Source organism: Streptomyces vastus (assembly GCF_039532825.1).
GTDB lineage: Bacteria > Actinomycetota > Actinomycetes > Streptomycetales > Streptomycetaceae > Streptomyces > Streptomyces vastus.
Genome location: NZ_BAAASJ010000097.1, coordinates 56,814 through 114,484, shown reverse-complemented (window position 1 = coordinate 114,484; position 57,671 = coordinate 56,814). Strand labels below are relative to the sequence as shown.

The following is a 57,671-nucleotide window of genomic DNA, read 5'->3' as shown; positions in this document are numbered from 1 at the left end:
CGCTGACGGTGACCTTCAGCGGGTACTCCGGGCGGCCTTCCGCGATCCTGGCCGCGCGCCGCTCGGCGGAGTTGACCAGGAGGCGGGGGTTGTCGGCGCGCAGGGTGCCCGCGCCGACCAGGATCGCGTCGGAGTGGGCCCGCACCTCGTCGACCCGGTCGAAGTCGGCCGGGCCGGAGAGCCGCAGCCGTTCGGGGCCGGTGTCGTCCAGGTAGCCGTCGAGGGAGACGGCGGCGGACAACAGGACGTAGGGGTGGGGCATGGGGCGTACTCTCCGCTCGTGTCAAGCCGATGGTGGTTCAACTTTTAAACAGTACCTACACTGAAGGCATGACGACCCGCTGGCTCACCCCCGAGGAGCAACGCGCCTGGCGCGCGTACATCGCCGCCTCCCACCTTCTGGAGGACGCGCTCGACCGGCAGCTCCAGCAGGAGGCCGGTATGCCGCACCTGTACTACACGATCCTGGCCACCCTCTCCGAGACTCCTCACCACTGTCTGCGGATGACAGATCTCGCCGAGGCCCTGAAGATCACCCGCAGCCGGCTGACGTACGCCGTGACACGTCTGGAGAAGGACGGTGTCGTACGCCGGCAGGACTGCAGCATGGACAAGCGCGGGAGCCTCGCAATCCTGACCGACGAGGGGATGGCGGTGCTGGAGCGTGCGGCGCCGGGTCATGTCGAGATGGTGCGCTCCGCGCTCTTCGAGCACCTCACTCCGGAGCAGGTGGGGCAGTTGGAGGAGATCTTCACGGGGGTTGCGGGGGCGCTCCAGGGAGACGGGGGAAAGGCAGCGTCGGACGACCTGCCGTGGCGGCGGCGGTCGTCCGGCCAGCAGTGCACGTAGGCGGTACCGGCGCCCGGCGTCAGGTGGTCGTGAGGATGGCGAGTTGCTGGGTCGCCCGGGTCATCGCGACGTAGTGGTCGACCGCTCCTTCGATGCCGTCGCCGAACTCCTCCGGGTCGATGAGGACGACGAGGTCGAACTCGAGCCCCTTCGAGAGCTCCGGGGTGAGGGAGCGGACGCGGGACGACGTCGTACGGAATCGGAACGTCACAGGGGGTGTCGTACCGGATGTCGTATCGGATGTCGTACGGGATGTGGGGACGCCGATGACGCAGGCGATTCCGTCGGCGTGTGTGGCGAGCCAGGTGTCGAGGATCGAGTCCAGTTCCGAAGCTGATCCGTGGACGACGGGGACGCCGCCGCTGCGGATGGAGGTCGGCACGTTGGCGTCCGGGAGGGCGGCACGGATGACCGGCTCGGCCTCCGCCATGATTTCTTCCGGCGTCCGGTAGTTGATGCTCAGGGAGGCCAGGCTGATGCGGTCGAACCCGATCCGCGCCAGCCGTTCCTGCCAGGACTCCGTGAAGCCGTGCCTGGCCTGGGCGCGGTCGCCGACGATGGTGAAGCTGCGGGACGGGCAGCGGAGCAGCAGCATCTGCCATTCCGCGTCGGTCAGTTCCTGGGCCTCGTCGACGACGATGTGCGCGAAGGGGCCGGCGAGCAAGTCCGGGTCGGGGGTGGGCAGTTCGGACTCGTCGACCAGGCTGACCTTGGCGTCCTCGCCGCTCAGCATCCTCACCAGGCCTATGCCCTCGTCACCGTCGGCGCCGGAGTCGGCCACGGCACCGATCAGGTTGTCGACGACCTGCGCCATACGCTCGCGCTGGGCGGCGAGGATGGCCTGGTGCCGGCGGTTGCGCCGGGCCGTCTCCGGGTCGCCGAGCCGCTGCCGTGCCGCGTCCAGGAGGGGCAGGTCGGACACCGTCCAGGCCTGGGGGTCCTCCTTGCGCTGCAGCTTGCGGACCTCTTCGGGGCTGAGCCAGGGGGCGCACTTGCGCAGGTAGGCGGGGACCGACCACAGGTCCCCGACCAGGTCGGCCGCCTCGAGCAGCGGCCACGCGTGGTTGAAGGCCGCCAGCAGCTCCCTGTTCTGGTTCAGCGACTTACGGAGCAGGGCGGGCGGGGCCTCCTCGCCGTCGTGCTTGTCCGCGAGGACCGTGAGCAGTTCGTCCCAGACCTGGGCGCGTGCCTCGTTGTGCGGCGTACCGGGTTCCGCTGCTTCGAACGCCTCGGTCCAGTCGTCGGCGCTCAGCCAGACGTCGGACCAGTGGGTCGTGACCGTCATCCCCTTGGTGGGCGGCTCCTCGTAGAACCTGACGGCCGTCTCGATCGCCTGCACCAGGTCCGCGGAAGACTTCAGACGGGCCACGTCCGGGTCGGCCTCGACCGCCGCCGCGGCTCCCTCGGCGACGAGGTCCCTCAGGGTGCAGGTCTGTACGCCCTCCTCGCCGAGGCTGGGGAGGACATCGGCGACGTAGTCCAGGTAGGGCCGGTGCGGGCCGACGAACAGCACGCCGCCGCGGCGGTGACCGAGGCGGGGGTCGGAGTAGAGGAGGTAGGCGGAACGGTGCAGGGCGACGACGGTCTTGCCCGTACCCGGACCCCCGTCGACGACGAGCGCACCGCGGGATCCCGCGCGGATGATGGCGTCCTGGTCGGCCTGGATGGTGCCGAGCACGTCCCGCATCCGGGGCGACCGGTTGGTGCCCAGGCTGGCGATGAAGGCGGACTGGTCGTCGAGCGCGGCGTGCCGTTCAAGGCCGTCGGCGGTGAACACCTCGTCCCAGTAGTCGCTGATCCGGCCGCGGGTCCAGCGGTACCTGCGACGGCTCGCCAGACCCATCGGGTTGGCATGGGTGGCGCCGAAGAACGGCTCGGCCGCGGGTGAGCGCCAGTCGACCAGCAACCGACGGCCCGTGCTGTCCGTGAGCCCGAGTCGTCCGACGTATACGGGCTCGGGGTGCTCGGAGTCGTCCGTGCTGACCATGTGGCCGAGGCACAGGTCCAGGCCGAAGCGGCGCAGTGTGCGCAGGCGTGAGGTCAGCCGGTGGATCTCCGTGTCCCGGTCCATCGCCTCCCGGCCTGTGCCGCCGGGCGCCCTGCGCTGGGCATCGAGGCTGTCGGACACCTCGGCGATCGTCTGCTCGAGGCACTCCGCGATGGCCGCGAAGTGCTGCTCGTCGGCGGCGATCAGCTTGGGGTCGGCCTTGGGTGAGAGGTGGTCGGGCAGGTCGAACGCGCTGGTGGTCAGGGGGTTCACGGCGATTGGCTCCGATCTGGGGTCGCTGGCGACCGTTGCGCGTGGGAAGACATTTGGAACGGTACGACGAACCTGTGCGTGCGGGTTCTCGTGTTCTGGGGGCCTGGCTCGACCGTCCCGTGGTTCACGCGGGACGATCGAGCCAGGCCTTACTCAGTTGACCGCGTCGAGCAGCAGCTTCGCGGCCACCGTCGCGCCGTCGGGGCGGATCGTGAGGGCCACGGCCCTCGCGCGGGCACCGGTCTTGGGGGCCAGGGCCGTTCCGAGCGTGGCCGGCAGGGATTCGAAGGTCGGAGTCGGACCTTCGTGTGCCGCTCCGATGCCCAGGTCGGCCACCCGACCCGCCCAGTACGGCTGGTCCGCCAGCCGGGGCGCCCCGGCCCGGGCGGCCGTCGTCGTGGTGCCCGCGCCGCCGTGGTGCACGACGGCGGCCACCCGGCCGACAGTGTCTGGTGGTTGACCTCACCGACTACGAAGCAGTCGTCCTGGTCGTCGATCAGGGCCAGGTCGGCCCAGCCGCGGGAGACGAGTACGCGGCGGCCGTGCGCGCGTACCGCCTCGACGGCCACCTGGGCAGCGTCCTCCGAGCCGCGCATGGGCATGCTGCCGAAGCCCACGTACACCGGTGGTTCACCGGCCTCCAGGAACGCCAACAGGTCGAACTGGCCGGCGATCACCTCGGCCGCGCGCCGGGGCAGGCCCTCCGCGGGCAGCGACGGCGCCGCCTTCGTCAGCGCACGCGCCGACGGCCCGAAGGGAACCAGCTCCACACCGACACCGGCCAGCAGCTTCGCGAACTCCTCGTCCGTCGGCGCACATACCCGCACGTCCACGCCCAATTCCCTTGACTGCACCGCGAGTGCAGCCATCGGATGGACATCCCCGCGCGACCCATGGGTCGACAACAACACACGCACTTCGTCACCCCCGTTTCCGCAGGTCCTGGCCTTGGCCGGGTAATTCTGCGGCACGACGGGGGCCTTGCCGCAAGCCCCCTGGTGCGCTATAAGTTGAGAGTGGCAAGGAGTGGGTGAACTCCTTGCCTTTGCTTTTGCCGTCCGCCGCGTACGTGCCTCTTGTCGTCCACCGCGTACGTGTCTTTGCCGTCCGCCGCGGCCGTCCGGGCGGCCCAACCCCGACTGCGTCATGAGCCCACGGGCAACTATCGGAACCGTTGCTTCAACTTTAAACCATGGGGTAGGGTCTCGATCCAAGGGTCTGCTTCAAATCTGAAGCAGAGCTGAAGGCTGCTGCTGAAGCTGTTGTGACGCAGCTCGGATCCTGGATTCGGAGAACCCGCATGCCCGAACTCCCCGCCGCCACCCCGCGCGCACGCGTCCGGGTTCCGCTGCGCTTCCACGACGGCTACGGCGTGGACGCCGACGTGGTCACCTTCCACGGACTGACCGACGGCCAGGAACACGTGGCCCTCGTCCTCGGCACCCCATCGGCGAACCCGCTGGTCCGCCTGCACTCCGAGTGCCTGACGGGCGACGTCTTCGGCTCGGCCCGCTGCGACTGCGGCCCGCAGCTCCGCGAGGCGGTCGAGGAGATCGCCACGCGTGGCGGCGTACTCCTCTACCTCCGCCAGGAAGGCCGCGGCATCGGCCTCTACAACAAGCTCGACGCGTACGCGCTCCAGGACGAGGGCCTCGACACGTACGCCGCGAACACGGCCCTCGGCCTGCCGGAGGACGCCCGCGACTACACGTCGGCGGCCCAGATGCTGACGGCTCTGGGCATCTCGTCCCTCGACCTGCTGTCCAACAACCCGGACAAGGCGGAACAGCTCCGCTCACTGGGCGTCGACGTTCAACGCCGGGTCCCGACGGGCGTGTTCAAGACGGCCCACAACGTCCGCTACCTGCGGGCCAAGGTTCTCCAGACCCAGCACACGCTGCCGCTGCCGGAACTCAGCGCGGGCTGAAAACGACAAAGGCAAGGAGGGACACTCACAGGGTCACTCACTCCTTGCCACTCTCAACGTATAGCCCACCAGAGGGCTTGCGGCAAGGCCCCCGTAGTACCGCAGAATTGCCCGGCCAAGGCCAGGACCTGCGGAAATGGGGAGTTTCATGATCGACGTGATCATTGCCGGTGCCGGGCCCACCGGCTTGATGCTGGCCAGTGAGCTGCGGCTGCACGGTGTGCACGTGCTCGTGCTGGAGAAGGAGCCGGAGCCGACCCCGGTGGTCCGCGCGCTCGGCCTGCACGTGCGCAGTATCGAGGTGATGGACCAGCGCGGTCTGCTGGAGCGGTTTCTCACGCTCGGGCAGCAGCACCCGGTCGGTCGCTTCTTCGCCGGCATCCCCAAGCCGTCGCCGGTCCGGCTGGACACCACGCATCCCTACGTCCTCGGCATCCCGCAGCCCGTCACCGACCGCCTGCTGACCGAGCGTGCCACCGAACTCGGCGCCGAGATCCGGCGCGGCTGCGAACTGGTCGGGCTGAGCCAGGACGACGACGGGGTGACCGCCGAGCTCGCAGACGGCACGCGGCTGCGCTCGCGCTACCTCGTCGGCTGCGACGGCGGCCGCAGCGCGGTGCGCAAGCTGCTCGGCGTCGGCTTCCCCGGCGAGCCCTCCAGCGCCGAGACGCTGCTGGGCGAGATGGAGGTGGCCGAGGACCCGGAGACGATTGCCGCCGTCGTCGCGGACGTCCGCAAGACACAGCTGCGGTTCGGCCTCGGGCCCCTCGGGGACGGGCTGTACCGCGTCGTGGTGCCCGCCGAGGGGGTGGCCGAGGACCGCGCGGTCCCGCCGACCCTCGAGGAGTTCCAGCGGCAGCTGCGGGTGTACGCCGGTACCGACTTCGGCGTGCACTCGCCGCGCTGGCTGTCCCGCTTCGGCGACGCCACCCGGCTGGCCGAGCGCTACCGCGTCGACCGGGTGCTGCTGGCCGGCGACGCGGCCCACGTCCACCCGCCGCTGGGCGGGCAGGGGCTCAACCTCGGTGTCCAGGACGCGTTCAACCTCGGCTGGAAACTGGCCGCCGAGGTGGGCGGCTGGGCACCGAAGGGACTCCTCGACAGCTACGAGACCGAACGGCACCCGGTGGCCGCCGACGTACTGGACAACACCCGCGCGCAGACGGTGCTGGTGTCCACCGACCCGGGCTCCCGGGCGGTGCGCCGGCTGGTGTCGGAACTGATGGACTTCGAGGACGTGCACCGGTACCTGATCGAGAAGATCACCGCGATCAGCGTCCGCTACGACTTCGGCGAGGGCCACGAACTGCTGGGCCGGCGCCTACGGGACGTGAAGCTGAAGCGTGGCCGCCTCTACGAGCTGATGCACACCGGCCGCGGCCTGCTGCTCGACCAGACCGGCCGGCTCTCGGTGGCGGGCTGGTCGGACCGGGTCGACCACGTCGTCGACGTCAGCGAGGAACTGGACGTGGAGGACGTGCCCGCGGTGCTGCTGCGGCCGGACGGCCACGTGGCGTGGGTCGGTGACGATCAGCAGGAGTTGCTCGGTCGGATGGCGAAGTGGTTCGGCGCGGCCGTCAGTTGAGCGGGCAACTGCGGCTCGAAGGCCTTCACGCTTGGCCGGGCCGGAGTGTCAGACCAGCCAGCGGCCGTCGCGCATCAACTCGCGGTGGCGCAGCTCGTTCTCCTCGCGCCAGGCCTGGATGCGGCGTGGGGTGATCCGGAACCAGCGGTAAGGCGTGGTCAGTGCGCGCGGGTCGAAGCCGGTGCGTGCGGCGAACCGGTCAGCCTGCTGCTGCGGCAGTGCGTCGATCTCGAGGACCTCGACCTCGCCGTCGATCATGGACACGTCGCGGGTGTGGCCCAGTCCCAGCCGAGCGGTCCGGGTGGCGGCCAGGTTCCTGCCGGTCGGGCTCTTTGCCGGAGTGGCCACCAACAGCGCGTCGCCGTCCCAGTCGAAGGACAGCGGCACGAGGTACGGTGCGCCGTCCGCCGAGGCACTGGCCACCCAGACGTCGACGTCGTCGGTGAGCTGGTGCTCGGTGTCGCGGCGGCGCTGGGCACAGGGGCGGGGGTCGGCGTACACCACGGTCATGGTCACTCCTGTAGTCGCGGGTCATCGAAGGAGGTCACGGTCGCCCGGGTGTGTCTGTGTGCCTTGCCGGGCTCGATCGCTGTGGTCACAACCTCTCCCGTACCGGATGCGGTCCACCTCCGTGCTGACCACGGAAACCGCCACGGATAAACGGATACGGATACGGATAATGAGCCGGTGTCCACTCCAGTGATCTCGTCCCGGGAAGCCGAAGTGCTCGCGCTGCTCGGGGAGCACCTCAGCAACGCGGAGATCGCCGCGCGGTTGGTCATCTCCGTACGTACGGTCGAGTCGCACGTCTCCTCGCTGCTGCGCAAGCTGGAGGTGCCGGACCGGCGGGCGCTTTCCCGGCGCGCGGCCGAGTCCGCCCACGCCGAGCGGTCGCGTTCGGCACCCGCTCTTCCGGCGCGGCTGACGCCGTTCGTCGGCCGGGCGCGCGAGCGTGGCGAGTTGGCCGAGGCGGTGAAGACACACCGGCAGGTGACCGCGGTCGGCCCGGGCGGGGTCGGCAAGACCCGGCTCGCACTGGCGGTGGCAGCGGAGGTGGCCGGCGACTTCGCCGACGGGGTGTGGTTCGTCGACTTGGTCCCGGTCACCGATCCGGAGCGGGTGGGGGCGGCGGTCGCGGCGGCCGTGGGTGTGGGCGAGCAGCCAGGGCGTGGCATCGACGACGCGGTTCCGGCCGCGCTGGCGGATCACCGGGCGCTGCTGGTGCTGGACAACTGCGAGCAGGTACGCGACGGGGTGGCGTCGTTCGTGGAGCGGCTCTTGACGGCCTGCCCGCGGCTGCGGGTGCTGGTGACGAGCCGGGCCCGGCTGATGGTGCCGTTCGAGCGGGTCTTCCCGGTCCCACCGCTGTCGCGGGCCGGCGGCGACAACTCGGAGGCGGTGGCCCTGTTCATGGACCGGGCGGCGGCGGTCGGCCAGCCTCCGGGTCCGGCGGTGAGCGAAGGAGTCGTGGCCGTCTGCGAACGGCTCGGCGGCATGGCGCTGGCGATCGAGCTGGCGGCGGCGCGGTGGTCCACGCTCGGCCTCGACGGCCTCACGGCCGGCCTCTCCGATCAGCTGCGGATCCTCACCGGCGGGGCCCGCGCCGACGACAGGCACCGGTCGGTGCGGGCGGTCCTCGACTGGAGCCATGACCTGCTGGAGCCGCAGGATCAGGCCGTGCTGCGCCGGGTGTCGGTGTTCGCCGTGCCGTTCACCGCCGAGGCGGCCACTGCGGTGGCCGGGTTCGCCCCGCTGGACCCGGCCGCGGTCACGGACGGGCTCGGCAGGCTTGCCGAGCAGAGCCTGCTCGCCGTGACACCGTCCGCGTCCGGCACCCGCTACCAGCCGCTGGAGACCATCCGCCAGTACGGGACGGAGCGGCTCACCGACGCCGGCGAGCTGATCGACGTCCGATCCCGCCACGTGGACTGGTGCCTGGCCGGCGCGACCGCCCTCATGGGAGCCGGCGGCGCGGACTGGCGCGCCCGGTTCGACGCTCTGGCGGACGACCTCAGAGCCGCTCTCACCTGGGCTGCCGAACAGCCGGAGCGGCGCGTGGACGCCTGCCGTCTCGCCTTGAACCTGGCCGAGTTGGCGTTCACCCGCAATCTGCTCGGCGAGGCCCAGCAGCGCTACGAGCAGGCGGCCCGGCTCGCCGACGACGCTGCCGCCGGTGCCGTTGCACTGCGGCACGCCGCCTCAGTGGCCGGGTGCCGCAGGCTCGGCGACGACATGTTCCGACTGCATCGTGCCGCCGCGGAGGCGGCCCGCCGGGCCGGGGACAGCCCCGGTGCCGGCCGCGACCTGGCGGATGCCGCCACCGTCGCGTACCGCTTCTCCACCTCGTTCACGCGCATTCCCCCCGTGGACGAGGTGACCGCCATGCTCGCGGAGGCGCGAGAGCTGTCCGGTGCCACCCCGGCCGCCGAGGCGGCTGTCGCGCTGGCCGAGGCGGCGGTGGTCGCGGACGCGTACGGCGCGATTCAGGGAGACACGGAAAACACCGTTGAGGAGACGGTCGAGCGAGCCGAACAGGCCGTCGGGCTCGCCCGGCGCACCGGCGACACGGTGGCGGAGTCGGCCGCCCTCGACGCGCTCTCCGGCGCGCGGAGCTGGGCCGGTGATGCCTTCGCCGTCGCGGGCATCGCCCGGCGCCGGATCGACATCCTGACCTCTGTGCCGCCAACTCCCGCCAGTACGCACGAGCTGATGGACGCCCTCGCCATGGCCGCCGGAACCGCCCTCGGTGTGGGTGAACTGCCGGAAGCCCAACGGTGGGGCAAACAGTTGGCCGACCACCCGCTGCTGGCCGAGGCGGGCCACCACGCCACGTCCTGGATCCTGACCGCCGACGCGTTCGCCGGCCATGCCGACGAGGTACTCACCCGCAGCGTGAGGTTCCTCGACGCGTGGGAGCACAGTGGCCGCCAGCGCTCACTCTCCCTGGGTGCCGCAGCCGCGTCGGTGGCCATGGTCCACGGCTTGCGCGGCGACCACGACGCCCGGGCGACCTGGCTCGCGATCGTCGATCAGGCGGACACAGCGGTGGAGCAGCACCGTCATGGCTACGGCGCGGTCTTCGACGCCATGGTTCTGCTCCACCACGGGGAGGTTGACGCCGCGCTGGAGCGGGTCGCGCCGAAGCCGGACGAGGTGTGGAAGTGGGTGTGCTGGATCTGGCACCACTGGTACGTGTCGCTCCGGGCGGAGACGGCGGTCCTCGCCGGACACCCGGACGCCCGGTCCCGGATCGACGCCGCGCGCGCCGTGGTCACCGGCAACCCGGTCGCCACCGCCCAGCTGGACCGCGCGGAGGCACTGCTGGACGGCGACCTGCCGCACCAGCTCGCCGCCGCGGCGGCATTCGACGCGGCCGGCTGCCCCTACCAGTCGGCACGCACGCTGCTCCTCGCGGGCGGCGACCATGCCACCGCCGCGACGACCGCGCTGGCCGGCCTCGGCCTGGCGCCCAAGCCCGACCGGTAGCCGGTAGCCGCCGCTGTGTGCGCCCTCAGCTGACCGCCTGCTTCACAAGTGCGGCGATCCGTGCCTCCGCCTCGTCCGTCACCTCGGTCAGGGCGAAAGCGGTCGCCCACATCGTGCCCTCGTCCAGCTTCGCCGGGTCGTTGAACCCGAGGGTGGCGTAGCGCGACTTGAACTTCGCGGCGCTCTGGAAGAAGCAGACGACCTTGCCGTCCAGTGCGTAGGCGGGCATCCCGTACCAGAGCTTCGGCGCGAGGACCGGGGCGCTCGCTTTGACAATGGCGTGGACGCGCTCGGCCATGATCCGGTCCGAGTCCGGCATCTCCGCGATCTTCGCGAGCACGTCCCGCTCCGCCTCCGCCGCCTTGTCCGCACGCGAACCGCGACGCGCCGCCTTCTTCTGCTCCTGGGCGTGGTCCTTCATCGCGGCCCGCTCCTCGGCCGTGAATCCCTCGTACGAGCTGTTCTTGGCGCCGGCCATGGTCACTCCTGTGGTCGTGGGTCACGAGCGGCTCGGTGGGCCCGGTCGGGCCCTGCCGCTGTGGTCACAGCCTGTCCTGACCGAGGCGCGGCGGCATCCGTGCCGACCACGGAAACCACCACGGATACCGGAGTCGGTGATCCAACAGTTGAAGACCCCGCGGCCGGCCGGCTTCACCACGGTTTCAGGGTCGGCCCGGGAACGGTCAGGGGTAGTTTTCAGAGCCCCTTCTCCATCAGCGCCCTCAGGACACTCATCAGTATGGTCACGATCGGCTGAGCCGCCCTGTTCCCGCCGCCTGTAGGTGTGGGATGACTGGGACCAGGAACACGATCAAGAGAGCGCACAAGGCGTACAGGGCACCCAGCCCGTAATACGAGCACGAGAAGAGAAGGAAAAAGGGGGAACGATGGCACGAGCGAAGGCGCAGAGCCTACGGAGGGTGGCCTCAGCGGTGGCCTCCGGTGCCGATCCCCGACAGACGGCCGAGGAGGAAATCCGGCGGCGCACGGGGCGGTCGGCCGGTCGGCCGCAGAGCCGGGGACAGGCCGGCCAGGGGTGGGACGACGCCGACGAGGAGTCGTACGCGCCGGAGGAAGAGGGCATGGACCCCGCCGACTTTCCGGCCGCGAGGGAACAGGGCGGCTCCATCGCCACGGTCATGGCGCAGAAGACCGTCTCTCTCGACGAGGCCGGTGAGGCGCTCAACCGGAGCGAGCAGCAGCGTGAGGGCGGCGAGCAGGTCCATGCGATCTGCCCGATGGTGCTCCCGAAGGGCCGCTCGTTCCTGAGCATGCTCCCGGTGTTGTCGCTGCTCGTCCTGGGCGCGGTGGGCACAGCGGTCGTGTCGACGGTGGACGACTCCCCGCTGACCAACCCGCTCTTCGGGCTGCACTACTGGGTCATCTCCGTGATCGCGGTCGCCTTCGTGTGGTGGCGGCAGGGCATGGTGATGGTCCCGGACGGCTGCCAGGCGCTGATCACGCGCTTCGGGAAGCTGGAGAAGGTCGTCGGCCCCGGCCGGGTGATCCTGATCAGCCCGTGGAAGCGGGTCTCGTACATCCTCAACACCACCCGCGAGTACCCGTTCAACGCGCCCGTGCGTGAGGCGCCGACCAAGGGCGGCGTGAAGGCCTCGATCGACCTGTTCATCCAGTTCCGGATCAGCGACGCGACCGAGTTCGTCTACACACTGGGTGCGGTACGCGGCTTCGAAGAGAAGCTGAGCAACGCGGTGAGCGAGACGATCCGCAGCCTCATCTATGAGCAGGAGGCCGCCGGGATCTACGACATGGTCGGCGAGGACACCGGCCGGCTCCTTGAGCAGCTGAACCAGCAGTTCCGGCCCGCGGTCGAGCTGACCAACGCCAACATCACCCACGCCGAGCCGTCCGACCGCAACTACCGGATGGACCTGGCCGCCCCGGAGATGGTGCGGATGGCCAAGGAGGCGTACACCCACGAGTACGCGCTGATGCTCCGCAAGGAGCAGGACGAGGGCGACCTGAGCAAGGAGCTGGCGACCAGCCACGAGACGCTCTCCGCGATCCAGGCCGACATCGCCCAGTACCAGGCCCAGATGGACACCGCCGTGGAGCGCGAGACCAACCGCGCCCAGGCCCTTGCCCGCCAGCGCTACGTACAGGCCGAGTCCGAGGCGAAGGCCAACGCGGCGCTGCTGGAGGCACAGGCCCTCGACATCCGCGCGGTCACCGCGGCCGAGGCTCCCGAGATCCTCGAGTACCGCTACCAGCAGCAGATCCTCGACACCCTTGAGCAGGTCGCCGACCATCTGCCGCGCCTGGTCCGCATCGGCGGCTCGGCGGACGGCGACGGCGCCGCCGGGGTCGACTTTCTGCAGCTGGCCCGGGAGATGGTCGGCGAGCGCGGCGAGGAGCTGTTCAGCGAGGCGGACATGGCCGCCATGCGTGGGCAGCTCGCCGCTATCGGCGACCGTATCGCCGGCCGCGAGGACGAGATCGTGGTGCTGCTCCAGGCCGAGCGGCCCACCGTGCCGTCGGCCGAGGCTGGAGCGCCGACGGGCTCTGCAACCGGCCAAGAGACCGCCGAGCAGGCCAAGGCGTCCGAGGTTCCCGACTTCTCCGAGGAGGCCGGTCAGTGAGTACCGCACGTATGAACCGCAGGTCGGTCATCTCCGAGGCGGTCGCGCCCTGGAGCGACATCGCCCAGCTGCTGCGCGGCGGCGAGGCCGGCACGCTGATCCCGGTCATCATCCCCCGCCACCGGCGCAGGCTGTGGTGGATGCTGCCCCTGTGGCTCGGCCTGTTCGCGCTGCTCATGGGCGTGATGCTGTCGCTGCGCGAGGCGGACTCCGACGGCGCGGCGGACCTCGCCTACGGCACACTCGCCGGGCTCGCCTACGCGGCCGGCGGCCTGCTCCTGATCATCGGCGCGCTGTGGTGGTGGCGCTCCTCGATCGTCGAGATCGAGCAAGGCACCAACGGTGTCCTGACCCGCTACGGCGCGGTCACCCGCACCCTGGACGCCGGCCGCCACTACCTTTGGCACCCCTGGTCGAGGGTGGACTTCGTGGTCGACACGGCCACCGAGATCCCGTACTCGGCCCCGGTGATGGCCTGCCCGACGCAGGAGAACGTCCCGCTGCGGTCGATCGAGTTCTTCCTGAAGTTCCGCATCACGGACGCGGTCCGGTTCGTCCGCACGATCGGCGCGGGCAACTTCGACCTGGTCCTGTCCAGCGCCGTCCAGGACGCCATCCGCCAGCGCGCCCGCAAGATGCGCACCGAACGGGCGTACGACCTGCGCGGCTCGGACGTGGCCGACATGCAGGAGCTGCTCAACCGGCAGCTGGAGCGCTACGGCGTGCGCATCACCGGCTCCAACATCCCGGACGTCCAGCTGCCGACGCAGTATCAGCAGCACCTGGCGACCCGGGAGCGGGTCGCCAAGGAGCGCACGGCGTACGAGCAGGAGTGGGGGCTGACCCGCAAGCGCCGTATCGACAGCCTCGGCATGGACATCGAGCGGGCCAAGAAGGTGCGCGACGCGCGCATCGTCGAGGTGAAGGCCGCGCTCAACAACGCCCGCGAACAGGTTGCCCAGCTGCTGGAGGAGCAGGAGACCAACGCCCAGCGTGTGCGGTTCGAGATCGAGACCCGCGGTCGCAGCGGCCTGATCTCCGCCGAGAACGAGGCCCGTGCCCAGCGCGCCCTCGCCAAGGCCTACCGCGACAACCGCGCGGTACTTCAGTACGAGCTGGCCCGCCGCCGCCTCGAAGTGGGCGCGGAGCTGGCGTCGAAGGCACCGCAGCCGGTGGTCGTACGCACCGACGGCGGCAGCGGTGACACCTCGGCGCTCTCGACGCTGCTCGCCGCGCAGCTGCTGCCGCGGATGACGGCGCTGCCCGCGGCTCCGACGCGGTACTTCGAGGACGGGCAGCCGGACAGGGACGACGACGCCTGAGGCGAGCGTCACCCGCCACGCTCAACCCGGCGGCTCCCGGCTCCAGGCACTCCTCGGAGCCGGGAACCGCCGTTACGCCGTGCTGCGTCAGGTCGCTTCGGCCTCCGCCACGCCCTCGGCCTCCGCCACGCCGTCGGCGTCCTCGATGCCCGCGGTGTCCGGTGCGGGCAGGCGGACCGGGGCCGCTCCATGCCTTGATCGTCCGCCCTTTGGGCTCGCCGGGACCGGTCCCGATCACGTCCCGCGCCGTGGTGTGGTGGCGCGATCTTGCTGAGTCGTGCGGCGGCGTGGGCGGCACCGGGACGCTCGGCGGGGACGGGCTCGGGTCGTTGAGAGACGGTTCCGGGTCGGATGGCGGGGACATAGGACCTCCTCGTAGCGCGAGCGTTACGGCAGGTTGCCACGCTGCAGCCGGAAGGGGTCCTGAGATATGGGGATGCCCCAAACGAAACAGCGCCCGAGCCAGCCGAAGCCGACCCGGGCGCTGTGGCCCGACCTGCTGTGGGGGCGACACAGGATCCGTGACGATAACAGGAGGCACACGATCACCCGGATCTTCCACGGGCTTGTCACTGCCGGGCCCGCCAGATCCTGTCCGGTCGATCAGGCCGGATCAGCGAACGGCGTCCGACACGGTCAGCCGGCAAGGCGGCCGGAAGGCCCGGTGTCGGCTTGGCAGGGCTCCGGGACTGTGAAACGCTCATTTTGTGGCATATCTGGCCAGCGTCTGCACATCGATCTCGAACGGGTGAGCCGGGCTGCCTGTCGGGAGTCCCCAAGATCCAGGCTCCCGTTCGGGAGTTAGGAACAGCCATGACGACGACTGAGCACGCTCACGACCGTGACGACCACAGTGACCCCACCTTGTACCGCACTCCGGCGGACGCCGTCGCCGCGCCCCCGGAGAAGCTCGCCTATGTCGTCGGTTTCGACCCGACCGCACAGCGCGCGGACGCGTTGTTCACCGTCGGCACCGACCCCGAGTCCCCCGAATACGGCCGCGTGATCTCCCACGCCGAGCTGCCCGGCCTGGGCAACGAACTGCACCACTTCGGCTGGAACGCCTGCTCGAGCGCCCTGGCACACACCGGGCATCATCACGCTGCGCGGCGCTACCTCATCGTCCCAGGACTGCGCTCCTCCCGGCTGCACGTCTTCGACACCAGCCCCGATCCCGCCCGCCCGCACCTGGTCAAGGTGGTCGAGCCCGAGGAGTTGGCCACCAAGGCCGGATATTCGCGTCCGCACACACTGCACTGTGGCCCCGACGGAGTGTTCCTGTCCTGCCTGGGCGGCGCGGACGGTGCGGACGGGCCTGGCGGCGTCGCGCTGCTGGACCACGAAAGCTTCGAAGTGCTGCGCGCCTGGGAGAGCGACCGCGGACCGCAGTGGTTCTCCTACGACGTCTGGTGGCATCTGCGTCAGAACATCGCTGTGACCAGCGAGTGGGGGACCCCCTCGATGATCGAGGAGGGCCTTGTCCCCGAACTGCTGCTGGGTCGCAAGTACGGCCACTCGCTGCACTTCTGGGAGCTGGACTCCGGCCGGCACTTGCAGCGCGTCGATCTGGGCGATGAGAACCAGATGGTGCTGGAGCTGCGCCCCGCACACGACCCCGAGGCAACGTGGGGGTTCGCAAACACCGTGGTCAACGTGGAGGACCTGTCGGCGTCGGTGTGGCTGTGGAACCGGGAGGGCGAGGACTTCGTGGTCCGCAAGGTGATCACCATCCCTGCCGAGCCCGCGCAGACGGAGGACCTGCCCCCGGCGCTGCAGCCGTTCGGCGCCGTGCCCCCATTGATCTCCGACATCGACCTGTCGGTGGACGACCAGTGGCTGTACGTATCCGCATGGGGAACCGGCGATCTGCTCCAGTACGACGTGAGCGACCCGTTCCATCCGAGGCAGACCGCGTCCGTGCGTCTTGGCGGCATCGTCAGCCAACAGCCGCATCCCGCCGAGCCCGACCTTCCGCTGACCGGCGGAGCGCAGATGGTCGAGCTCAGCCGCGACGGGCGGCGCGTGTACCTGACGAACTCCTTGTACGCCGCCTGGGACGCGCAGTTCTATCCCGCGGGCATCGACCCGTGGATGGTCAAACTCGACGCCGACACCTCCCACGGCGGGCTCTCCGTCGACAGCCGCTTCTACCCGCACGGCCCGGACTTCCTGGGCTTGCGCGTGCACCAGACGCACCTCCAAGGCGGCGACGCCTCCTCGGACTCGTACTGCTACCGCCGCTGACCGCTTGCGCTCCGCGAGCGCCGGCGCTCGGGGCGGTTGCCGCCGCGGTGGCGAAGCTCTGCCTGTCATGCCGGCCCCGGGCGTTCCGGGCGGGGCCGGAGCCGGTTCGCCCGGGCACTGCAGCACGTAAGCCCGCCCCCTAGGAGGGAGGCGACATGCTCTGCGTGCTCTACGCAGCAGGCGCGCACACAGACGACGGAACCGGGTGGCAGCTGCCCTCCACCGAAACGCTGATGGCCGTGGTCCTGGTGGCTGTGGCCACTGTGGTGGGCGCCTGGCTGGCGCGGCGCGGATCCGGCCGGTCGGCGCTTCTGCTGGCAGCCGCGTCAGGGATCTTGCTGACCATCGCGGTCGTCGACCTTCTGCCCGACGCGTGGGACGAGGCCCATGAGGCCGGCCTGCCGCTGTGGGCGGTGCCGCTCACCGCACTCGCCTCGTACGGGGTGATGGGTGCCGTGGTCCGTATCGGCTGCCCGTGCGAGCCGGGCCGTGCCGGCGGCATCGGCGCGGCATCAGGGCTCGCTCTGCACCGCTTCCTGGAGGGGGCGACCCTGGCGCTGACCGCATCGGTCGCCGTGGTGGCGGCGCTCCTCGTGCACGCGGTCGGCGAGGGCCTGGCGCTGGCCGCTCTGCTGGGGGTGCAACCGACGCGGCGCGTGGCTCCGTGGATCGGACTGGCCTGCTTGAGCCCGGTCGCGGGAGCCTTCGTGACGAGCGCTTTGCCCATTCCGGCCGGCATCATGCCGCTGCTGCTCGCCTTCGTCGGCGGCGTGCTCGCGCAGGCGGCGTGGGTGGCGCTCAGACTCGCCCATCAGCAACGGCCCGCCGGCCGGCGAGTCCTCGGGGTCCCGGCTGCGATGGCGATGACTCTCATGGCCGTCCTCACCGCGCTCGTCGTCCTTGTAGGGGCAGTCAACCGCTGAACCCGACCGGTCGCACGAGGGCGATGAAGTCGCGGGAAACGGCGGGTGTGGCGATTCTCTGCCTCCGCCCACGAGTCGGTGGAGCTTGGGTTGAGCTAACGATCACACTGCCCCGAAACGCACCGAAGCCCCAGATCAGATCCGCTCTGAACTGGGGCTCTCCGGTAGGCCCTGTGGGACTCGAACCCACAACCAATGGATTAAAAGTCCACTGCTCTGCCAATTGAGCTAAGGGCCCTGGCGATGTTGCTCCCCCGAGCATAGCCGGAGGTGGCCGGGTCTCCGATCGGGTATCGGGGTCCCGGCCACGGAAGGTGGGTGGAAGCGTCAGGGATCTACCGGTTCCGGGGCGTTCGCGCGGGACGTCTCGCGGGCGCGGGTTTTTTCGTGGTCCGGGTTGAGGAACCAGTGGCGGGCCGAGGCGTACCACCAGGCGGCGGCGAAGCCGAGGACCACGAGTACGGCGATGGGGGCGTAGTTGAAGGTTTCCCAGTTGACCTGGGAGACCTGGGAGACCTGGGAGACCTGGGAGACCTGGGGGAGTATGAACAGGATCGTGACCCTTCGGGCCCGCCGTGGACGCGTCGTGTGTCTCCTCCGTCATGTGCGCGGAGGCGTCGTACCCGGTGAAGGTGTACTGCGCCATCAGCAGGCCGAGGAGGACGACGTACAGGCTGCTGCCCCACCCCGTGTTGTTCACGAACTCCGTGAACACGAAGGACGCCGACTGGTGGCTGTCGGGGGCGAAGGTGAGCGCGCCCACGATCACCACGACGCCCACCACGCGCCGCCACACGCTGACGCTGTTGAACAGGCCGACGATGCGTACGCCGAAGGTGTCGAGGAGGCCGTGTAGCACGAGAATTCCGGCGAAGAGCAGGACCGTACAGTCGGGTGTGACCTCGAAGTCGAACTGCAGAACAGGCCCCGCGCGGGTCGTTCGGCTCCCTCACGGCCCGCGAACGCCGCAGGGCCCGGACGACCGAAGTCGTCCGGGCCCTGTCAGCGGGAGATCGGGTCAGCCGTTGCGCTTCCAGCGCGGCTTGTCGTCGCGGCGGCCGAACGAGGAGCCGGAACCGGAGCCGGAGCCCGCGCCACGGTGGTCGTCACGGCGGCCGTGCGGGCGGTCGTGGCCGCCGGAACGGAAGCCGCCGGAGGGACGGTCACCCTGACGGTCGCGGTTGAACGGGCGGTCGCTGCCCCGGTGGCCGGAGGGACGGTCGTCACGGCGGAAACCACCGGTGGGACGGTCGCCGTCACGGCGGTCATCGCGACGGAAGCCACCCGAGCCGCCCGACGGACGGTCGTCACGACGGAAACCGCCACGGTCACCATCACGACGCTCGTCCCGACGGAAGCCACCCGACGGACGGTCACCGTCGCGGCGGTCGTCCCGGCGGAAACCGCCACGCTCACCGTCACGGCGGTCGAACGAACGGCCACCCCGGTCGTTGTCACGCCGGTCATCGCGACGGAAGCCACCCGAGCCGCCCGACGGACGGTCGTCACGACGGAAACCGCCACGGTCACCATCACGGCGGTCGTCCCGACGGAAACCGCCACGGTCACCATCACGACGCTCGTCACGGCGGTCGTCCCGGCGGAAGCCACCCCGGTCACCGTCACGACGGTCCCGGCGCTCGTAGTTGCCCCGCTCGTCACGGCGCTGACGCGGCTGCTCGTACGCCGGTGCGGACGCCTGCTCCGGCACGGAGGCGGCAAGCGCGGCCTCGGCCGCGGCGGCCTCCACGACGGCGGCGGCCTCGGCGAGCGCGGCCTCCGGGTCGTCGCCCCGCTCGCGCGCGGCGCGGGCCAGCAGTCGGTCCGCCTCCTCGCGCAGCTCGGAGGCACGCCGCTGCGCACGCTCCAGCTGCTTGGTGAGCTGGGCGACCTCGCGCTCGGCCTGCTGCGCGGCGTTGCCCGCCGACTCGGCCTGCACCTCGGTCATCGACCGGGCGCCGGTGATCTCCGCGACCTCCGAGTCGAAGGCGGCACCGCCCTGGATGATGTGGCGCGAGGCGTCGACGCCCGCGTCCTCCATCTGCCGGAAGATCTGCCGCCGCTGGTGCGGCAGGGACAGCGACACGACCGTGCCGGAGCGGCCCGCGCGGGCCGTACGGCCGGAACGGTGCAGGTAGTCCTTGTGGTCACCGGCCGGGTCGACGTTCAGGACCAGGTCGATGCCGTCGACGTGGATACCGCGGGCGGCGACGTCGGTGGCGACGAGCGCGTTGACGTAACCGTCCTTGAAGTCGGCCAAAGTCCGCGTCCGCGCGCCCTGCGTCATTCCGCCGTGCAGCGCGTCGGCCTTCACGCCCGCGTCACGGAGCTGCTCGGCGATACGGTCGGCGCCCAGCTGCGTACGTACGAAGATGATCGTGCGGCCCTTGCGGGAGGCGATCGCGGCGGTGACCGGCGCCTTGTCCTTGGGCTTCACGACGAGGATGTGGTGGGACATCGTCGTGACGTTGCCCTGGGCGCTGTCGACCTCGTGCGTGACCGGGTTGCTCAGGTAGCGCTTGACCAGCGTGGAGATCTCGTTCTCCATCGTGGCCGAGAACAGCATGCGCTGGCCGCCGGCCGGGACCTGGTCGAGGAGTTCGGTGACCTCGGGCAGGAAGCCCAGGTCGGACATCTGGTCGGCCTCGTCGATCACGGCGACCTGGACGTTCTCCAGGGAGCAGGCGCCGCGGCTGATGATGTCGCGCAGGCGGCCCGGGGTGGCGACGAGGATGTCGACGCCGCGCTCGAGGGCGTAGATCTGGTTGCCCATCGACGTACCGCCGCAGACGACCTTCATCTTCAGGCCGAGCACATCGCCGTACGGCTGGAGGGCGTCCGCGACCTGCATCGCGAGCTCACGGGTCGGCGTGAGGATGATGCCGCGGGGCTTCTTCTTCTCGGTGTGGCCCCCGGAGAGCTGCGCGAGCAGCGGCAGACCGAAGGAGAGGGTCTTGCCGGAGCCCGTGCGGCCACGACCGAGGATGTCCTTGCCGGCCAGGGCGTCCGGGATGGTCGCGGCCTGGATCGGGAAGGGGACCGTCACGCCGTTCTGCGCGAGCTTGCGCACGACACCGTCGGGCAGGCCCAGGTCGCCGAAGGTGACCTCGGGGGTCTCCTGCTCGGCGGCCTCGGCCGCGTCGGTGACGCCGACTGCCTCGTTCTCGGGCACGACGACGTGATCAGTACTGGAAATGGACATGCGAATGCGAAACCTTCCGGAGTCTCGTCGGCACGCGCCCGTCAACTCCGTGTTCGCAATTCGACCGCCTCAATGCGATCCAGCCACGGCAAGGGAGAGTACGCGCCACACGGCGCGCTCTGCTTTGGCGCCGGGCAAATGGGATCAAACGATCTACCAAGATACGCACCCTCCGACCCTCAAGGCAAATTGAGCGGCAACTGAGCCGATAGACCCAGGTCAGCCCCGGTCGGCCCGGGCCGGCCTGCCTCGCGTCGGACGTGGTCACCCTGGTCAGCCGCTTACGCCCGCATGCGGCGCCGGCTCCCGCTCAGCGAGCTGTGGCGTGGGGTCCGGGTGCGCCGAGGAGGACGGCTCGGCGGTGGTCGGAGTGGGCGACGGGGTGGGCGACTCCTTCGGCGGCTTGGGGGGCTTGGGCCGGGGAGCCGGAGTCGTACGGGTCGGTGTGGGCTGCGCCCTCGTCGGCTCGGGGACGTGCGGCTTCGACTCCTTCTTCCCCGGCTCGGGCGGCGACGAGGAGCCGCTCCCGCCGTCCTGCGACGGCGATGCCGGCCGGTCCCCACCCCCGTGCCCCGACGCCGAGTCGCCGGGCTCCGCCGAACCGTGTTCTTCGTCACCCGCCCCGCCCTGCCCGGAGCCACCACCGCCGCCCGTCACCGCCGAACCGCCCTCGGGCGCCTCACCGGCCTGCTGCCCCGCGGAATGCGAGGGCCTGGCCCTGCTCGCATCGTCGTCGTCATCGCTGACGTTCATGCAGCCGGTGGTCGCCGTGACGGCCAGGGCCGCGGCGGCCAGATGGACGGGTACGTACATGGCGCGCACGGGCAGCCACCTCCGGGGCGGGGACAAGCAGTCCCCCTGCCCAACTCCCGCCGCCCGCAAGAGGACACGCCGCCCGAAGAACAGTTTTCAACAGTCGTACGGTACGGATCTCATCCGTATCCGAGGGCGTGCAGCCGCGCGTCGTCGATCCCGAAGTGGTGGGCGATCTCATGAACCACCGTCACTTCCGTCTCGGCCACGACGTCTTCCCGCGACTCGCACATTCGCAGCGTCGGCCCCCGGTAGATGGTGATCCGGTCCGGCAGCACACCGGCGTACCACTCGCCGCGGTCCGTCAGCGGAGTCCCCTCGTACAGCCCGAGCAGCTCGGGATCGTCGCTCGGCGGTTCGTCCTCGACGAACACCGCCACGTTGTCCATCAGCCTCGTCAGCTCCGGCGGAATCCGGTCCAGGGCCTCGGCGACCAGTTCCTCGAACTCCTCGCGCGTCATCTCCAGCACAGAGCCATTGTCAGGTACGGACGTCACCCGCGAGGGCCGTAGGAGACCCCGATCGGGCGGCATATCCGGCTCCGGACTTGGGCATACGGGACCAATGGCCCGCGTCCCCGCCGCCGCTCTGCACCGCCTACGCAAGGCGCCACGTGCGCTCGTACGTCACTATCGCGCTCGACACACCCACCCGGTCATCGAACTCGTCCACCAGCCGCACCCCTACACCCGCGCCCTGGGCCTGATCACCGTCGTCCTGGTCGGGGCATGGCTGGGCCTGCTGATCGTGGGGAACGTACGCGCCCCGGTCGGCCCCATGGACACCACCATGACCCTGCGCCCCTCCTTCACCGGCGGCACGAAGATCAACGTCTCGCCGCTGGGCGCCCTGGAACTGCGCAGCCATGTCGCGCCGATCCGCCTGGACGTCGACGTGGACCAGCTCGACCCCGTCCGCTCCCAGGCCCTCGTCGACCACCCCGAACGGCTCTCCGGCCTCCAGGACGAGGTCACCCGCGACGTCGGCACCGGCACACTCGACCTGGCCGTACGCTCCGGCGTCGCCGTCGTCTCCGGGGCCACCGCACTCGGCCTCGCCGTCTACCGCCGCCCTCGCCGCGCCCTGGCGGCCGGCGGCCTGGCTCTCACCCTTCTCGCGGCCTCGGGGGCAACGGCCTTCGCGACGTGGAACCCCAAGTCGGTCTTGGAACCAAAATTCTCGGGACTGCTTTCCTCAGCCCCCTCAGTCGTCGGCAACGCCCGCAGCATCGTCAGCGAATTCGACGTCTACCAGAAGGAGTTGGCGCGCCTGGTGACGAACGTGACGCAGCTGTACGACGCAACGTCCACGCTCCCCGCATACGCCCCCGACCCCTCCACCATCCGCGTCCTGCACGTCTCCGACATCCATCTCAACCCGGCCAGCTGGAAGATCATCGCGTCGCTGGTGAAGCAGTACAAGATCAATGTGATCGTCGACTCCGGCGACACCATGGACCACGGCAGCACGGCGGAGAACGGCTTCCTGGACCCGGCGGCCGACCTGGGAGCTCCGTACGTATGGGTGCGTGGGAATCACGATTCGCGGGACACGCAGGCCTATCTGGAGCGCATGAAGAACGTGCATGTTCTCGACGAGGGGCGGGCCGTGTCCATCGCGGGCCTGCGGTTCGCGGGCATGGGCGACCCGCAGTTCACCCCGGACCGCTCGAAGGAGGCGACCGCCTCGGAGGAGCTGGCGGGCGCCCGCCTGGCCTCCGCGCTCCGCGACCAGGAGGCGGCGGGCACGCCTGTGGACATCGCCGTCGCGCACAACCCGGACGCCGCGCGCGAGGTGGACGGCGACGTACCGCTCGTCCTGGCGGGCCACCTCCACCATCCGGAGATGGAGGTCATGAAGTACGGCACGCGTCTGCGACTCGAGGGTTCGACGGGCGGGAGCGGCCTGCGCGCCCTGGAGGGCAAGTACCCCGACCCGATCGAGACGTCGATCCTCTACCTGGACCGTGACACCCGCCGCCTGCAGGCCTGGGACGAGATCAAGCTGGGCGGCCTGGGCCTGACCACGGCGGAGGTGAGCCGCCACCTGCCGGAGGAGAACCGGCCGGGCGCGTCCCCGTCCCCGTCTCCTGGCTCCCCGTCGCCGGGTTCCCCGTCACCGTCTCCTGGCTCCTCCTCGCCGTCCCCTGGCGCCCCCTCGCCGTCCCCTTCTCCCTCTCCCTCCTCCTAATCCGTTTTGCCGATCCCTCCCGGCATCCCATATGCTGCTGACGTCCCCGACGCGCCGCGAGGCGCCCAGGCAGGCCCCAGCCCTCATCGTCTAGCGGCCTAGGACGCCGCCCTTTCAAGGCGGTAGCACGGGTTCGAATCCCGTTGGGGGCACACAATCACTCTGCGTCAGCGCAGGCCAGCCAGTCTTGCGGGCCTGATGGTCAGTTGTAGACGTTGAATTCTGCGACTGACCACCAGCTGCGCGCGACATCGCCGGTATTGACGACCTTGATGTAGCGAGCTGTCTGCGTCGGGAACGACACCAGTTGGACTCGTTGACCGTCTGCTACGGAAGAAACCTTGGTCCAGTTGGTTCCATCCGTGGAGACGGATACGTCTGCGCTTCGTGCATAGTCGTCGATGCTGCCGCCGACATCCAACACAATCTTGTTGAACGTCTGCGTCTGCCCCATGTCCACTTGAATCCAGAGACCGTCGTACTGCCCTGTTCCGGAGCTGTACCGATTGCCGGAATCGCCGTCCAGCATGTTTCCGGGCGCATCCCACTGACTTGCGTCCGAAGCCGTCGCGGTCCAGCCCGTTCTCGGCAGTGCAGGGCCCAGCTCCATGACGTCGAACGAAGATCCACCTGCGTCCACTCCACTGGTTCCCTTCACGGAAACCGTGACCTTCCCCGCTGCAATCCCCTTCGGAACGTAAGCGCTGATGCTCGTGTCCGACCAGCTGTCTATTTCGGCATAGCTGGATCCGAAATACACCGTACCCAGCCCCTGCGCGTCACCGAAGCCAGAACCACTGATCGTGAACTTGGAGCGCGGTATGCCCTGGTTGGGCGTCAAACCGCTGAAGACCGGCTCCGGGAAGCTCGACAACTCCTGGGTTGTGAACATCGCCGAAGTCCCGCTCGGCAGTGTATAGGTGTACGAGCCGTCGGTGGATATCTTGAAACTCTTGCTGTCGGCGGTCCCGTTGAATACTACGGTGACCTGTGACCCTTCCTTGCTGGTCCAGGTCTTCATCTGGAGGCCCTTTGACACCGCTGTCGGAGCTGTGATCGAAGCGGATCCACGCGAAGACCCGTACACATTGATGTCACCGATGGCCCACCAGAAACCGGATGCCGCGGCACTGACGATGCGGATGTACCGTGCCGTCCGAGTCGGCAACGTGACGGCTACCTTTCCTATGCCCCCGCTGCCGTTTGCAATCGCGCTGCCCCAATCGCCACCATCGTTCGAGACATATATCTGATACTTGGTGACGTAGTCGAACGAATTGTTTACGCCGGTGTCGAGGACGATCTTATTGAAGCTCGTGGGGCTCCCCAGATCGATCTGGAACCAGTCGTCGCTCGTCGGCCCATGCCCGAGACTCCACCGTGTGTTGATGTCACCGTCGATCGCGTTCGCGGCCACACCCCAATCCGCCTGAGCCGAAGCCGTGGCGGTCCATTTGCTGCGGCTCAGCGCCCTTCCTGTCGTCTCGACAGAAGCTCCGATGGGAAGGGAATACGTGACCAGATTGTTTCCGGTTCGGATGGCATTCTGATAGGGCAGTAGTGCCGGATCGTACGTGACAGTGACCGGACCGGACGTCGACTTGAACGTAAAGTCGTGTGTCGGATCCGAGACCTTGGTCGCCGCAGGGGTACGGCCGCTCTGCTCAGGCCCGGAATACGTGAAGGTGACGGCGTCGCCGGCGTTCAGGGTGTAGTCGAACGAGTGCGTCCCGTCTGCAACGCTGAAGGTTTTCGCCGCGCTCCCCGAGTTGTACGCGATCAGGACCTTCGATCCGTCCGGATTCTGGAACGCAACGTTCTCTATGCTTCCTTCCCCGAAGGTGTTCGAGTAGATCCGATGCGCTCCTGGCTTTACGAACTTACTGGCGTGAGCGAGGGCGTAGTAGTCCACATTGTAGGAAACCCGTCCGTTGGCCGGGTCAATCGTGATCAAGCCCCGAAGCATGGGTATGCCGTCGGTGTCGCTGTTGAGCGGACCCATATCGGGGTCGAGTGCGATGTTCCACAGCATCACCCCGTTCGCCCAATTGCGCGTGCCATTGATGATCCAAGTACCAAGTGCTTCGCTGAACGCTGTCTGCTTGCTGTCCTGCCAAATGCCTCCCGTGGCTTCCGTGATGTAGGTTTCTTTACTCGGGTAGTCGTTGTGGACCAGAGTCTGGTAGTTGGGGTTTCCGCTGTAGATGTGCCATCCGGTTCCCGCGGCGTACTTGGAGGCGGCGGGGTCGCTGAAAATCGTCTCGGGATACGAGGGAACATCCCAGTTGTGGTCCCATGCCAGAATCTTCGTGGAAATTCCGTTGACCTCGAACGCCTTGCCGATCTCCTGAATCAACTCGGATTCCTGGTAGGCGGACAGGAACATTCCGGGCCAGGTGGGAGTGCCCATGGGTTCATTTTGCGGCGAAATATAGGAGATGGGCACGCCGGCTTCGCCGTAGGCTTCTATGAACTTTACGAAATAGTTGGCCAGCGCAGAAACGTACTCGCTCTTGAGAGTGCCTCCTATCATGGAGTCGGAGGTCTTCATCCAGCCTGGTGGGCTCCACGGGTTGGCCATGACCTTGATGGACGGGTTGAGCGAGAGAGCCTGCCGCAATGCCGGAATGATGTACGGCACATCATGCTGGATGGAGAACTTGGACAGCGTCGGATCCGTTTGCCCCGCCGGCATGTCGTTGTAGGAGTAATTCCCGGACGCGTTGAAATCCGTGGCGCCCATCGGGGAACGGAGCAGGCTGAGGCCGATGCCCTTGGAGGGGTCAAACAGCTTCTTCATCAGCTCGCTCCGCTCAGCAGTGGACAGCTTGTCGATGAGCCAGGCGGAGGAGTCGGTCATAGCCGCCCCGAAGCCTTGTACCTTTTGATACTTGACGCTGTCGTCGATCTTGACCGTGAGCGGGTTGGTCGTTCTCTTTGCCTTGAACAGCACATCGCTTTGGCCGGCAACCCACTTGTCGGCCGATACGTCCGTCAGACAGACATTCACGGAATTGCCGAGTGAGGCTTGCTTCGGCTGCGGGGCGGCGACAGCGTTTCCGGAAACCTGCGTCCAGGCGGCGGCGACGCCAATGGCGGTGGTAAGGAACTGGCGTCGTCCGAGACCGTACGAGCTCATGGAAGATCCTCCTTGGGACCTGCTGGTTCAGTACTTCTGAAGGCGGGTGGGACGCAATGCCGAGGTGGGGGTACCGAAGGTCGGAGTCGGCTCTACGGCGACGTCTGCGCCGGTTCTGCGGCGCCGGTGCTCGGCTCCTTGATCACGAGCGGGTGCAGCTCCCACGCGTCGATCACGAAACCGAGGCGCGTACCCGGTGCGCTGCGGGCCTGCAGCCGCCACGGGCCCTGCCCTGTGGGGTAGCAGCGCAGGGTGAGGACCTGGCCGGTGGTGGTCAGGAAGATTTCGGCGATGGAGTGGTCGACGACCACGCGCAGGTCGACGGGTCGGCCTGTTGGGCAGGGCATGCGGTAGGAGCCGCCGCGAGCCCGGGTGTCCAGTGAGGCGTGGTCCCGGTCGACGACCAGTTCGCCCGCATCGGTATCGAGGCGGATGTCGAGGTACTCGGAGCCGTCCGGGGTGGTGAGCAGCCGCAGACCGGCGCTTCCGGTCGGCTCCAGACGGGCCGTCAGGTCGAAGGCGCGTCCCACGCTGCCGAGATCCACCGGCTGCGGGCTGTGCGTCGCTCCTTCGGCGTGGATGGTGTGTTGGCCGCGCAGGGCGAGCAGTTCGGTGGCGGGCTGCTGGCGTAGCGAACCGTCGTCGTCGACATGGATCTCGCGGGGCAGGGTGAGGACGCCGGCCCATCCGTCCGCGACCGCCCAGGCTTCGTCGCGGGCTTCCCATGACCAGCCCCACAGCAGCCACCGGTCGCCCGGTGCACGCAGCAGGGCGGGTGCGTAGCAGTCGGGGCCGTGGTCGACCGGTACCGGTCGACCGGCCTCGAAGTGGCCGTCGTGCTCCTCGCCGATCAGGGCTGCGACGCTCTGCGGGCCGGTGGGTTCGTTCCATGCGCTGAAGATGAGGGCGCCGGGTCCGTCGGCTGCCGGGAGGTATTGGGGGCATTCCCAGCCCTCGCCGGTGAGCTGCTCGGTGCCATCAGTGGGCTCCGGATGGCGGGCCGCGAAGGGTCCACGGTACGTCCAGGTCTCCAGGTCGGGTGAGTCGTAGAGGAGGGCGGCGGCGCGGCCGTCCGCGAGGGCGGCGCCCACCAGCATCCGCCAGCCGCCGCCGTCGCCGTCCTGCCAGACGTACGGGTCGCGGTACATGGTGCAGCCCTCGGGCAGCTCGGGGATGAGCAGTTCGCCCCGCGGGCGGAAGCTCCTGCCGCCGTTGTGGGAGACGGCGCAGGTGACCGGTTGGTGCTGGAACGAGCGGTCCTCGCGGTGCGCGGAGTAGAAGGCGACGAGACGGTCGCCGTCGGAGACGGCGTTGCCGGAGAAGCAGCCGTCGAGGTCCACGCCACCCGGGGTCGGGGACAGAGCGATCGGCAGCTGCTCCCAGCTCAGCAGGTCGGGACTGCGGAAGTGGCCCCAGTGCACGTTCGCGTGGGTCGCTCCGTACGGGTTGTACTGGTAGCACACGTGGTAGTGGCCGTCGTGGAAGACCAGTCCGTTGGGGTCGTTGATCCAGTTCCGTGGCGGGCGCAGGTGGGCCACGGGGCGGTGCGGATCTCGGGGTGCGGTGGACACACGCGTGCCTTTCGGTGTTTCAGAGTGGACCCGCCCCGCCGGCCTTCGGGTTGGCGGGGCGGCGGGCCGGCGGGGCGGGGGTCTTCAAGCCCGCATGCGGGCTTCAGGTCCGGCTACGGGCTTCAGGTCCGGATACGGAAATCCGCGCTCAGCTGCTGCTCGCGTCGTGAGCTGGGGCCGACGCGGAGTGCGAACTCGCCTGGTTCGACCACGCGGCGGTTGTCGGCTGTGACGAGTGAGCACTGCGAGGCAGGGATGCCGATGCGGACGTCCAGGCTTTCGCCGGGAGGGATCTCGACCTGGGTGAAACCCTTCAGCTCCTGCCCGGCCCAGGTGACGCTGGTGGTCAGGTCGCTGATGTATGCCTGGACCGTTTCCAGGGCCGGACGGCTGCCGCTGTTGGTGAGCCGCACTGTGGCGTCGACGGTGCCGTCGGCGGGGACGTCGTGGTCGTGCACGACAAGGTCGGAGTAGGTGACGGTGGTGTAGGTGAGGCCCTCGCCGAACGCGAACAGAGGGTCCTGGGTGAGATCCGCGTAGCGGTTCCCGTGCTGGCCTCGCACCTGGTTGTAGAAGACGGGTTGCTGTCCGACGTGGCGTGCGAAGGAGACCGGGAGCCGGCCGCTGGGTTCGATGAGTCCGAGGAGGAGCTCGGCGACGGCGCGGCCACCGCACATGCCCGGGTTGAACGCCTCGACGAGTGCTGCCGCGTTCAGTGCCGAGTCCGGGAGGGTGCTCGGCTTGGACTGGGCCAGTACGACGATCATGGGTGTGCCGGTGGCGGCGACCGCGTCCAGCAGTGCGATCTGGCCGCCTTGGAGGTCGAGCGTGGCCGTGGAGCGCACCTCGCCGGCGAGGGCGATGGTGTCCCCCACGACCACGACGGCGTAGTCGGCGGCCTCTGCGGCGGCGGCGGCCTCCCGAAGTTGGGCCTGGTCGACCGGGGCGGGGGTGAAAGCGTCCGGCTGTGGTTGGCCGTCGGGCCCGAGGGACCACCCGGATTCATCGGTGGGGCTTTCTATGTCGGCACCGCGGGAGTGCGTGACGGTCCAGTCGGCCGGCACGACGGCGCGAAGGCCGTCTAGCACCGTCTCCACCAACTCCCGCGGATGTCCTTCGGGCATCCACGGGACCTGGCCGGTGGCACCCGCCCAGTCGCCGAGCATGGCTTCCGTGCTGTCGGCGTTGGGGCCGATGACCGCGATCGTCCGCGGGTTGCCTCGGCTTGCGGCTCGGCCGGTTCCGTCCGAGGTCAGCCCGCCCTCGAGGGGCAGAACCCCGTCGTTGCGCAGCAACACCAAGGAACGACGGGCGGTTTCGAGGTTGAGGTCGGCGTGGGCGCGGCATCCGATCACCTGCGCCTGCCGCTCGGGGTCGGGCGTGCGGGGGTCCTCGAAGAGCCCGAGTTCGAACTTCAGCCGCAGAACCCGCCGTACCGCGTCATCGATCTGTTTCTCCTCGACCAGGCCGCGGGCGACCGCCTCCTGTGCCCCCTCGAAGAACGCCGGCGTGGCCATGATGAGGTCGTTCCCGGAGTTGACGGCGACCGCCGCCGCCTCGACGTAGTCGGCGCAGGTCCGCTGGTCGTAGACCATCCGGCCGACGTTGTCCCAGTCGGTCACCAGTGTCCCGGTGAAGCCCCACTCGCCCTTGAGCACATCGTTGAGCAGCCACTGATTCGCGGTGATGGGCACCCCGTCGATCGACTGGTACCCGAGCATGAAGCCGCGGCAGCCGGCCCGAACCGCCTCCTCGAACGGGGGCAGGAACCACGAGCGCAGCTTGCGTGGGCTGAGGTCGGCTTCGCTGGCGTCGCGCCCGCCCAGGGTTTCGGAGTAGCCCGCGAAGTGCTTGGCGTACGCCAGCACGGCTGTCGGGTCGCCAAGCCCCTCACCCTGATAGCCACGTACCATCGCCGCTCCCAACTCACCGATCAGGAACGGATCCTCCCCGAACGTCTCGTTGATCCGGCCCCAGCGCAGGTCCCGGGTGATGCACAGCACCGGGGAGAACGTCCCGTGGATTCCGGTCGCCGCGATCTCGGTCGCGGCCGCACGGGCCACCCGCCGGAGCAGAGCGGGGTCCCAGGTGCAGGCCATGGCCAGCTGGGTCGGGAAGATGGTCGCGCCCGGCCAGAAAGAGTGGCCGTGGATGCCGTCGTCGGCCGTCAACAGCGGAATGCCGAGCCGTGTCTGCCGGGCCAGTTCCATGGCCTGCGGCATCAGGTCGGGAGACACATGCAGGACCGATCCGGCCAGCTTGACCGACACGATGTCCGCCAGGTCCCCGTGTTGTGCGTCGAGCATCAGCAACTGCCCGACCTTCTCCGGCAGCGTCATCCGCGACAGCAAGTCCTCGATCCTCGCTTGCACGGACGCTTCCGGATCCAGGTACGCGGCAGGGCGGACCGGCTGTCCCACTGTGTTCTCCAGGTGATGAGTCGTACGGGGTAAGAAAGTTGGTTGTCGAGTGTCACTTCAGGCCGGTGGTGGCGATGCCGGCCACGAACTGGCGCTGGAAGAGGAGGAACACGATCATCACCGGCAGCAGGACGACCATGGCGCCGGCGAGCAGGATGCCGAAGCGGGTGAAGGACTGTCCGCTGCTGGCCAGGGCGAGGCCGACGGGGAGGGTGTACTGGCTCTCGTTCTGGGCCACGACCAGGGGCCACAGGAAGTTGTTCCAGGAGCCGAGGAAGGTGATGATCCCGAGGGTCGCGAGGGCCGGCTTGGTCAGCGGAAGGATGATCTTCGCGAAGATGGCCAGTTCGCGGCAGCCGTCGACGCGGGCGGCGTCGATGAGTTCGTCGGGCAGGGTGGAGATGAACTGCCGCATCAGGAACACCCCGAAGGGGCCGGCCAGGAACGGCAGGATCAGTCCGAACAGGGAGCCGGTCAGCTGCATGTTGGACACCAGCACGTACAGGGGAACGAAGGTGACCAGGCCGGGGATCATGAGCGTCCCCATCACCAACAGGAAAACGGCGCGCTGTCCGCGGAACTCCAGCTTCGCCAGGGCGTATCCGAGCATCGAGCAGAAGATCAGGTTGCCCGCGGTGACGGCGAGGGCCACGATCACGGAGTTGGCGAACATGCTCGTGAAGTCGAGCGTGCTGAACAACTCGCCGTAGTTGGCGGTCGTGGGCGCCGTGGGTATCAGGACCGGCGGGACCCTGCGGATGTCGGCCTCGGGCTTGAAGGAGCCGGACAGCATCCACAGGAACGGCGCGATCATCAGCAGCAGGGCGCCGGCGAGCGGCAGATACAGCCAGGGCCGGCCCCAGGTCTGGCGGATGCGGCGGCGCCGCAGAATGCGGTCCGTGCCCGGCTTTGCCGTTGGGAGAGTGGAGAGGGTGCTCATGGGTCGTCAGTCCTTGTCTCGCAGCACGCGGAACTGCAGCACGGTCAGCGCCACGATGAGGACGAAGATGACGTAGCTGGCGGCCGACGCCATCTCGTAATTGCCGTTGCCGAACTGTTTGTAGGCGTACAACGTCGCCGAGAGGGTGGAGTCCAGCGGTCCGCCGTCGGTCATCACGAACGGTTCGTCGAAGAACTGCAGATAGCCGATGCCCGTGGTCACGGCAGTCAGCAGCAGGGCGGGACGCAGGAGCGGGAACGTGACGCTCCAGAAGCGCTGCCAGGGCCCGGCCCCGTCGAGTTCGGCCGCCTCCATCAGGGACTGGGGCACGGACTGCAGCCCGGCCAGCATGATGATCATGACCGTGCCGAGGTTGCGCCACACCGCCATCACGATCATGACGGGAAGAGCGAAGCGGGTGTCCGCCAGCCAGGCCGGGCCGTCGATCCCGAACCAGCCCAGGACAAGGTTCACCAGTCCCGCGCGAGGTTCCAGGAGCGTCTTCCACACCACGGCGACGGCCACGATGCTGGTGATCACCGGCAGGTAGAAGCCGACCCGGAAGACGGCCCGGAAGCGCCGGACACCCCGGTCGAGGGCAACCGCCGCCGCGAGCCCGGCGGCCAGCGTCAGGGGCAGGGCCACCAGGACGAACACGGCCGTGTTGCGCAGGGCCGTGAAGAACTGCTCGTCCTGGAAGAGCCGCACGTAGTTGTCGAAACCGATGAACGACACGTTCAGGGGTGTGCGCAGGTCGGCGCTGCTGGTGTCGGTCAGGCTCATCAGCAGCGACCAGACCAACGGCAGCAGCATGAAGGTCGCGAACAGCGCGAGGAAGGGCGCGGCGAGCATCCAGGCGGCCCGGGCCTGCCTGCCGCGCGCCATGCCCCGGAGCGGGAAGCGCCGACGATCGGCACTCCGCTCCGGCCCTACGGTGCTCTGCTTGTCGGTGTCGCCCCGCCCAGGGAGCGTTTTCGTGGACATGGATGTCATCCGTCCGTACGAGGGGTGCTCATGGCGGTGGCGCTCAGCGGCCGGTGCCGATGCTGGTGGCCTTGGACTGCAGCGCCTTTTGTACCTCGGCGACGGTGGCCTTGCCGAGGGCCAGCTTCTCCAGTTCGGAGTCGATGGCGTCGGCGATCTGCTGCCAGGTCGTGATGGCGGGCTGCGCCTTGCTGACCTTGAGCTGCTCGTCGAACGGCTTCATGTTCTCGTCCGCGCTCAGATTCCCGTCCGACCACGCCTGGGGCGAAGAAGGCAGGCTGCCGGTGGCCTTGACATAGGCCGCGAGGTTGGCGGGCTCGGTCAGGAACCGGGCGAACTTCCATGCCGCGTCGGGGTTCTCGGCCTCCTTGAACACCGCCAGGTCGGTGCCGCCGGCGAACCCGGCGGGCTGCTCGGAGTACGGCACCGGCATGGTCTTCCACTTGCCGTCCAGTTCCGGGGCGTCCTTATGGAAGCTGGCACCGGCCCACGCGGCCTCCTGGTAGGTGGCGATCAGCCCGTCCCGGAAGTTCTGCACGTTGTCCGACCTGTCGGTCGGCGCCAGTCCCTGCTTCGGAACGCTTGCCCAGTACTCCAGCGCCTTGGCGGCCTCGGGCGTGTCGAAGGTGAACTTCCCGGTCTTGGCGTCGTAGATGTCACCGCCCTGCTGCCAGACCATCGGCACCCAGAAAAGCCAGGAGTTGAAGCCCATCACCAGCCCGGTGGCATTGCGCAGTTTGGGGTTCTGCTTCCCGGCGGTGGCCTGGATGGCCTTGAGGTCCTTCAGGTATCCCTCCCGGTCGCCGGCCAGTTCGCCCTTGATACCGGCCTTCTCGGTGAGGTCGGCCCGGTAGTAGACCACCGTCGTGTCGGCGGTGAACGGGACGCCGTAGGAGGTGTCCTTGTACTTGGTGGTGTCCCACTGGCCGGGGTAGAAGTCCGACGACTTGATCGACGTCGGGGTGGCCTGGAAGGCGTTCATGGCGACCATCTCGGCCATCCAGGTGCTCCCGACCATGGACATGTCCGGCGTGTTTCCGCCGGCGATCGCGGTGGTCAACTTGTCGTGAGCGGCGTCCCACGGGACCGAAGTGATCTTGACGTCGGCGTCCGGGTTCTCCTGCTCGAACTTCTTGGCCAGGTCCTTCAGGGCGGGTTCGATGTCGCCCAGGTTCCACATGACCACCGTCCCCTTGGCCTTGCCCGCGCCGATCTCGGCGGGCGCGTCGTTACCGGGGCCGGAACCCTCGCTCCGGCCGCAGCCGGTGGCCACCAGGGCTGCCGTGACGGTGACGCACAGGGTCTGGACGGTTCTGACGGTGTGACGGGTGGTGATACGCATAGTGCGGCTCCTTGCCGTTGAGCGATACAGGCGCGGGGGCGAAGGGTGAGAGCGGGCGGGCGCCCGGATGGGCCGGCCCACGAGTGGAGACCGTCTGCGGTGACAGCGGCGTCGGCGGTCAGCGGCAGATCGCGGCTGAAGCGTCTGACGCGGAGCCGGTAGCGGCCGGGCGAGGTGTGCCAGGCGCACCGTTCGGTGTCCCGGATCGGGAACGCGCCGGGGGGAAGAGTGCATGTGGGCGGTGCCACCTGAACGCAGGCGCAGCCGCGAGGAGTTGTGAGGAAGGCGAGTCCGAAGAGGTTCGCCGAGGTTTCAAGGAGAGAGGTTTCAAGGAGACCGGGGGCGGTGCGTCACCGGCAACGCACCGCCCAGCTGCGAGGCGCCATCACTGGCGCATCGCGATGACGTCGCGTCAGTTCGAGCTCGGCTCTGACGTCGAGCCACGGATCACGAGGCTGGTGGGAATGATGCGCGAGGGGGCGGCCTCCGGCGATCTCCGCACGTGGTCGAGCAGCAGACGTGCCGCCGCCTCACCCATTTCCCGCATCGGCTGGCGGATGGTGGTGAGTCCCGGATAGGTGTACGACGCCAGCTCGACGTCATCGAACCCCACCACGGCGACATCCCGCGGAATCCGAAGGCCGGCCTCGTGCAAGGCCGCGAGCACGCCTGCCGCCGAGGGGTCGTTGTGCCCGAAGACCGCGTCGAACTCCACGCCGTCCGCGAGAGCTTGCGCGATCGCGTTCCGGCTGCTGTCGAACAGGAAGTCACCGCCGATGATGCTGCGTTGGCCGAGTTCGATCCCGGCCTGCGCATAGACGTCGACAAAGCCACCCAGCCGTTCCCGAGTACAGCCGTACTCATCGGGACCGGTCACCACCAGAGGTCGACGGCGGCCGAGGTCCAGCAGGTGGCGCGCCGCCTGCTCACCGCCCTCCCGGTTGGTGGTGGCCACGTAGGGGAATCCCGGCCGCTGGAAGCGGTCGTCGATCAGCACCACCGGCAGTCCGGCTTCGTGCAGTTCCGTGATGGATGCCAGGGCCCCCTCGGGCTCTATCACCAGCAGACCGTCGAACGACTTGGCAGCGACCTGCAGGCCCAGCCTGCGCAGTGACTCCTCACCGCGATTCACGGTGAGCATGCGCAGTCCGAAGCCCTCGGTCTCCAGCGTTTCGACGACCGCCTGCACTATGCCGGCCCAGGCCCAGGCCATGTCAGGGACCAGCATGCCGATCATCTGTGTCGTGCCGCGTGCGAGCCCCACTGCCCCGGCGCTCGGCACATAGCCGAGCTCCGAGATCGCCTCGCGGACCTTCAAGACGGTGTTCTCGTTGATCTCGCCCTTGGCGTTCAGCACCCGCGAGACCGTCGTCTTGCTGACCCCGGCCCGCGCGGCCACGTCGGCGATAGTGACTCCCATGTCACCTCCCCTCCCTTCCTGCAGAGGCGGAAGACGTCCTCCCGCACCGAAGGGCCGATCGTACAGAGACCCGTGCAACCGGTACCGGAAGCGGTCCCGGAACCGGTTTCGGTACCGGTTCCGGAAGTGAAGCACCGAGAGGCCCGACCGGTCAATACACCGGAAACAATTCGTTCACTGGCCGTTCTCGATCGCGACGCTGCCGCGGAAGCCGGCCGGTTCCCACCCAAGCCGCGGCCCTGACCTGCTCGTTTACCGGCTCCACCCGCCATGCACGAACCAGTTGGCGCAGTTCACGACCGCCGGCGCCGCCTGACGGACCGTAGACCCGTACCGAAGCAATCCCGCCCGCACCGTTGACGCACTGGCCGGATTGGGCTTCATAATCGGGCACTCGATGTCATCGCTGACACAAGTCAACGTTGACACCCTTGGCCGGCGGCGTGGACGTCCGCATCGGCCTGGGGTGTCACTTTTCGGTCCGTCCGCGCCTGAGCCGCAGTCACCGGTGCGCGGACGACCGCGGGACTAGGAGACACCATGAGCTCTGTACGCGTATCCCGGCATGCCCGCATGCGATTGATGGCGGCGGTGGCGACGGTCTGCGCCCTGTCCGCAGCCCCGCTCGCCCCCCATGCCGTCGCGGCCGACACCCCGACGTACACCGAGACCTACAGACCCCAGTTCCACTTCACTCCGCAGAAGAACTGGATGAACGACCCCAACGGTCTCGTGTATTACAAGGGCGAGTACCACCTCTTCTACCAGTACAACCCGAACGGGAACACCTGGGGCGACATGTCCTGGGGGCACGCGGTGAGCAAGGACCTCGTGCACTGGGAGGAGTTGCCGCTCGCCCTGTCGCACGACGACGAGGAGATGGTGTTCTCGGGCAGCGCGGTCGTCGACTGGAACAACACCACCGGGTTCGGCACGACGGAGAACCCGCCCATGGTGGCGATCTACACCAGCGCCTACAAGAACGGCGGCAAGCAGGCCCAGTCGCTCGCCTACAGCACCGACCGCGGCCGTACCTGGACCAAGTACCAGGGCAATCCCGTCATCGACATCGGCTCCGACAACTTCCGCGACCCCAAGGTCCAGTGGCACGCGCCGACCAAGAGCTGGCTGATGACGGTGTCACTGTCCGCCGAGCACAAGGTGCGGTTCTACTCGTCCAAGAACCTCAAGGACTGGGAGCTGCAAAGCGAGTTCGGTCCGGCCGGTGCGACGGGCGGCGTATGGGAATGCCCCGACCTGTTCCCCCTGGCGGTCGACGGCGACAAGAACAACATCAAGTGGGTCCTGGTCGTCAACATCAACCCCGGTGGTATCGCGGGCGGTTCGGCTGCCCAGTACTTCATCGGCGACTTCGACGGCAAGAAGTTCACCGCGGACGACAAGGGCAGCTACACACCGCCCACCGGCACGGTGGTTCAGGACTTCGAGAGCGCCGGCTTCGGTGAGTGGACGACGACCGGAACCGCGTTCGGCCAGGGACCGGCGGCCGGGGCGGTGGACGGTCAGGGGGCCGTCGCGGGCTTCGACGGCAAGGGCCTCGCCAACAGCTTCCACGGCGGTGACGGGACCACCGGCACCCTCAGCTCGCCCGAATTCACCGTCGACAGCCCCTACTTGAACTTCAAGATCGGTGGGGGGCGGCATCCGCACGAGGCCGGAACCGTCATGGACAGCACTCCGCCCGAGGGCACGGTCCTCGCCGACTTCGAAGGCGGAACGTACGGCGACTGGACGGCGACCGGTGACGCCTTCGGCACCGCACCGGCCACCGGCACGCTCCCCGGCCAGCAGGGTGTCTCCGGCTTCCTGGGGAATGGCCTGGCCAACACCTTTCTGAACGGCGACTCCAGCACCGGCACCCTCACCTCGCCCGAGTTCACCATCGACAAGAAGCACATCAACTTCCTCATCGGCGGCGGCAACCACCCGGCCGGCTCCGACAACCCCACCACTCTCGAACTCCTCGTGGACGGCCAGGTCGTCCGCAGCGCCACCGGAAAGGACGCCGAAGCGCTCAACTGGGCCTCCTGGGACGTCGGCGACCTCGCCGGCAAGAAGGCGCGGATCAGGATCGTCGACGACAACACCGGCGGCTGGGGCCACCTCAACGTCGACCACATCGTCATGTCCGACACTCAGGCCCGGCGCGTCTCCCAGGAGACTTCCGTCAACCTGCTCGTCGACGGCGAGGTCGTCCGCAGCGCGACCGGCGCCGACAGCGAGACCCTGGACTGGGCGTCCTTCGACATGCGCCCATACGTCGGCAAGAAGGCGCGGATCCAGGTCGTCGACATGAACACCGGCGGCTGGGGCCACGTCATGGCCGACCAGTTCACCGCCGCCGACAAGCCCGCCAAGTCCGTAGTGCAGCGCGCCGACTGGGCCGACTACGGCAAGGACTACTACGCGGCGGTGTCCTGGGAGAACGCGCCGGGCGGCAAGCGCTACATGATCGGCTGGATGAACAACTGGGATTACGGCCAGTCCGTCCCCACCTCCCCCTGGCGCGGCGCGCAGAGCGTTCCGAGGGAGATGGCCCTGCGCACCGTAGACGGCCAGATCCGGCTGACCAGCAAGCCGGTGGGCAGCCTGGAGTCCCTCCGCCAGAAGCGCCCGGCGGCGACCGCGTCCGGCGTCACCGTCAGGAGCACCTCCAAGCCCCTGAGCCCCGCGGCCAAGGGCAGGGCACTCGACATCGAGGCGACCTTCTCCCTCAAGGACGCCGAACGCTTCGGCCTGAAGGTACGCACCGGAGCAGGCGGTGAGGAGACCGTCATCGGATACGACACCACGACCCAGGAGCTCTACGTCGACCGCACCCGCTCCGGTGCCGGGGACTTCAACAGCACCTTCCCCGGCGTCCAGACCGCACCCCTGAAGGCCAAGAACGGCAAGGTCAGGCTGCGGATCCTCGTCGACTGGTCGTCCGTCGAGGTCTTCGGCGGCAACGGCGAGGCAGTGATCACAGACCAGATCTTCCCCGACCCCTCCAGCACCGGCGTCGAGGTCTTCGCCGAGGGCGGCACCGCCACCCTCGACCACGTGCAGGCATGGCAGCTGAAGTCCATCTGGCGGTGACGAGCCGGGGGTCCGTGCGCCGGTCGCCAGGAGCGGCTTCCGGCGCGCGGCTCTCGGCGGGGCGGGCGCCGAGGAAACGGCGTGAAAGCAATCTCCGCGGGGGCCGGCGCCCCCCTGTCCCTTCACGGTGCACGTACCCTCTGGAGGCGCGCGGTCGACCGGGGACACGCCGGGTCTGTGCCCGAGGGATTGGACGAAGGGAACGTTCCGCTGTGACGCACGCTCACGAGGAAGAAGTCCTGGCTCGGATCGCCAAAGGGCTGGTTTACACCGAGTCGGAAGCGGCCTTCCAGGCCCCTCGGCGCCGCACCGAGCAGATCTTCGAGTACAACCACACACCACCGAGCGAAACGGAGAAGCGTCGATCACTGCTCGTCGCGATCTTCGGCTCGGTCGGTGAACGCACGGTGCTGCTGCCGCCGTTCCACGCCGGGTTCGGCAGCAAGGTCCACATCGGCGACGACTTCTTCGGGAACGTGAACCTCACGTTCGTCGACGACGTGGACATCCGCATAGGCAACGGTGTCATGATCGCTCCCAGCGTGACACTGACCACGACGGGACACCCGGTGCATCCCTCACGACGCGCTGACTTCGGACGGTTCTCGGAACCGATCGTGATCGAGGACAAGGTGTGGATCGGCAGCAACGTGGTGGTCCTGCCCGGCGTTCGCATCGGATACGGGTCGGTCATCGGCGCCGGCAGCGTCGTCAGCCGCAGCATTCCCCCGATGACCGTCGCGCTCGGAACCCCTTGCCGGGTGGTCCGCTCCATCACGGACGAGGACCTCACCACACGTACCGCCGGGCCCTGACTACGGATGTGTGGCCAGCGGATCGAGGAACGTCAGTACGGAGGCGTCCTCCTCGATCAGCGGGGTGAGGGCGGTGTTGAACGGGGCGCCGTACGGGGCGGCCAGGTGTGCCTTGAAAGCGTCCTCGTCCCGGTAGACCTCGAAGATCCAGTAGGCGCGCGGGTTGGCCGCCTTGGTGTAGACGTCGAAGGCCAGGTTGCCTTCCTCTTCGCGCACCTTCAGGGCGTACTCCCGGATCAGGCGGGCGACCTCGTCCTCCGCTCCCTCTCGGGCGGTGAACTCGGCGAGCAGGGTTTTCGTCATGGGTTTCCTGTCCTTGTCAGTGGGTGGAGTCGAGGTGCCGGACGACGGCCTTGTCCGTCGCGAACTGCGCCAACTCGTCCTGCCATGGCGGGTTGGGCCCGGCAACCGAGCAGGTCAGAGCCGCGACCTTCACGGCGAACAGACAGGCTGCCTCGACATCGCCGAGACGCAGGTCCGTCAGCCTGCCGCCGAGGAATCCGTGGGTGCCGAGGTGGTGCAGCAGTCCCGCGGTGAAGGAGTCCCCTGCACCGACCGTGTCGACGACCTGCGTCGCCACCGCGGGCACCTGCACCCGTTCCCCGTCGAGTGAGGCCAGCGCGCCGTCGGCACCGCGTGTGATCACGACGAGCCGCACCCCCGCTGCGTGCCAGGTGTCGCACGCCTGCTCCGGCGGGGTGCCCGGCAGGAGCAGCTCCAGGTCGTCCTCGCTCAGCCGCAGGATGTCGGCGACGCCGCACCAGTGCGCCAGCCGGTCTCGGTAGACGTCGGGGTGCACCAGCAGCGGCCGGACGTTGGGATCGATGCTGATGGTGGCCTGGGGAGAGGCCGTTGCCAGAAACTCCTCCACCACCGCCGCACCGGGCTCACGGACCAGCGCCAGTGACCCGGTGTGCACACAGGCCGTTTCGGCCAAGTCCACCCGTGCCAATTCCTCTGGAACCCACTGCCAGTCGGCCGTGTTCTGCGCATGGAAGGAGAACGCGGCCTGCCCCTGGCCGTCCAGCTCCGCCACGGCCAGCGTGCTGGGCTCGGCAGCGGCCACGGCGTACGACAGGTCCACGCCGGATGCCTCCAGGTGGGCCCGGAAGAGGCGGCCGAACACGTCGCCGGACAGCCGTGCGAGGAAGCGGGCCGGGGTTCCCAGGCGGGCCAGGGCCACCGCCGTGTTGGCGGGTCCGCCGCCCGGCAGCACCCGCAGGGCGAGTTCGTTCCGGGTACTTGCGGGTTCGGTGAACGCGTCGGCGACGCACTCTCCCAGGACGGTGATCTGATGCGGGGCCATGAGCTGCTCTTCTCTTGGAACGCGCCGGCAAAGCAGGCACGTTGCGGGCAGTCACTGAGCGGATTCGGGCGGGCGACGGCACGGGCGTTGCCGATTTGTGACGGGTACAAGGCATTGACGTTGCCTGGAGACGGAGTCCATCATCCTGGCCAAGCAGTGTCAACGATGACATAAGTCAACGATGACACCTCAGGACGGCATGCCCCGATGCCGGCCGCCCGCCCGCAATCCCGCAGGAGTAGTCCATGTCACGCATCTCTCGTCTGCCGTCCTCCTTGCTCAGAGCTGCCGCGTGCACGGGCATCGCGGCCCTCACCCTGACCGCCTGCGGATCCGGGTCCGAATCGGGCACCGCGAGCGCCGGATCGGGCAGCGTCAAGGTCGGTCTGATCACCAAGACCGACACCAACCCGTTCTTCGTGAAGATGAAGGAGGGCGCGGAGAAGGCCGCCAAGGAGAACGGTGTCGAACTGTCCACCGCGGCGGGCAAGTTCGACGGCGACAACGCCGGTCAGGTCACCGCCATCGAGAACATGGTGGCCGCCGGCGTGAAGGGCATCCTGATCACCCCGAGCGACTCCAAGGCGATCGTTCCGGCCCTCGAGAAGGCCAAGGCCAAGGGTGTCCTGGTCATCGCCCTGGACACCCCGACCGACCCGGAAGGCGCGGTCGACGCCCTCTTCGCCACCGACAACCTCAAGGCCGGCGAGCTGATCGGCGAGTACGCCAAGGCCACCATGAAGGGCAAGTCGGCCAAGATAGCCACCCTCGACCTCGCGCCGGGCGTCTCCGTCGGTGTCCAGCGGCACAACGGCTTCCTGAAGGGCTTCGGCGTCGAGGAGGGCGACCCCTCCATCGTCTGCTCCCAGGACACCGGCGGCGACCAGGCCAAGGGCCAGACCGCGATGGAGAACTGCCTGCAGAAGTCTCCCGACATCAACGTCGTCTACACCATCAACGAACCGGCCGCGCTGGGCGCGTACACCGCGCTGAAGGCCAAGGGCCGGGAGAAGGACGTCCTGATCGTCTCCGTCGACGGCGGCTGCACCGGCACCACGGCCGTCAAGGACGGCAAGATCGCCGCGACCTCGCAGCAGTACCCGCTGAAGATGGCCGCCGAGGGTGTCAAGGCCGTCGCGACGTACGCCAAGGACGGCACGAAGGCGTCGGGTTACACCGACACGGGCGTCACGCTGATCACCGACAAGGCGCAGGCCGGGGTCACCTCGAAGGACACCGCCTACGGCCTGGAGAACTGCTGGGGCTGAGCCGCCCCCTAGGACCGTACGAGACTGCCACTCCCCTCAGCGGGGCGGCCGCCCCCAGCACCTCCCCGCCCGGCGGGGGCGGCCGCCCCTCTTGTCCTGGCGACAAGGTTTTCTGTCTTCCGACAAGGACTTCGCATGACTGCCACGTCCACGCCCCCGAGCACGTCCTCGCCGTATTCGGAGCTCAAGGCACCGACCACGGTCCGCAGACTGCTCACGCAACCGACCACCGGCCCGCTGGCCGCCCTCCTCCTGGCCTGTGTCTTCTTCTCCTTCTCGACCGACCAGTTCCTCACCGGCGGGAACTTCTCGCTGATCGTGCAGCAGGTCATGGTCGTCGGCACTCTGGCCATCGGGCAGACCCTGATCATCCTCACCGCGGGCATCGACCTGTCGTGCGGTGCCGTGATGGCGTTCGGCAGCATCGTGATCGCCAAGATGGCGGCCGAGGGATCCGTGCCCCCACTCGTCGCCATCGCGCTCGGCCTGGTCGTCTGCGGCGGCTTCGGCATGCTCAACGGGGCGCTGGTGCAGAAGATCCCGCTGCCGCCGTTCATCGTCACCCTCGGCATGCTCAACGTGGCGTTCGCGCTGACCCACATCTACTCCGAGGAGCAGACGGTCACCAACCTGCCCGGCCCGCTGACGGCCCTCGGCAAGACCTTCCCGCTCGGCAAGACCGACATCACCTACGGCTCCCTGGTCACCATCGCCCTGTTCCTCCTCCTCGCCTACGCGCTGAGCAGCACCGGATGGGGCCGGCACGTCTACGCGCTGGGCAACAGCCCGGAAGCGGCGCGGCTGAACGGCATCCGCACCTCCCGGCTGACCATCGGCGTCTACACCGCTGCCGGTGTCCTCTACGGCATCGCCGCCCTGCTGCTCGTCTCCCGCACCGGAGTCGGCGACCCGCAGGCCGGGCAGACCGACAACCTCGACAGCATCACCGCCGTGGTCCTCGGCGGCACCAGCCTCTTCGGCGGACGCGGTTCGGTCCTGGGCACGTTCATCGGCGTCCTCATCGTCGGTGTCTTCCGCAATGGTCTGCAGCTGATGGGTGTCGCCTCCATCTACCAGACCCTGATCACCGGTGTCCTGGTGATCCTCGCGGTGACCGTCGACCAGATCTCCCGGAAGAAGGCCCGATGACCACCACCACTCCGACCCCCGTTCTGCAGGCACGCGGTCTGGTCAAGCGCTACGGCCACGTCACCGCCATCGACGGCGCCGACTTCGACCTGCTTCCCGGCGAGGTCCTCGCCGTCATCGGCGACAACGGAGCCGGCAAGACCAGCCTCATCAAGGCCCTCACCGGCGCGGTGGTCCCCGACGCGGGCGAGATACGGCTGGGCGGCAAACCCATCACCTTCTCCGGTCCGCAAAGTGCCCGTGCCCACGGCATCGAGACGGTCTATCAGGACCTCGCCGTGGCGGCCTCCATGGACATCGCCTCGAACATGTTCCTCGGGCGCGAACTGCGCCGCCCCGGCGTCCTCGGCAGTGTCTTCCGCATGCTGGACAAGAAGCGCATGCGTCAGGAGGCCGCCGAGCACATGGCTGACCTGAAGATCGGCCTGCGCTCGCTGACGCAGTCGGTCGAGACCCTCTCCGGTGGACAGCGGCAGGCCGTCGCGGTCGCCCGTTCCGTCGCCTGGGCCCGCAGCGTCGTCGTCATGGACGAACCCACCGCCGCCCTCGGCGTCAAGGAGTCCGGCCAGGTCCTCGACCTCATCCGCCGGGTCCGCGACAAGGGCATGCCGGTCGTCCTGATCAGCCACAACATGCCCCACGTCTTCGAGATCGCCGACCGGATCCACGTCCACCGGCTGGGCCGGCGCGCCGCCGTGATCAAGCCCTCGGACTACTCCATGGCGGAGGTCGTCGCCATCATGACCGGCGCGCTCACCGTCGACGAGGCCGGAGGTACGGTCGTAGCGGATTCCGAGGCGGCGAAGGCCGCAGGCGTCCAGGCCAACTGACGTACGGCTGAAGCACTTACAGGTTCCGGCCGCGGCCGTGGCCGGAACCGACGAGCAACAGGAGACCGTTTCCTCGATGGCAGCGAACCGCCGCCCCACTTTGGCCGACGTCGCACGAGAAGTAGGTGTCAGCGCCAAAACGGTCTCCCGTGTCCTCAACGAAGACGGACCCGTCTCGGCGCAGACGCGGGAACAGGTACTCGCGGCCGTGGCCAAGCTGGGCTTCCAGCCGAACCTCATGGCGCGCAACATCCGGGTCGGCGGTCCGGACACCACCATCGGACTGGTCATCCCCGACCTCGGCAACCCCTTCTTCGGAGCCGTGGCCCGCGGCATCGAGGACACGGTCCGAGAGCGCGGACTGACGCTGCTCATGGGCTCCTCCGCGGACGACCCCGACCGCGAACGCGCCCTGACGGCCAAGTTCCTCGCCCGGCGCGTCAGCATCCTGATCGTCGTGCCGTCAGTCGGCGCCGACCACTCCCACCTCAAGTCCCACCGTACGGCGGGGCTGCCCATCGTCTTCCTCGACCGACCAGGAGTCGGCCTGTCCACGGACAGCATCGTCAGCTCCAACCGTGCCGGGGCCCGAGACGGCGTCGCCCACCTGATCACCCACGGACACCGCCGCATCGGATTCGTCGGCGACCTGCCCGTCAAGCTGTACACCCGCCGCGAACGCTTCGCCGGCTACCGCGCGGCCCTGCAAGAGGCCGACATCCCCTACGACCGCTCGCTGGTCGCCAGCGCGCACGACCAGCAGGGGGCCGAGGCAGCGACCTCCCAACTCCTCGAACTGGCCGATCCCCCCACGGCCCTGTTCGCCGGAAACAACATCATGGGCCTCGGAATCGTCGCCGAACTCGCCCGCAGCAAGCGCAAGGACGTAGCCGTCGTCGCCTTCGACGACGTATCACTCGCCGAGGCACTGGAACCGGCCCTGACCGTCGTCGCCCAGGACCCCGAAGAAATCGGCCGCAGCGCCGCGGCCACCGCCCTGGCCCGGCTCGACGGCGACCGCTCCCGGGCTCGCACCATCACTGTTCCCACCAGGCTGATCGTCCGAGGCTCGGGGGAGCAACCCGCGCCCAAGCCGTAGGCGACACGGCCGCGGCCGGCCGGTCGTCGGCCCGTCATTCGGGGGCGGACGTCGGGAGTCGCTCTGCCGCCGTGATCACGGGGCGCGGTTCTCCGCTCTCGGCGATGCGCCGCACGAGCCGCTGCCTCAGCTCTGCCCGGACGTCCTCGTATGCCGGGTCGGCCACGAGGTTGGTCAGTTCGTCGGGGTCGGAGTGCAGGTCGTAGAGGTAGGCGTCCTGGTAGCGGTCGGCGCGCGGATCGTTCCAGGGGTCGGCGTCCGGGGCGGTCGCGGCGTACTTCCAGCGGTCCGTGCGCAGAGCTCGGCCGACCTCCGATTCGCTGACCTGGATGAGTACCTCCCGCGGCCAGTCGGGGTCTGAGCCGTGCAGCAGCGGCAGCAGGGAACGCCCTTGCATCTGTGGGGGCACGGGGATGCCCGCCGCCTGCAACAGGGTGGGCGGCAGATCGACGTGGCCGACCAGTTCCGGCAGCCTTACGCCGCCGCGCAGTCCTGGTCCGCGGAGCACGGTGGGCACGCGTACGGAGGCGTCGTGGACGCTGCGTTTGTACTCCTCGTTGCGGGTCTTGAAGTGGCAGCCGTGGTCGGAGGTGAAGAGGATGACGGTGTCGTCCAGTTCCCCGCGTCGCCGAAGGTGGGAGACGATGCGGTCGAGCACCTCGTCCAGCCGGCGCACCATTCCGTAGTAACCGGGCAGGTGCTGAGCCCAGTTGCCGCCGCCGAGGGCCGCGAGGTCGGAGGGTACCCAGGGGGCGTCGTAGCGGTCGCGGTAGCCCGTAGGAGCGGGGTAGTCGTCGCGGGAGTTCTGGTGGTGCGGCTCCAGGAACGACAGGAAGAGGAAGAACGGCCGGTCCCGGTCACCGTCCCTGCCGCGGTCACGGTCACGGTCGATGAAGTCGATCGCTGCGGTGGCGAGCGCGTCCGCGCGGTAGCCGTCGAAGTGGTGCGGGGTGCCGGTGCCGTCGTACAGCGTGGTCTCGTACGCGTCCGAGGTGAACTCGAGCAGGTTGGCGGCGAGCCAGTGCTCGTACCCGGCCCGGTCCTCCTCCGGCACCGGACCGGCCGTACGACCGCCGGCCAGGTGCCACTTGCCGATGTAGCCGGTGGCGTAGCCCGCGTCCCGGAACGCGCGGGCCAGGGTCTGGGTGTCCCGCGGGAGAGGGAGGCCGTTGCGGAAGACCCCGGTGGTGGTCGGGTACTGCCCGGTCTGGAGGCTGGCGCGCGAGGGCGCGCAGACGGGCTGACAGGTGAAGGAGCGGTCCACGCTCACTCCGTCCGCGGCGAGCCGGTCGAGGGCGGGGGTGAGGCCCAGGGGGTTCCCGTGGAGGCCGGTGGTGTCCCAGCGTTGCTGGTCGGTGAAGAAGACGAGGACGTTCGGACGGCGGGTGGGGGCGTCGGGTTCGGAAGGCCTGGCGGGGGAAGCGCTGAAGGTCATCGTGGTCCCGTTTCAGTGGTGAAGTGGTCCCGGTCCTTCATGACGTACCCCCGGCCGTTCCTGCCGACGGACGGGCCACAACCCATGGGCCACCACCCCGTACATGACAGATGTCATGAGGGCCGATGACAGACCGCACTCCCAACGGCCCCTGCACGCCGCAAGCCTGAAGTACATGGACACAGTCATCGAAACCGCCGGGCTGCGGCGGCGCTATCAGGGCTTCGAGGCCGTACGCGGCGTCGACCTCACCGTCGCCCGGGGCGAGCTCTTCGCTCTCCTCGGGACCAACGGTGCCGGCAAGACCTCCACCCTGGAGCTCCTGGAGGGCCAGGCCGCCCCCGCCGCCGGGACGGTCCGGGTGCTCGGCCGTGACCCGTACCGCGAACGCGCTGCCGTTCGCCCCCGTATCGGGGTGATGCTCCAGGAGGGCGGCTTCCCTACGGAGCTGACGGTCATGGAGACCGTACGGATGTGGGCGGGCTGCACCAGCGGTGCCCGGCCGGAGGTGGAGGCTCTGGAGCTGACCGGGCTGTCCGGGCGGGGGGCGGTACGGGTCAAGCAGCTCTCCGGCGGGGAGCGGCGTCGGCTCGATCTCGCGCTGGCGCTGCTGGGGCGGCCGGAGGTGCTCTTCCTCGACGAGCCGACGACCGGACTGGACGCGCAGTCCCGCCGCGATACCTGGGAGCTGGTCCGCGAGCTGAAGGAGCAGGGCACGACGGTGCTGCTCACCACGCACTATCTGGAGGAGGTGGAGGAGCTGGCCGACCGGCTGGCGATCATGCACGGGGGTCTGATCGCCACGTCCGGCACGGTTGCCGACGTGGTCGCCGAGCGGCCCTCCAAGATCAGCTTCGAGCTGCCCCTCGACCGCTTCCTGGGCGATCTGCCGCCGCTCGCGGCGCTGGGCGTGACCGGTCACCGGCAGTCCGGCCGGATGGTCCGGCTGCAGACCGGCGATCTTCAACGAACCGCGACAGCACTGCTGTTGTGGGCCCGCGACGAGGGCGTGGAGCTGCGCGGCCTCGACGCCCGGTCGGCAACGTTGGAGGAGGCGTTCATGGAGATCGCCAAGGGGCTGGAGAGCACGGGCCTGGCGGGCGAGGGGCTTGAGAACGACAAAGGCCTGGCGGGCAAGAGCCCGGAGCGCGAGGGGACGCGACGATGACATCAGTAGCCCGTACCGCACAAGAGCCCTTGGCCACGGCAACGGCCACGACTCCACAGCGCACCGCCGCGGCCCGTATGGCCGCCCTCGGCCGCGCCGAGCTGACGCTGCTGCTGCGCAGCAGGGCGTCCCTGGTCAACGCGGTGATCCTGCCCAGCGCGCTGGCCTTCGCGATGCGCGGCGTGGTCGACGGGCTGGACCTCGAGGGCACCGGCCTGTCGGTGGCCACCGTCATGCTGCCCGCCGCGCTGGCCAATGCGCTGTTCTTCGCCGTCTATACGAACCTGGTCGGCGTGTACGTCGTGCGCCGCGAGGGTCTCGTGCTCAAGCGGCTGCGCACCGGCGAGCTGCGTGACTGGGAGATCCTCGCCGGCGGCGCGCTCCCGGCGCTTCTGCTGGTGCTCGTACAGTCCGTGCTGCTGGGGGCCGGATTGACCGTGTTCCTGGACGCGAAGGCACCGGCCGCTTGGCACCTGGTGGTGGCGGGCCTGCTCATCGGCGTGGCGATGCTGGTCGCCGCGGCGGCGCTGACCGCGGCGTTCACCCGGACGGCGGAGAGCGCGCAGCTGACGTTCCTGCCGTTCCTGCTGGTGACCATGGCCGCCTCCGGGGTCTTCGCGCCGCGCGAGCTGCTGCCGGACGCGGCGGCCGACGTCGCCGCCTGGCTTCCGTTCTCGCCGGTGATGGACCTGCTGCGGGGCGGCTGGACGGGAGATATGGGCGCTATGGATCAACTCCGGGCGATGCTCGTGGCCTTGGCGTGGACGGGCGTGGCCGTGTATGGCGTGCAGCGGTGGTTCCGCTGGGAGCCGCGGCACTGAGCGACGCGAGTGACGACAGGAACCCGTACACCTGGCCTACGACCCGACCGGCAAGTGCCCGGCGAAGGCATGCACAGCCCGGGCCGAAAGCCGTTCGCCCAGCGGCAGTTGGAGGTCCGCTCCGCAGACTCGGACTCGCAGGAGCGGGCCCTCCATGCGTACCTGCTCGATCCGGGTGCGCGGGATGCAGTGGGTGTCCAGGCCGTGGAGGCCACCGGATCGATCGGCGTGAACGGGGTCGGCGAGGACGACGAGTTCGCGCGGTGTGAGTACGACAGCGGCGTACGCGGGCTCCGAACGCAGAGGGACCGGCAGCGGGCCGGCGACGGCGGCGGCCCGCTCGCCGTCGTTCAGGCGTGCCGTGTGCTCGGTGAGCAAGCGTCGCCATTTGTACGGGAGTCCGGCGTCCGGTACGGGAGCGTCGGGCAGGTCCAGCCCGGCGGGGGCGACGCGGCGGCGCAGGGACAGCACCAAGGGGTGCAGCTCATGCTCGGCGACCGCGTTGTAGTGGATGTTCAGGCGCGCGTCGGTGGCGAGGATCGTCAGACGGGCGTACAGCAGGACGTGCGCCGTCTGGATCGCGGCCACCTGCTCCGGACGCAGGGCCACCCGCACTCCGGGCTCGGCGGGAGCACCGACCCACAGGGCCACTCCGCCGGGCCCGAAACCGAGCACGCCGGCCGGAGTCAGCAGGTGAAGGCGGCTGCCTCCGAGACGGCCGGGCCGGGTGTGAGCGGGGACGACGAACACGTCCCGGAAGTCCCTGGCGCCGACCGTCTGGCGCAGCGCGTCGAACGCTCCGCCTGGCACGTCCTCCGCGCGGCGCGGACGGTACGGGAACCCCCGGATGCCGGTACGGGTGTGGGCGCGCGCGGTCTGTTCGTCGACCTCCTGCTCCCACGGCTCGAGAAGTTCGAGCCTCGGCCGTGCGGCGGGACGCCGTCGCAGCAGCGAGCGGGGGCTCACGGCAAGACCCGTCAGCCCGTCGATCCGCCACCCAGGGCCTCGGAACACGGCCACCTCCCGGGGGAGTTCCAGCCGGGGCGGCATCGTCCGCCAACCGGCATCCTCCACAAACCTACGACGACAGGGCGGCAGAATGACGCCCACCGGCAGGCCGTACCACGGCCGTGACCAAGTGTCCGGCGCCAGGGCCCAATTGCCCGGCGCCATCCGGCCCTTGGGCGTACGAGGACGTACGAGGAGAGGACGACGTGAGCGAGAACCAGCCCGACGGCATAGAGACCCGCATCGACACGGGGACGGCGCACAACGCCCGCGTATGGAACTACTGGCAGGGCGGCAAGGACAACTACCCCGTCGACGAGCAGGTGGGCGACCATGTCGCCGGGATGATCCCCGTCATCCGCGACATCGCCCGCGCCGACCGGGCGTTCCTGAGCCGTGCGGTGCGTCTCCTGGCCGAGGAGCGCGGCATACGCCAGTTCCTCGACATCGGCACCGGGCTGCCGGCCATGGAGAACACCCATGAGGTCGCCCAGCGGATCGCACCCGAGTCACGGATCGTGTACGTCGACAACGACCCCATCGTGCTCTCCCACGCCCGCGCCCTGCTGACCAGCACCCCCGAAGGCGCCACCGACTACATCGACGCCGATGTGCACGACCCGGACGCCATCCTGCGGATCGCGGGCGGCACCCTCGACTTCACCAAGCCGGTCGCGCTGATGCTGCTCGGCATCCTCAACTTCGTCCTCGACGATGCCGAGGCCCGGTCCATCGCGAGCCGGCTCGTGGCGGCGCTCGCCCCCGGAAGCGTTCTCGTCCTGACCCACCCCACCACGGAGCCCGAACTCGGCGGCGACCTCCAACTGGAGGCGATGGCCTTCTGGAACGCCAACGCCAAGCCGCCGGTCACCGCCCGCAGCAGGGAGGAGATCGCCACGTACTTCGACGGCCTCACACTCCTGAAGCCGGGCCTCGTCTCCTGCTCGCAGTGGCGATCGGAGCCCGGTACGGAGACCGGGGCCGTTCCCCAACTGGGAGGCGTGGCGGAGAAGGCCTGAGGTCAGGGATTTTCTGCCGTTCCACTCGGCACTGCCGTCGGCTCGACGGAGTCCGACGTCGGGGCCGAGGACGGGGCCTGGGTGGAGGTGGGGGTGGGGGTGGGAGTGGAGGTGTGAGCGGACGGAGGTGACGAGGCTTCGGAGGCGCCCGTCGGGGTCTCGATGGTGGGCTCGGGGCTGGAGGGCGCGGGTGACGGCACCGACGGGTCCGAGGGGTTCGCCGAGTCGGGCGGAGTGGACGGAGCGGCCGGGGCCGAAGGGCTTGTCGCGGGCGGTGGGGCGAGCGGGGGCGTCGGCGACGCGGGCCCGTCGGACGACCTCAGCAGCGGCAGGGCGACGAGGACGGCGACCGCGCACGAGAGACCGGCTCCGGCCGCGGCACGGAGCAGACGGCGGCGGGCCGCGCCGCGGCGGATCGCCTCGTAGCGCCCGGGGGGCGGGGCGAGGTGGTCGGAGGATGGCCGGAGGATCACCGCAAGGGGGTCGTCGGGGCCGAACTCCGGGCCGCCGTCGTCAAAGCGTGTGGTCAAGGCTTCTCCTCAGGTGGGCGCGGAGCAGTTCGCGGGCAGCGTGGAGATCGGCCTTGACGGTTCCTTCCTTGCGCCCGGTCAGTACGGACACCTCCCGGATCGGCATGTCGGCGTAGTAGTGCAGCAGGATCGGTACGCGCAGTCGTTCCGGCAACGACTGCACGAGCAGCCGGACCGTGGGGTCGGCCAGCTCCGTCTGCGGCCGGACGGCGGCTTCCGAGGTGGCCCGGCGCACGGCTCTTCGCTCGCGCTCCATTTTGCGCCAGTGGTCCCTCACAAGATTGGCCGCGGTGACGTAGAGGAACCCACGGGGTTCCTCCACGGAGGTCCACCGGGCCCAGAGCCGGGTGAACGCCTCGGAGGCGATCTCGTGCGCCGTCTCATCATCGTCGACAAGCCGCCGGCACCACCCGGCGAGACGCGGATAGAGGGCGGCGAACAACTCGGACGCGGCCTTGTCACGGGACCGTTTCAACGCTCTCCAGGGTCGTCGGAACATTCGTACGGAAAGAGCCCGGACCGGTGGCGCACGTTCCACCGCGCCCCTTCAGGGGCGCGGGGAACTGCGCGACCAGCCACAACGGACCGGCGGCCGGAACACGACCCATCGAGGGAGTCCTGGGGGCGCAGCCCCCCGTTTCGGGAAGGGGCGGGGCTGGGGTCAAAGACTCGCGGAGCGCAACACAGCGAAAACGATCACGTTGTCGCGATACCAGTCCCCACGACGCGGCCCCCCGCACGTAACGAGCCGCAACTCCGGCCGCTCGACATCGCCGTAAACGTCATCCGCAGGAAACTCCGCCTTGGCAACCGTCCGCACGGCGGTGACGCCGAACTCCGCAGCCACGCCGTTCTCCAGCCGCGCCACGATCCGGTCCCCCCGCCGCAGCCGGTCCAGGTGACGGAACACCCCGTCCCCGTACGAGCCGACCGTGACATGACCGAGGATCACGGACGGGCCGACCTGCCCCGGCGTCGGCGAGTGCCGATACCAGCCCGCCCGGTCGTCCGCCGTGATCGGCGGCACCTGCACGCTGCCGTCCTCGGCCAACCCCAGCCGCATGACCGAGGTGTCGACCCCGATGGCAGGGATCCGCAGACGCACGGGCTCCGAACGCCCAAGCGGCCGCGCCGACTTCACCTTCGAGGCGGACGGTGAAGGCGAACTGCTGGACCGCGCGCTCGTGCCCTGCCCGCCCCCGTTCCCGCTCCCGCCGCACCCCACGAGCAACGAGCCCAGCCCCACCGCGACGACCGCACGCCTGGACGGCGCCGTCATACCCCCGTCGCCCTCCGCCGACGTACGAGAAAGACCACCGCACCGCCCCCGACGAGAACCGCGGCACCGCCCCCGATCAGCGCGCCTTCACCGCCGGACTCCTCGGACCCCGGCGTCACACCGGTGTCGGGCGCCCCGCTCGGCACGACGGACACCTGACCCGAGTCCGACGTCGGCTCGGCGCTCGGGTCCAAGGGGGTCGGGGTGGAACTCTCGGCCGGTGCCTTGGAAGCGTCCTCAGTCGGGGCAGGCGTGGCCGTGGACGTCGGAGACGGCGTGTCGCTCGCCGGGGCGGAGGGAGCCGGCGTCGGGGTCCCCCCGTCGGCGAACGCGGGCACCGCGCCCCCCAGCACAGCCGTACCCACAAGTGCCATGGCGGCAAGGACAGTTCGGCGCATCAGTCGCTCTCTTTCGTCGCTCCGCCCACCCACGGATTCAGCGGGCGCGTCACGGATCGAGCGGAGAGACGAGACAGCGAGGAACCGGGTTGTAAAGAACAGGCAAAGACACCGGAGGGCTTACGGGCCTACTGCTCAGGCTTACGGCCTCAGGCCTACCGCTCAGGCCTCCTGATACCGCCGGCTCTCCAGCCGTACGTGCAGTTCCTCCTCCTGGTCCCCGGATGCCGTACTGACCTCATACACGGAGAACAGCGAATCCAGCGTGGACCGAAAGCGGTCGATCGCCCAGTAACCGCCCTGGACGTCGGCCGTGACGGACGCCGTGAGGCGGGCGGGACGGGCGCCCTCGTGCGGGTCGGCGACGTCGAACGTGCCGAGCCACACCGTCGGACGCGTCGCCGACAGCTCCTGGGGTACGTCCTCGGCGCACCGGTCGGAACTGAAGCAGGCGCACAGGGTGTCGAACACGACGCGGGCGTCTTCCTTGCTGCATCCGCTGAGTTCCACGGAGACGGTTTCCGGATGCGGTCGTTCCTTCTCCATCGTGATCGCTCCTCTCGTCACCGCACTGCAGAACCTCGGGGGCTGCGGTACCTCGGGACAGCCCGGCCAAACCATGCCCCACCCCCAGAAAACCACCATCTCCGAGGCTGAGCACTCGACGCCTGCGAACACGCCGCCCGCCCCGACCCGCCGCCACAACCCCTCAACGGCTCGAGCACCCCAGCCAGTACCCGAAACCCCGCCGGGTATGGATGAGCGCGGGCTCCTCCTGATCCACCTTGCGCCGAAGCCGCGAGACAAGCTGCTCGATCGCGTTACGGGCCCGGAACTCGCCCCAGACATGCCGGCTGATCTGCTCCTTGGACAGCACACGCTCCGGATTGACCAGCAGATGACGCAGCAGCCGGTACTCCGCGGGCGTGAGATCGAAAACCCTGTCCCCGCGCCGCGCCTGGCACGTGGCATCGTCCAGGACCAGATCCCGGTAGCAGGGCGCGCCACCCGGCCGTACGGGATTCCGGCCGCGCAGTAAAACCCGCGCCCTGGCCAGCACTTCGGCGATACGAAAGGGCTTGGTGACGTAATCCTGCTCCCCCGGCCCAAGCTCGTGAACAAGACAGTCCAGCGACTCACACGCGGTCAGAAAAAGCATCGGCGGCCGGTCCAGAGCCGCCACGCGACGCCCCCGCATGAGCCCGCCCAGATCCGGCAACGTGGCATCGAGCACCACCAGGTCGAACCGGAACTCCGCGACCAGCAAGGCGGCCTCGGCCCCCGTACCCGCCGTACCTACCCGATAGCCCGCCAACTCCAAGGTGGTCGTGAGGAGTTCCGCGGTCCCGGGATCGTCGACGACGACCAGCACATGCTGCCCGTCCCCACGAGCAGGCGACGGCTTCTCGCTGATACTCCCGTACATGGCAAGACCATCCGTGTAGGTCGTGTGCTCCTGAGGCGGCGGTACCTAGAGCTCAGCCTCCGCCCGCCCGATGAAGTCGTCGACCATCCGGTGGACGAGCGAGGCGAGCTGCCGCAACTCCTCCGGCGACCAGTCGGCGAGAGCCACCTGCATACCCCGGGCACTGGCCTCCCGGACGCGGGCGAACGCCTCCTCGCCGGCCGGCGTGAGCCGAACCTGCTGGGCCCGGCGATCGTCGGGGTCGGGGACACGGCTCGCATAGCCGACCCTCTCCAGATGCTGCACCTGCCGGGTGACGTGCGAGGCCTCCACCGACAACCGGGCCGCCAGTTCCCCGAGCCGCAGCGGCTCGCTCTCGGCGAGCTGCCTGAGGACCGCCACGGCGGCACGGTCCAGCGGCAGACCCGAGAGCGCCATGAGGCGCTCGTGCTGCCGCGCTCTGCCGGAGAGGTACGTAGCGCGGGTGAGTGCGCGCTCGATCATCATCACATCTGGCGAGACTTCACCTGCTGCGGAGGACGGTGTGGACATGCTTCGCACTTTACCAGCTAATTGCCTAACTCAAGCAAGCCGAATTCTGCAAGTTTGCTTGACTCAAGTAATTCCTACATGCTTGCCTAACTCAAGTAAGCCGCCACCCACACTCCACCTCCAGAGGAGCACGCCCATGACCAGCACCGGCCTCCAGGGACGCAGCGTCATCGTCACCGGAGCAGGCTCCGGCATCGGCCGGGCCACAGCCGTGAAGTTCGCCGAGGAGGGCGCGAGCGTCCTGGTCGCGGACGTCAACCAGGAAGGCGCCGAGCAGACCGTCAAGACGATCGAAGAAGCGGGCGGCACAGCCAAGGCTGTCATCGGCGACCTCCGCGACCAGCAGGTCATCGACGAGATCGTCGACACCGCCGTACAGGCCTTCGGCGGCCTGAACGTCCTCGTCAACAACGCCGGAATCATGGACCACATGTCGGCCGTCGGCGAGACCGAAGACGACGAGTGGGACAGCGTCATCGGGATCAACCTCACCGCGCCCTTCCGCCTGACCCGGGCCGCCCTGCCGCACCTGCTCACCGCGGGCAGCGGGGCAATAGTCTTCACCGCCTCCGAAGCTGCCCTCCGCGGCAGCGCCGCCGGAGCGGCCTACACCGCCTCCAAGCACGGCATCGTCGGCCTGACCAAATCCCTCGCCGTGATGTACCGCAAGTCCGGTATCAGGGCCAACGCCATCGCTCCCGGCGGCACCGCAACCAACCTCCGCCCCGACCTACGACCGGACGCCCACGGCCCCGCCGCACTGGGCCCCTACCTCGCCATCGGCGTCGGCGACAAGCTCGCCACGCCCGAGGAACAGGCCGCCGCCATCGTCTTCCTCGCCTCCGACGCCGCGAGCTACATCAGCGGCGCCGTCCTCCCTGTCGACAACGGCTGGTCGGCCACCTGATCCGACGGGGCCCGTACGAACCCGGGCGTGACCGGTTTCGGGTTTCGTACGAGCCCTGCCACACCCCTCGCTCAGTACTCCTGAAAGAGAGCCCTCCATGACCTCCATGACCTCCCTGACTTCCGTGACTTCCAAGACCTCCAAGACCTCCAAGACCTCCAAGACCACGATGAAGTCCGTACAGACGGGCCCCTCAGGCTCCATCGACGTGGTGAACGTCGACCGGCCCGTCCCCGGCCCAAGAGACGCACTTCTGCGGATCCGCGCCTGCGGCATCTGCGGAACCGACGTCACCTTCCTGCACATGGGCGGCATGCCGCTGGGCCCGGGCGGAGCGATGATCCCCGTACCCCTCGGCCACGAGCCGGCCGGCGAGATCGTCGAGGTCGGCGCCGAGGTCACGGACCTGAAGGTGGGCGACCGCGTCGTCGTGAACCCTCAGGGTGTCCCCTCCGGCATCATCGGCTGCGGCGGCGCACAGGGCGGCATGCGCGAATACCTGCTCATCGAGGACACCGCGCCGGGCAGGAACGTTGCGGTCATCCCCGACACCATCCCCTTCGACGTCGCCGCACTCAACGAACCCATGGCGGTCGCCCGCCACTGCGTCAACCGTTCCGAGGCCAAGCCGGCCGACAAGGTCCTCGTGTTCGGGGCCGGACCCATCGGCCTCGGCGCGGCGATCTGGCTGAAGCTGCGCGGGGTCCAGCATGTGACCGTCGCCGACGTCATCCCCGAGCGCCTCCAGACGGCCCTGGACATCGGGGCCGACGCCGTCATCGACTCCGCCAAGGAGGACGTCACCGCCCGCCTGACCGAACTGCACGGCCAGGGCGCCAACTCCCTGGGCCAGCCCCGCCCCGACACCGACATCTACATCGACGCCGCCGGAGTCGCCGCCGTCGTCAACACCGCCCTCACCTCGGCCAAGTGGGGCGCAAAGCTGGTCACCGTGGCCGTACACAAAAAGCCCGAACCGATCGACTTCGGCGCGATCCTCCGCAGCGAGATGACCATCATCGGCACCCAGGGCTACCCCACCGAGATCTTCGAGGTCACCCAGGAACTCGTGGAACACCAGGACCGCTTCGCCCGCCTGATCAGCCACCACGTCCCCTTCTCCGAGGTCGAGCGAGCCTTCGACCTCACACTGACGCCCGGGGCGGCCGAAAAGGTGGTCGTCACCTTCGACGACTAGCCGGACGAGGACGAGACGAGCACGAACGGACGCAGAGCCGGGAAGCCGTGGCCCCGCAGGTCAGAGGTGCGGGCCACGGCCCCAGGTCTGATACGCTGATCCAGCGACATCGAGCCGCCACAGCGTGAACCCCCGGTCACAAATCCCGTTGGGAGCACGCCACCCCGTGTGCGACACTGTTCGCACGCAACAGCTTGGTCCTGTGGAGCAGTTTGGAGTGCTCGCCACCCTGTCAAGGTGGAGGCCGCGGGTTCAAATCCCGTCAGGACCGCTGCAACCTCAAGGTTGCGTGGCTGGGTAGCTCAGTTGGTACGAGCGATCGCCTGAAAAGCGATAGGTCGCCGGTTCGACCCCGGCCCCAGCCACAGTCAAGGCCCCGATCTTCGGATCGGGGCCTTAATCCATTCGCCACCTCTTTTCCCGAGGTGCGATCCTGGACCCCGTATGTCTACGCACTCTGCCCCCGCCCCCGCCCTCGGTGATCTCGCCCCCCGTCTGGCTGAGCTGTCTCTGCGCGATGCGCATCGGCTCGGGCGCAGGCTGGAGGGGGCGCGCCGCATTCGTAAGGATGAGGCTCGGGCTGCCGTACTCGCCGAGATCGAGGCGGAGGTGGCCAGGGCCGAGTCGCGTATGGCTGAGCGGCAGGCGCGGGTGCCGGCCGTTTCGTATCCCGAGCAGCTGCCTGTCAGCCAGAAGAAGGACGAGATCGCGGCTGCCATCCGTGATCATCAGGTCGTGATCGTCGCCGGTGAGACGGGGTCCGGTAAGACGACGCAGATTCCCAAGATCTGTGTCGAGCTCGGTCGCGGGGTCCGGGGCATGATCGGGCATACGCAGCCCCGTCGCATCGCGGCCCGTACGGTCGCCGAGCGAGTTGCCGAGGAGTTGGACACCCCGCTGGGTGAGGCCGTGGGCTGGAAGGTCCGGTTCACGGATCAGGTGAACCAGGACTCGACGTTCATCAAGCTCATGACGGACGGCATCCTGCTCGCCGAGATCCAGACGGACCGTGAGCTGCGCGCGTACGACACGATCATCATCGACGAGGCGCACGAGCGGTCGCTGAACATCGACTTCCTGCTGGGGTATCTGGCCCAGCTGCTGCCCAAGCGGCCGGATCTGAAGGTCGTCATCACCTCGGCGACCATCGACCCGGAGCGCTTCTCCC

General features: G+C 69.0%; 46 protein-coding genes, 4 tRNA genes and 2 pseudogenes (2 of these 52 cut by a window edge). 24 read left to right on the top strand and 28 right to left on the bottom strand.

The window, feature by feature from the left end; translation table 11 throughout:
- A protein-coding gene (locus ABD357_RS30535) for a dihydrofolate reductase family protein (RefSeq protein WP_344394243.1) crosses the window boundary here: on the bottom strand, positions 1-262 show its 5' portion. It extends 884 nt beyond the left edge of the window; the window shows 262 of its 1,146 coding nt (coding positions 1-262); the start codon lies at positions 260-262; the stop codon falls past the left edge of the window.
- A gap of 68 nt (positions 263-330) precedes the next feature.
- Here ABD357_RS30535 and ABD357_RS30530 point away from each other — a divergent pair, with 68 nt between their 5' ends.
- Positions 331-849 carry a MarR family winged helix-turn-helix transcriptional regulator gene (locus tag ABD357_RS30530; RefSeq protein WP_344394242.1) on the top strand — a complete coding sequence of 173 codons (519 nt, stop codon included), beginning with the start codon at positions 331-333 and terminating at the stop codon, positions 847-849.
- 19 nt (positions 850-868) lie between these two features.
- Here the strand turns inward: ABD357_RS30530 and helR are convergent, their stop codons facing one another.
- A complete protein-coding gene (gene helR, locus ABD357_RS30525) occupies positions 869-3,109 on the bottom strand; it encodes an RNA polymerase recycling motor ATPase HelR (protein ID WP_344394241.1) in 2,241 nt (746 codons plus the stop codon).
- 153 nt (positions 3,110-3,262) lie between these two features.
- Positions 3,263-3,978, bottom strand: a pseudogene (locus ABD357_RS30520) (glycosyltransferase).
- Between the two features lie 431 nt (positions 3,979-4,409).
- Here ABD357_RS30520 and ABD357_RS30515 point away from each other — a divergent pair.
- Together ABD357_RS30515 and rox are read left to right on the top strand one after the other, a co-directional pair.
- Entirely contained in the window at positions 4,410-5,036 is a 627-nt protein-coding gene (locus ABD357_RS30515) for a GTP cyclohydrolase II (protein WP_344394240.1), read from the top strand.
- 148 nt (positions 5,037-5,184) lie between these two features.
- The gene (gene rox, locus ABD357_RS30510; RefSeq protein ID WP_344394239.1) at positions 5,185-6,621 is read left to right on the top strand and encodes a rifampin monooxygenase; all 1,437 of its coding nucleotides are present in this window, start codon (positions 5,185-5,187) and stop codon (positions 6,619-6,621) included.
- A gap of 48 nt (positions 6,622-6,669) precedes the next feature.
- Here the strand turns inward: rox and ABD357_RS30505 are convergent, their stop codons facing one another.
- The gene (locus ABD357_RS30505) at positions 6,670-7,131 is read right to left on the bottom strand and encodes a pyridoxamine 5'-phosphate oxidase family protein (RefSeq protein ID WP_344394238.1); all 462 of its coding nucleotides are present in this window, start codon (positions 7,129-7,131) and stop codon (positions 6,670-6,672) included.
- A gap of 177 nt (positions 7,132-7,308) precedes the next feature.
- Between ABD357_RS30505 and ABD357_RS30500 the strand changes: the two genes are divergently transcribed.
- A complete protein-coding gene (locus tag ABD357_RS30500; RefSeq protein WP_344394237.1) occupies positions 7,309-10,107 on the top strand; it encodes an ATP-binding protein in 2,799 nt (932 codons plus the stop codon).
- 25 nt (positions 10,108-10,132) lie between these two features.
- Here the strand turns inward: ABD357_RS30500 and ABD357_RS30495 are convergent, their stop codons facing one another.
- Entirely contained in the window at positions 10,133-10,585 is a 453-nt protein-coding gene (locus ABD357_RS30495) for an iron chaperone (protein ID WP_344394236.1), read from the bottom strand.
- 409 nt (positions 10,586-10,994) lie between these two features.
- Here ABD357_RS30495 and ABD357_RS30490 point away from each other — a divergent pair, with 409 nt between their 5' ends.
- The 4 genes from ABD357_RS30490 (at position 10,995) to ABD357_RS30475 (ending at position 17,196) form a co-directional block, all read left to right on the top strand.
- Positions 10,995-12,707, top strand: coding sequence for an SPFH domain-containing protein (locus tag ABD357_RS30490; RefSeq protein ID WP_344394235.1), 1,713 nt, complete (start codon positions 10,995-10,997; stop codon positions 12,705-12,707).
- Complete coding sequence (locus tag ABD357_RS30485; RefSeq protein WP_344394234.1) at positions 12,704-14,029, top strand: SPFH domain-containing protein; 1,326 nt, start codon at positions 12,704-12,706, stop codon at positions 14,027-14,029. The genes ABD357_RS30490 and ABD357_RS30485 overlap by 4 nt, the downstream gene beginning before the upstream one ends.
- Positions 14,030-14,842: 813 nt before the next feature.
- Positions 14,843-16,273, top strand: a complete 1,431-nt coding sequence (locus tag ABD357_RS30480) for a selenium-binding protein SBP56-related protein (protein ID WP_344394233.1) — start codon at positions 14,843-14,845, stop codon at positions 16,271-16,273.
- A gap of 155 nt (positions 16,274-16,428) precedes the next feature.
- Positions 16,429-17,196: a ZIP family metal transporter gene (locus tag ABD357_RS30475; protein WP_344394232.1), complete on the top strand. Its 768-nt coding sequence runs from the start codon at positions 16,429-16,431 to the stop codon at positions 17,194-17,196.
- A gap of 165 nt (positions 17,197-17,361) precedes the next feature.
- Here the strand turns inward: ABD357_RS30475 and ABD357_RS30470 are convergent.
- The 5 genes and pseudogenes from ABD357_RS30470 to ABD357_RS30450 form a co-directional block, all read right to left on the bottom strand.
- Positions 17,362-17,434 (bottom strand) — tRNA-Lys (locus ABD357_RS30470).
- Between the two features lie 321 nt (positions 17,435-17,755).
- Positions 17,756-18,115, bottom strand: a pseudogene (locus ABD357_RS44885) (amino acid permease); the annotation flags it as partial.
- 99 nt (positions 18,116-18,214) lie between these two features.
- Positions 18,215-20,398 (bottom strand): DEAD/DEAH box helicase, encoded by a 2,184-nt coding sequence (locus ABD357_RS30460; protein ID WP_344394231.1) that lies wholly within the window; start codon positions 20,396-20,398, stop codon positions 18,215-18,217.
- Positions 20,399-20,671: 273 nt separating this feature from the next.
- Positions 20,672-21,211: a hypothetical protein gene (locus ABD357_RS30455; protein ID WP_344394259.1), complete on the bottom strand. Its 540-nt coding sequence runs from the start codon at positions 21,209-21,211 to the stop codon at positions 20,672-20,674.
- 119 nt (positions 21,212-21,330) lie between these two features.
- Entirely contained in the window at positions 21,331-21,681 is a 351-nt protein-coding gene (locus ABD357_RS30450) for a metallopeptidase family protein (protein ID WP_344394230.1), read from the bottom strand.
- A 94-nt stretch (positions 21,682-21,775) separates the two neighbouring features.
- Here ABD357_RS30450 and ABD357_RS30445 point away from each other — a divergent pair, with 94 nt between their 5' ends.
- Both ABD357_RS30445 and ABD357_RS30440 read left to right on the top strand, forming a co-directional pair.
- Positions 21,776-23,401, top strand: coding sequence for a metallophosphoesterase family protein (locus tag ABD357_RS30445; RefSeq protein ID WP_344394229.1), 1,626 nt, complete (start codon positions 21,776-21,778; stop codon positions 23,399-23,401).
- A gap of 79 nt (positions 23,402-23,480) precedes the next feature.
- Positions 23,481-23,553, top strand: a tRNA-Glu gene (locus tag ABD357_RS30440).
- A 50-nt stretch (positions 23,554-23,603) separates the two neighbouring features.
- On the opposite strand, the gene ABD357_RS30435 is transcribed toward ABD357_RS30440, so the two are convergent.
- The 7 genes from ABD357_RS30435 to ABD357_RS30405 form a co-directional block, all read right to left on the bottom strand.
- Complete coding sequence (locus ABD357_RS30435; protein WP_344394227.1) at positions 23,604-26,540, bottom strand: discoidin domain-containing protein; 2,937 nt, start codon at positions 26,538-26,540, stop codon at positions 23,604-23,606.
- A 92-nt stretch (positions 26,541-26,632) separates the two neighbouring features.
- Positions 26,633-28,111: a glycoside hydrolase family 32 protein gene (locus ABD357_RS30430; RefSeq protein ID WP_344394226.1), complete on the bottom strand. Its 1,479-nt coding sequence runs from the start codon at positions 28,109-28,111 to the stop codon at positions 26,633-26,635.
- 122 nt (positions 28,112-28,233) lie between these two features.
- A complete protein-coding gene (locus ABD357_RS30425; protein WP_344394225.1) occupies positions 28,234-30,531 on the bottom strand; it encodes a glycoside hydrolase family 3 N-terminal domain-containing protein in 2,298 nt (765 codons plus the stop codon).
- A 52-nt stretch (positions 30,532-30,583) separates the two neighbouring features.
- On the bottom strand, positions 30,584-31,471 hold the full coding sequence (locus ABD357_RS30420; RefSeq protein ID WP_344394224.1) for a carbohydrate ABC transporter permease: 888 nt from the start codon (positions 31,469-31,471) through the stop codon (positions 30,584-30,586).
- Between the two features lie 6 nt (positions 31,472-31,477).
- A complete protein-coding gene (locus ABD357_RS30415; protein ID WP_344394223.1) occupies positions 31,478-32,455 on the bottom strand; it encodes a carbohydrate ABC transporter permease in 978 nt (325 codons plus the stop codon).
- A 43-nt stretch (positions 32,456-32,498) separates the two neighbouring features.
- The gene (locus ABD357_RS30410; RefSeq protein WP_344394222.1) at positions 32,499-33,797 is read right to left on the bottom strand and encodes an extracellular solute-binding protein; all 1,299 of its coding nucleotides are present in this window, start codon (positions 33,795-33,797) and stop codon (positions 32,499-32,501) included.
- 412 nt (positions 33,798-34,209) lie between these two features.
- Positions 34,210-35,217, bottom strand: a complete 1,008-nt coding sequence (locus ABD357_RS30405; RefSeq protein ID WP_344394221.1) for a LacI family DNA-binding transcriptional regulator — start codon at positions 35,215-35,217, stop codon at positions 34,210-34,212.
- Positions 35,218-35,757: 540 nt separating this feature from the next.
- On the opposite strand from ABD357_RS30405, the gene ABD357_RS30400 reads away from it, so the two are divergent.
- Both ABD357_RS30400 and ABD357_RS30395 read left to right on the top strand, forming a co-directional pair.
- Entirely contained in the window at positions 35,758-38,316 is a 2,559-nt protein-coding gene (locus ABD357_RS30400) for a GH32 C-terminal domain-containing protein (RefSeq protein WP_344394220.1), read from the top strand.
- Positions 38,317-38,528: 212 nt separating this feature from the next.
- A complete protein-coding gene (locus ABD357_RS30395) occupies positions 38,529-39,131 on the top strand; it encodes a sugar O-acetyltransferase (RefSeq protein WP_344394219.1) in 603 nt (200 codons plus the stop codon).
- Here ABD357_RS30395 and ABD357_RS30390 read toward each other — a convergent pair whose 3' ends face one another.
- Both ABD357_RS30390 and ABD357_RS30385 read right to left on the bottom strand, forming a co-directional pair.
- Positions 39,132-39,434, bottom strand: a complete 303-nt coding sequence (locus ABD357_RS30390) for a putative quinol monooxygenase (protein WP_344394218.1) — start codon at positions 39,432-39,434, stop codon at positions 39,132-39,134.
- 16 nt (positions 39,435-39,450) lie between these two features.
- On the bottom strand, positions 39,451-40,437 hold the full coding sequence (locus ABD357_RS30385) for a carbohydrate kinase family protein (protein ID WP_344394217.1): 987 nt from the start codon (positions 40,435-40,437) through the stop codon (positions 39,451-39,453).
- Positions 40,438-40,682: 245 nt separating this feature from the next.
- On the opposite strand from ABD357_RS30385, the gene ABD357_RS30380 reads away from it, so the two are divergent.
- The 4 genes from ABD357_RS30380 to ABD357_RS30365 all read left to right on the top strand — a co-directional run bounded on the left by ABD357_RS30380 (position 40,683) and on the right by ABD357_RS30365 (position 44,783).
- Positions 40,683-41,705 carry a sugar ABC transporter substrate-binding protein gene (locus ABD357_RS30380; protein ID WP_344394216.1) on the top strand — a complete coding sequence of 341 codons (1,023 nt, stop codon included), beginning with the start codon at positions 40,683-40,685 and terminating at the stop codon, positions 41,703-41,705.
- A 135-nt stretch (positions 41,706-41,840) separates the two neighbouring features.
- A complete protein-coding gene (locus ABD357_RS30375; protein ID WP_344394215.1) occupies positions 41,841-42,854 on the top strand; it encodes an ABC transporter permease in 1,014 nt (337 codons plus the stop codon).
- The gene (locus tag ABD357_RS30370) at positions 42,851-43,684 is read left to right on the top strand and encodes an ATP-binding cassette domain-containing protein (RefSeq protein ID WP_344394214.1); all 834 of its coding nucleotides are present in this window, start codon (positions 42,851-42,853) and stop codon (positions 43,682-43,684) included. Before ABD357_RS30375 ends, ABD357_RS30370 begins: the two co-directional genes overlap by 4 nt.
- 76 nt (positions 43,685-43,760) lie before the next feature.
- Positions 43,761-44,783, top strand: coding sequence for a LacI family DNA-binding transcriptional regulator (locus ABD357_RS30365; protein ID WP_344394213.1), 1,023 nt, complete (start codon positions 43,761-43,763; stop codon positions 44,781-44,783).
- A gap of 34 nt (positions 44,784-44,817) precedes the next feature.
- Here ABD357_RS30365 and ABD357_RS30360 read toward each other — a convergent pair whose 3' ends face one another.
- Positions 44,818-46,218: a sulfatase family protein gene (locus ABD357_RS30360; RefSeq protein WP_344394212.1), complete on the bottom strand. Its 1,401-nt coding sequence runs from the start codon at positions 46,216-46,218 to the stop codon at positions 44,818-44,820.
- 175 nt (positions 46,219-46,393) lie between these two features.
- On the opposite strand from ABD357_RS30360, the gene ABD357_RS30355 reads away from it, so the two are divergent.
- A complete protein-coding gene (locus ABD357_RS30355; RefSeq protein WP_344394211.1) occupies positions 46,394-47,386 on the top strand; it encodes an ABC transporter ATP-binding protein in 993 nt (330 codons plus the stop codon).
- Positions 47,383-48,207, top strand: a complete 825-nt coding sequence (locus ABD357_RS30350; protein ID WP_344394210.1) for an ABC transporter permease — start codon at positions 47,383-47,385, stop codon at positions 48,205-48,207. Before ABD357_RS30355 ends, ABD357_RS30350 begins: the two co-directional genes overlap by 4 nt.
- A 36-nt stretch (positions 48,208-48,243) precedes the next feature.
- On the opposite strand, the gene ABD357_RS30345 is transcribed toward ABD357_RS30350, so the two are convergent.
- Positions 48,244-49,221 (bottom strand): hypothetical protein, encoded by a 978-nt coding sequence (locus ABD357_RS30345; protein ID WP_344394209.1) that lies wholly within the window; start codon positions 49,219-49,221, stop codon positions 48,244-48,246.
- A gap of 200 nt (positions 49,222-49,421) precedes the next feature.
- Here ABD357_RS30345 and ABD357_RS30340 point away from each other — a divergent pair, with 200 nt between their 5' ends.
- Positions 49,422-50,234: an SAM-dependent methyltransferase gene (locus tag ABD357_RS30340; RefSeq protein WP_344394208.1), complete on the top strand. Its 813-nt coding sequence runs from the start codon at positions 49,422-49,424 to the stop codon at positions 50,232-50,234.
- Between the two features lie 2 nt (positions 50,235-50,236).
- On the opposite strand, the gene ABD357_RS30335 is transcribed toward ABD357_RS30340, so the two are convergent.
- From ABD357_RS30335 to ABD357_RS30305, 7 genes are all read right to left on the bottom strand, one after another.
- Entirely contained in the window at positions 50,237-50,764 is a 528-nt protein-coding gene (locus tag ABD357_RS30335) for a hypothetical protein (protein WP_344394206.1), read from the bottom strand.
- Complete coding sequence (locus tag ABD357_RS30330; protein ID WP_344394205.1) at positions 50,748-51,239, bottom strand: RNA polymerase sigma factor; 492 nt, start codon at positions 51,237-51,239, stop codon at positions 50,748-50,750. The genes ABD357_RS30335 and ABD357_RS30330 overlap by 17 nt, the downstream gene beginning before the upstream one ends.
- Positions 51,240-51,425: 186 nt before the next feature.
- Positions 51,426-52,043: a class F sortase gene (locus ABD357_RS30325; protein WP_344394204.1), complete on the bottom strand. Its 618-nt coding sequence runs from the start codon at positions 52,041-52,043 to the stop codon at positions 51,426-51,428.
- On the bottom strand, positions 52,040-52,441 hold the full coding sequence (locus ABD357_RS30320; protein WP_344394203.1) for a sortase-dependent protein: 402 nt from the start codon (positions 52,439-52,441) through the stop codon (positions 52,040-52,042). Before ABD357_RS30320 ends, ABD357_RS30325 begins: the two co-directional genes overlap by 4 nt.
- A gap of 162 nt (positions 52,442-52,603) precedes the next feature.
- The gene (locus ABD357_RS30315) at positions 52,604-52,987 is read right to left on the bottom strand and encodes a hypothetical protein (protein WP_344394202.1); all 384 of its coding nucleotides are present in this window, start codon (positions 52,985-52,987) and stop codon (positions 52,604-52,606) included.
- A 163-nt stretch (positions 52,988-53,150) separates the two neighbouring features.
- The gene (locus tag ABD357_RS30310; RefSeq protein WP_344394201.1) at positions 53,151-53,867 is read right to left on the bottom strand and encodes a response regulator transcription factor; all 717 of its coding nucleotides are present in this window, start codon (positions 53,865-53,867) and stop codon (positions 53,151-53,153) included.
- Between the two features lie 45 nt (positions 53,868-53,912).
- Entirely contained in the window at positions 53,913-54,398 is a 486-nt protein-coding gene (locus ABD357_RS30305) for a MarR family winged helix-turn-helix transcriptional regulator (protein WP_344394200.1), read from the bottom strand.
- A 136-nt stretch (positions 54,399-54,534) separates the two neighbouring features.
- Between ABD357_RS30305 and ABD357_RS30300 the strand changes: the two genes are divergently transcribed.
- The 5 genes from ABD357_RS30300 to hrpA all read left to right on the top strand — a co-directional run.
- Complete coding sequence (locus ABD357_RS30300) at positions 54,535-55,305, top strand: SDR family NAD(P)-dependent oxidoreductase (protein WP_344394199.1); 771 nt, start codon at positions 54,535-54,537, stop codon at positions 55,303-55,305.
- A gap of 169 nt (positions 55,306-55,474) precedes the next feature.
- A complete protein-coding gene (locus ABD357_RS30295; protein WP_344394258.1) occupies positions 55,475-56,503 on the top strand; it encodes a zinc-dependent alcohol dehydrogenase in 1,029 nt (342 codons plus the stop codon).
- Between the two features lie 196 nt (positions 56,504-56,699).
- Positions 56,700-56,774 (top strand) — tRNA-Asp (locus tag ABD357_RS30290).
- Between the two features lie 20 nt (positions 56,775-56,794).
- Positions 56,795-56,868, top strand: a tRNA-Phe gene (locus ABD357_RS30285).
- A gap of 79 nt (positions 56,869-56,947) precedes the next feature.
- Positions 56,948-57,671 carry the 5' portion of an ATP-dependent RNA helicase HrpA gene (gene hrpA / locus ABD357_RS30280; protein ID WP_344394198.1) on the top strand. It continues 3,236 nt past the right edge of the window, so only the first 724 of its 3,960 coding nucleotides appear in the window; the start codon lies at positions 56,948-56,950; the stop codon falls past the right edge of the window.

Coding starts and splice junctions, on each gene's coding strand:
- ABD357_RS30530 (WP_344394242.1), top strand. CDS start 331: ATGACGACCCGCTGGCTCACCCCCGAGGAGCAACGCGCCTGGCGCGCG.
- ABD357_RS30515 (WP_344394240.1), top strand. CDS start 4,410: ATGCCCGAACTCCCCGCCGCCACCCCGCGCGCACGCGTCCGGGTTCCG.
- rox (WP_344394239.1), top strand. CDS start 5,185: ATGATCGACGTGATCATTGCCGGTGCCGGGCCCACCGGCTTGATGCTG.
- ABD357_RS30505 (WP_344394238.1), bottom strand. CDS start 7,131: ATGACCGTGGTGTACGCCGACCCCCGCCCCTGTGCCCAGCGCCGCCGC.
- ABD357_RS30495 (WP_344394236.1), bottom strand. CDS start 10,585: ATGGCCGGCGCCAAGAACAGCTCGTACGAGGGATTCACGGCCGAGGAG.
- ABD357_RS30490 (WP_344394235.1), top strand. CDS start 10,995: ATGGCACGAGCGAAGGCGCAGAGCCTACGGAGGGTGGCCTCAGCGGTG.
- ABD357_RS30480 (WP_344394233.1), top strand. CDS start 14,843: ATGACGACGACTGAGCACGCTCACGACCGTGACGACCACAGTGACCCC.
- ABD357_RS30475 (WP_344394232.1), top strand. CDS start 16,429: ATGCTCTGCGTGCTCTACGCAGCAGGCGCGCACACAGACGACGGAACC.
- ABD357_RS30460 (WP_344394231.1), bottom strand. CDS start 20,398: ATGTCCATTTCCAGTACTGATCACGTCGTCGTGCCCGAGAACGAGGCA.
- ABD357_RS30455 (WP_344394259.1), bottom strand. CDS start 21,211: ATGTACGTACCCGTCCATCTGGCCGCCGCGGCCCTGGCCGTCACGGCG.
- ABD357_RS30445 (WP_344394229.1), top strand. CDS start 21,776: ATGGCCCGCGTCCCCGCCGCCGCTCTGCACCGCCTACGCAAGGCGCCA.
- ABD357_RS30435 (WP_344394227.1), bottom strand. CDS start 26,540: ATGAGCTCGTACGGTCTCGGACGACGCCAGTTCCTTACCACCGCCATT.
- ABD357_RS30420 (WP_344394224.1), bottom strand. CDS start 31,471: ATGAGCACCCTCTCCACTCTCCCAACGGCAAAGCCGGGCACGGACCGC.
- ABD357_RS30415 (WP_344394223.1), bottom strand. CDS start 32,455: ATGTCCACGAAAACGCTCCCTGGGCGGGGCGACACCGACAAGCAGAGC.
- ABD357_RS30410 (WP_344394222.1), bottom strand. CDS start 33,797: ATGCGTATCACCACCCGTCACACCGTCAGAACCGTCCAGACCCTGTGC.
- ABD357_RS30405 (WP_344394221.1), bottom strand. CDS start 35,217: ATGGGAGTCACTATCGCCGACGTGGCCGCGCGGGCCGGGGTCAGCAAG.
- ABD357_RS30400 (WP_344394220.1), top strand. CDS start 35,758: ATGAGCTCTGTACGCGTATCCCGGCATGCCCGCATGCGATTGATGGCG.
- ABD357_RS30390 (WP_344394218.1), bottom strand. CDS start 39,434: ATGACGAAAACCCTGCTCGCCGAGTTCACCGCCCGAGAGGGAGCGGAG.
- ABD357_RS30385 (WP_344394217.1), bottom strand. CDS start 40,437: ATGGCCCCGCATCAGATCACCGTCCTGGGAGAGTGCGTCGCCGACGCG.
- ABD357_RS30380 (WP_344394216.1), top strand. CDS start 40,683: ATGTCACGCATCTCTCGTCTGCCGTCCTCCTTGCTCAGAGCTGCCGCG.
- ABD357_RS30375 (WP_344394215.1), top strand. CDS start 41,841: ATGACTGCCACGTCCACGCCCCCGAGCACGTCCTCGCCGTATTCGGAG.
- ABD357_RS30370 (WP_344394214.1), top strand. CDS start 42,851: ATGACCACCACCACTCCGACCCCCGTTCTGCAGGCACGCGGTCTGGTC.
- ABD357_RS30365 (WP_344394213.1), top strand. CDS start 43,761: ATGGCAGCGAACCGCCGCCCCACTTTGGCCGACGTCGCACGAGAAGTA.
- ABD357_RS30360 (WP_344394212.1), bottom strand. CDS start 46,218: ATGACCTTCAGCGCTTCCCCCGCCAGGCCTTCCGAACCCGACGCCCCC.
- ABD357_RS30355 (WP_344394211.1), top strand. CDS start 46,394: ATGGACACAGTCATCGAAACCGCCGGGCTGCGGCGGCGCTATCAGGGC.
- ABD357_RS30350 (WP_344394210.1), top strand. CDS start 47,383: ATGACATCAGTAGCCCGTACCGCACAAGAGCCCTTGGCCACGGCAACG.
- ABD357_RS30325 (WP_344394204.1), bottom strand. CDS start 52,043: ATGACGGCGCCGTCCAGGCGTGCGGTCGTCGCGGTGGGGCTGGGCTCG.
- ABD357_RS30320 (WP_344394203.1), bottom strand. CDS start 52,441: ATGCGCCGAACTGTCCTTGCCGCCATGGCACTTGTGGGTACGGCTGTG.
- ABD357_RS30315 (WP_344394202.1), bottom strand. CDS start 52,987: ATGGAGAAGGAACGACCGCATCCGGAAACCGTCTCCGTGGAACTCAGC.
- ABD357_RS30310 (WP_344394201.1), bottom strand. CDS start 53,867: ATGTACGGGAGTATCAGCGAGAAGCCGTCGCCTGCTCGTGGGGACGGG.
- ABD357_RS30305 (WP_344394200.1), bottom strand. CDS start 54,398: ATGTCCACACCGTCCTCCGCAGCAGGTGAAGTCTCGCCAGATGTGATG.
- ABD357_RS30300 (WP_344394199.1), top strand. CDS start 54,535: ATGACCAGCACCGGCCTCCAGGGACGCAGCGTCATCGTCACCGGAGCA.
- ABD357_RS30295 (WP_344394258.1), top strand. CDS start 55,475: ATGAAGTCCGTACAGACGGGCCCCTCAGGCTCCATCGACGTGGTGAAC.